Origin of the sequence: Pseudoxanthomonas sp. Soil82, from assembly GCF_040446535.1 — a bacterium.
GTDB classification, from domain to species: domain Bacteria; phylum Pseudomonadota; class Gammaproteobacteria; order Xanthomonadales; family Xanthomonadaceae; genus Pseudoxanthomonas; species Pseudoxanthomonas kaohsiungensis.
This window is the reverse complement of the sequence record NZ_JBEAAK010000001.1, coordinates 954,237-1,009,574: the sequence shown is the minus strand read 5'-3', so window position 1 is coordinate 1,009,574 and position 55,338 is coordinate 954,237. Positions and strand designations below refer to the sequence as shown.

At 71.0% G+C, this 55,338-nt stretch carries 54 protein-coding genes (2 of these 54 running past the window's edge); 26 read left to right on the top strand and 28 right to left on the bottom strand.

Annotated features, from left to right (window positions below):
• The 4 genes from dusA to ABKA19_RS04510 all read right to left on the bottom strand — a co-directional run.
• Positions 1-342: the 5' portion of a tRNA dihydrouridine(20/20a) synthase DusA gene (gene dusA / locus ABKA19_RS04525; protein WP_353687853.1), read on the bottom strand. 672 nt of this gene lie to the left of the window's left edge; only the first 342 of its 1,014 coding nucleotides appear in the window; it begins with the start codon at positions 340-342; its stop codon lies off the left edge, out of view.
• Positions 343-478: 136 nt separating this feature from the next.
• Positions 479-1,138 carry a hypothetical protein gene (locus ABKA19_RS04520; protein WP_353687852.1) on the bottom strand — a complete coding sequence of 220 codons (660 nt, stop codon included), beginning with the start codon at positions 1,136-1,138 and terminating at the stop codon, positions 479-481.
• A gap of 20 nt (positions 1,139-1,158) precedes the next feature.
• Positions 1,159-1,806, bottom strand: coding sequence for a response regulator transcription factor (locus tag ABKA19_RS04515; protein ID WP_353687851.1), 648 nt, complete (start codon positions 1,804-1,806; stop codon positions 1,159-1,161).
• A 4-nt stretch (positions 1,807-1,810) separates the two neighbouring features.
• Entirely contained in the window at positions 1,811-3,994 is a 2,184-nt protein-coding gene (locus ABKA19_RS04510) for a PAS domain-containing sensor histidine kinase (RefSeq protein WP_353687850.1), read from the bottom strand.
• 254 nt (positions 3,995-4,248) lie between these two features.
• Between ABKA19_RS04510 and ABKA19_RS04505 the strand changes: the two genes are divergently transcribed.
• The 10 genes from ABKA19_RS04505 (at position 4,249) to ABKA19_RS04460 (ending at position 17,680) form a co-directional block, all read left to right on the top strand.
• On the top strand, positions 4,249-4,677 hold the full coding sequence (locus ABKA19_RS04505; RefSeq protein WP_353687849.1) for a response regulator transcription factor: 429 nt from the start codon (positions 4,249-4,251) through the stop codon (positions 4,675-4,677).
• Positions 4,674-5,288 carry a DUF3302 domain-containing protein gene (locus ABKA19_RS04500; RefSeq protein WP_353687848.1) on the top strand — a complete coding sequence of 205 codons (615 nt, stop codon included), beginning with the start codon at positions 4,674-4,676 and terminating at the stop codon, positions 5,286-5,288. The genes ABKA19_RS04505 and ABKA19_RS04500 overlap by 4 nt, the downstream gene beginning before the upstream one ends.
• Before the next feature lie 12 nt (positions 5,289-5,300).
• On the top strand, positions 5,301-6,485 hold the full coding sequence (locus ABKA19_RS04495; RefSeq protein ID WP_353687847.1) for an HlyD family secretion protein: 1,185 nt from the start codon (positions 5,301-5,303) through the stop codon (positions 6,483-6,485).
• Positions 6,486-6,489: 4 nt separating this feature from the next.
• Positions 6,490-7,974, top strand: coding sequence for an efflux transporter outer membrane subunit (locus ABKA19_RS04490; protein WP_353687846.1), 1,485 nt, complete (start codon positions 6,490-6,492; stop codon positions 7,972-7,974).
• 13 nt (positions 7,975-7,987) lie between these two features.
• Entirely contained in the window at positions 7,988-8,812 is an 825-nt protein-coding gene (locus ABKA19_RS04485) for a hypothetical protein (RefSeq protein ID WP_353687845.1), read from the top strand.
• 309 nt (positions 8,813-9,121) lie between these two features.
• Positions 9,122-11,878 carry an aminotransferase class I/II-fold pyridoxal phosphate-dependent enzyme gene (locus ABKA19_RS04480; protein WP_353687844.1) on the top strand — a complete coding sequence of 919 codons (2,757 nt, stop codon included), beginning with the start codon at positions 9,122-9,124 and terminating at the stop codon, positions 11,876-11,878.
• A 30-nt stretch (positions 11,879-11,908) separates the two neighbouring features.
• The gene (locus ABKA19_RS04475; protein WP_353687843.1) at positions 11,909-13,609 is read left to right on the top strand and encodes an aspartate:alanine exchanger family transporter; all 1,701 of its coding nucleotides are present in this window, start codon (positions 11,909-11,911) and stop codon (positions 13,607-13,609) included.
• A gap of 24 nt (positions 13,610-13,633) precedes the next feature.
• Complete coding sequence (locus ABKA19_RS04470) at positions 13,634-15,040, top strand: OprD family outer membrane porin (RefSeq protein WP_353687842.1); 1,407 nt, start codon at positions 13,634-13,636, stop codon at positions 15,038-15,040.
• A gap of 49 nt (positions 15,041-15,089) precedes the next feature.
• Positions 15,090-16,778 (top strand): aspartate-alanine antiporter-like transporter, encoded by a 1,689-nt coding sequence (locus ABKA19_RS04465; protein ID WP_353687841.1) that lies wholly within the window; start codon positions 15,090-15,092, stop codon positions 16,776-16,778.
• A 158-nt stretch (positions 16,779-16,936) separates the two neighbouring features.
• Entirely contained in the window at positions 16,937-17,680 is a 744-nt protein-coding gene (locus ABKA19_RS04460; RefSeq protein ID WP_353687840.1) for a DUF72 domain-containing protein, read from the top strand.
• On the opposite strand, the gene ABKA19_RS04455 is transcribed toward ABKA19_RS04460, so the two are convergent.
• The 10 genes from ABKA19_RS04455 to ABKA19_RS04410 form a co-directional block, all read right to left on the bottom strand.
• Positions 17,677-18,249, bottom strand: coding sequence for a hypothetical protein (locus ABKA19_RS04455; protein ID WP_353687839.1), 573 nt, complete (start codon positions 18,247-18,249; stop codon positions 17,677-17,679). The genes ABKA19_RS04460 and ABKA19_RS04455 overlap by 4 nt on opposite strands.
• A 135-nt stretch (positions 18,250-18,384) precedes the next feature.
• A complete protein-coding gene (locus ABKA19_RS04450) occupies positions 18,385-18,840 on the bottom strand; it encodes a hypothetical protein (protein WP_353687838.1) in 456 nt (151 codons plus the stop codon).
• Positions 18,841-18,952: 112 nt separating this feature from the next.
• Complete coding sequence (locus tag ABKA19_RS04445) at positions 18,953-19,681, bottom strand: HAD family hydrolase (protein WP_353687837.1); 729 nt, start codon at positions 19,679-19,681, stop codon at positions 18,953-18,955.
• A 157-nt stretch (positions 19,682-19,838) separates the two neighbouring features.
• On the bottom strand, positions 19,839-20,210 hold the full coding sequence (locus tag ABKA19_RS04440; RefSeq protein ID WP_353687836.1) for an EF-hand domain-containing protein: 372 nt from the start codon (positions 20,208-20,210) through the stop codon (positions 19,839-19,841).
• A gap of 187 nt (positions 20,211-20,397) precedes the next feature.
• Positions 20,398-20,811: a hypothetical protein gene (locus ABKA19_RS04435; RefSeq protein WP_353687835.1), complete on the bottom strand. Its 414-nt coding sequence runs from the start codon at positions 20,809-20,811 to the stop codon at positions 20,398-20,400.
• A gap of 61 nt (positions 20,812-20,872) precedes the next feature.
• Positions 20,873-21,061, bottom strand: a complete 189-nt coding sequence (locus tag ABKA19_RS04430; RefSeq protein WP_353687834.1) for a CPXCG motif-containing cysteine-rich protein — start codon at positions 21,059-21,061, stop codon at positions 20,873-20,875.
• A complete protein-coding gene (locus ABKA19_RS04425) occupies positions 21,061-21,768 on the bottom strand; it encodes a M15 family metallopeptidase (protein ID WP_502945714.1) in 708 nt (235 codons plus the stop codon). Before ABKA19_RS04425 ends, ABKA19_RS04430 begins: the two co-directional genes overlap by 1 nt.
• 46 nt (positions 21,769-21,814) lie before the next feature.
• The gene (locus ABKA19_RS04420) at positions 21,815-23,479 is read right to left on the bottom strand and encodes a serine hydrolase domain-containing protein (RefSeq protein WP_502945702.1); all 1,665 of its coding nucleotides are present in this window, start codon (positions 23,477-23,479) and stop codon (positions 21,815-21,817) included.
• A gap of 73 nt (positions 23,480-23,552) precedes the next feature.
• Positions 23,553-26,585, bottom strand: a complete 3,033-nt coding sequence (locus ABKA19_RS04415; RefSeq protein WP_353687833.1) for a TonB-dependent receptor — start codon at positions 26,583-26,585, stop codon at positions 23,553-23,555.
• Positions 26,582-28,057, bottom strand: coding sequence for a transglutaminase-like domain-containing protein (locus tag ABKA19_RS04410; protein WP_353687832.1), 1,476 nt, complete (start codon positions 28,055-28,057; stop codon positions 26,582-26,584). Before ABKA19_RS04410 ends, ABKA19_RS04415 begins: the two co-directional genes overlap by 4 nt.
• A 236-nt stretch (positions 28,058-28,293) precedes the next feature.
• Here ABKA19_RS04410 and ABKA19_RS04405 point away from each other — a divergent pair, with 236 nt between their 5' ends.
• The 7 genes from ABKA19_RS04405 to ABKA19_RS04375 all read left to right on the top strand — a co-directional run bounded on the left by ABKA19_RS04405 (position 28,294) and on the right by ABKA19_RS04375 (position 34,973).
• Positions 28,294-29,751 carry a C40 family peptidase gene (locus tag ABKA19_RS04405; RefSeq protein WP_353687831.1) on the top strand — a complete coding sequence of 486 codons (1,458 nt, stop codon included), beginning with the start codon at positions 28,294-28,296 and terminating at the stop codon, positions 29,749-29,751.
• A complete protein-coding gene (locus tag ABKA19_RS04400; protein WP_353687830.1) occupies positions 29,748-30,845 on the top strand; it encodes a dipeptide epimerase in 1,098 nt (365 codons plus the stop codon). The genes ABKA19_RS04405 and ABKA19_RS04400 overlap by 4 nt, the downstream gene beginning before the upstream one ends.
• Before the next feature lie 43 nt (positions 30,846-30,888).
• Positions 30,889-31,737, top strand: a complete 849-nt coding sequence (locus ABKA19_RS04395) for a MurR/RpiR family transcriptional regulator (RefSeq protein WP_162378123.1) — start codon at positions 30,889-30,891, stop codon at positions 31,735-31,737.
• Between the two features lie 13 nt (positions 31,738-31,750).
• Entirely contained in the window at positions 31,751-32,587 is an 837-nt protein-coding gene (locus tag ABKA19_RS04390; protein WP_353687829.1) for a L,D-transpeptidase family protein, read from the top strand.
• Positions 32,584-33,843 (top strand): dicarboxylate/amino acid:cation symporter, encoded by a 1,260-nt coding sequence (locus tag ABKA19_RS04385; RefSeq protein WP_353687828.1) that lies wholly within the window; start codon positions 32,584-32,586, stop codon positions 33,841-33,843. The genes ABKA19_RS04390 and ABKA19_RS04385 overlap by 4 nt, the downstream gene beginning before the upstream one ends.
• A 111-nt stretch (positions 33,844-33,954) precedes the next feature.
• On the top strand, positions 33,955-34,452 hold the full coding sequence (locus tag ABKA19_RS04380; protein WP_353687827.1) for a hypothetical protein: 498 nt from the start codon (positions 33,955-33,957) through the stop codon (positions 34,450-34,452).
• Between the two features lie 209 nt (positions 34,453-34,661).
• The gene (locus tag ABKA19_RS04375) at positions 34,662-34,973 is read left to right on the top strand and encodes a hypothetical protein (RefSeq protein ID WP_353687826.1); all 312 of its coding nucleotides are present in this window, start codon (positions 34,662-34,664) and stop codon (positions 34,971-34,973) included.
• A 265-nt stretch (positions 34,974-35,238) separates the two neighbouring features.
• Here the strand turns inward: ABKA19_RS04375 and ABKA19_RS04370 are convergent, their stop codons facing one another.
• Both ABKA19_RS04370 and ABKA19_RS04365 read right to left on the bottom strand, forming a co-directional pair.
• Positions 35,239-37,431, bottom strand: a complete 2,193-nt coding sequence (locus tag ABKA19_RS04370) for a glycoside hydrolase family 3 N-terminal domain-containing protein (protein ID WP_353687825.1) — start codon at positions 37,429-37,431, stop codon at positions 35,239-35,241.
• A gap of 201 nt (positions 37,432-37,632) precedes the next feature.
• Positions 37,633-37,980, bottom strand: coding sequence for a BON domain-containing protein (locus ABKA19_RS04365; RefSeq protein WP_353687824.1), 348 nt, complete (start codon positions 37,978-37,980; stop codon positions 37,633-37,635).
• Positions 37,981-38,161: 181 nt separating this feature from the next.
• Here ABKA19_RS04365 and ABKA19_RS04360 point away from each other — a divergent pair, with 181 nt between their 5' ends.
• A complete protein-coding gene (locus ABKA19_RS04360) occupies positions 38,162-39,232 on the top strand; it encodes an oxidoreductase (RefSeq protein ID WP_353687823.1) in 1,071 nt (356 codons plus the stop codon).
• Positions 39,233-39,424: 192 nt separating this feature from the next.
• Here ABKA19_RS04360 and gnd read toward each other — a convergent pair whose 3' ends face one another.
• From gnd to ABKA19_RS04335, 5 genes are all read right to left on the bottom strand, one after another.
• Positions 39,425-40,333 carry a phosphogluconate dehydrogenase (NAD(+)-dependent, decarboxylating) gene (gnd, locus tag ABKA19_RS04355; protein ID WP_353687822.1) on the bottom strand — a complete coding sequence of 303 codons (909 nt, stop codon included), beginning with the start codon at positions 40,331-40,333 and terminating at the stop codon, positions 39,425-39,427.
• Between the two features lie 185 nt (positions 40,334-40,518).
• Positions 40,519-40,839: a DUF1330 domain-containing protein gene (locus tag ABKA19_RS04350; RefSeq protein ID WP_353687821.1), complete on the bottom strand. Its 321-nt coding sequence runs from the start codon at positions 40,837-40,839 to the stop codon at positions 40,519-40,521.
• A gap of 196 nt (positions 40,840-41,035) precedes the next feature.
• Positions 41,036-41,569, bottom strand: a complete 534-nt coding sequence (locus tag ABKA19_RS04345) for an OsmC family protein (RefSeq protein WP_353687820.1) — start codon at positions 41,567-41,569, stop codon at positions 41,036-41,038.
• 80 nt (positions 41,570-41,649) lie between these two features.
• Positions 41,650-42,162 (bottom strand): DUF1993 domain-containing protein, encoded by a 513-nt coding sequence (locus ABKA19_RS04340; RefSeq protein WP_353687819.1) that lies wholly within the window; start codon positions 42,160-42,162, stop codon positions 41,650-41,652.
• Positions 42,163-42,241: 79 nt separating this feature from the next.
• Positions 42,242-42,679, bottom strand: coding sequence for a hypothetical protein (locus tag ABKA19_RS04335; RefSeq protein ID WP_353687818.1), 438 nt, complete (start codon positions 42,677-42,679; stop codon positions 42,242-42,244).
• A gap of 220 nt (positions 42,680-42,899) precedes the next feature.
• Here ABKA19_RS04335 and ABKA19_RS04330 point away from each other — a divergent pair, with 220 nt between their 5' ends.
• A complete protein-coding gene (locus tag ABKA19_RS04330) occupies positions 42,900-44,354 on the top strand; it encodes a GGDEF domain-containing protein (RefSeq protein ID WP_353687817.1) in 1,455 nt (484 codons plus the stop codon).
• An 18-nt stretch (positions 44,355-44,372) separates the two neighbouring features.
• On the opposite strand, the gene ABKA19_RS04325 is transcribed toward ABKA19_RS04330, so the two are convergent.
• Positions 44,373-44,726 carry a cupin domain-containing protein gene (locus tag ABKA19_RS04325; RefSeq protein WP_353687816.1) on the bottom strand — a complete coding sequence of 118 codons (354 nt, stop codon included), beginning with the start codon at positions 44,724-44,726 and terminating at the stop codon, positions 44,373-44,375.
• 168 nt (positions 44,727-44,894) lie between these two features.
• Between ABKA19_RS04325 and ABKA19_RS04320 the strand changes: the two genes are divergently transcribed.
• Both ABKA19_RS04320 and ABKA19_RS04315 read left to right on the top strand, forming a co-directional pair.
• Positions 44,895-45,746, top strand: coding sequence for a transglutaminase-like domain-containing protein (locus ABKA19_RS04320; RefSeq protein WP_353687815.1), 852 nt, complete (start codon positions 44,895-44,897; stop codon positions 45,744-45,746).
• 128 nt (positions 45,747-45,874) lie between these two features.
• Positions 45,875-46,219 carry an EF-hand domain-containing protein gene (locus ABKA19_RS04315; protein ID WP_353687814.1) on the top strand — a complete coding sequence of 115 codons (345 nt, stop codon included), beginning with the start codon at positions 45,875-45,877 and terminating at the stop codon, positions 46,217-46,219.
• Between the two features lie 891 nt (positions 46,220-47,110).
• Here the strand turns inward: ABKA19_RS04315 and ABKA19_RS04310 are convergent.
• Positions 47,111-47,758, bottom strand: a complete 648-nt coding sequence (locus ABKA19_RS04310; protein ID WP_353687813.1) for a DUF4136 domain-containing protein — start codon at positions 47,756-47,758, stop codon at positions 47,111-47,113.
• A 157-nt stretch (positions 47,759-47,915) separates the two neighbouring features.
• On the opposite strand from ABKA19_RS04310, the gene ABKA19_RS04305 reads away from it, so the two are divergent.
• Both ABKA19_RS04305 and ABKA19_RS04300 read left to right on the top strand, forming a co-directional pair.
• Entirely contained in the window at positions 47,916-48,350 is a 435-nt protein-coding gene (locus tag ABKA19_RS04305) for a VOC family protein (protein WP_353687812.1), read from the top strand.
• Between the two features lie 115 nt (positions 48,351-48,465).
• On the top strand, positions 48,466-49,110 hold the full coding sequence (locus ABKA19_RS04300; RefSeq protein ID WP_353687811.1) for a phasin family protein: 645 nt from the start codon (positions 48,466-48,468) through the stop codon (positions 49,108-49,110).
• A gap of 46 nt (positions 49,111-49,156) precedes the next feature.
• On the opposite strand, the gene ABKA19_RS04295 is transcribed toward ABKA19_RS04300, so the two are convergent.
• On the bottom strand, positions 49,157-50,056 hold the full coding sequence (locus tag ABKA19_RS04295; protein WP_353687810.1) for a DUF2950 domain-containing protein: 900 nt from the start codon (positions 50,054-50,056) through the stop codon (positions 49,157-49,159).
• Between the two features lie 14 nt (positions 50,057-50,070).
• Positions 50,071-51,438 (bottom strand): DUF3300 domain-containing protein, encoded by a 1,368-nt coding sequence (locus tag ABKA19_RS04290; RefSeq protein ID WP_353687809.1) that lies wholly within the window; start codon positions 51,436-51,438, stop codon positions 50,071-50,073.
• A 257-nt stretch (positions 51,439-51,695) separates the two neighbouring features.
• Here ABKA19_RS04290 and ABKA19_RS04285 point away from each other — a divergent pair, with 257 nt between their 5' ends.
• The gene (locus ABKA19_RS04285) at positions 51,696-52,037 is read left to right on the top strand and encodes a VOC family protein (protein WP_353687808.1); all 342 of its coding nucleotides are present in this window, start codon (positions 51,696-51,698) and stop codon (positions 52,035-52,037) included.
• Between the two features lie 14 nt (positions 52,038-52,051).
• Here ABKA19_RS04285 and ABKA19_RS04280 read toward each other — a convergent pair whose 3' ends face one another.
• The gene (locus ABKA19_RS04280; protein WP_353687807.1) at positions 52,052-52,891 is read right to left on the bottom strand and encodes a polysaccharide deacetylase family protein; all 840 of its coding nucleotides are present in this window, start codon (positions 52,889-52,891) and stop codon (positions 52,052-52,054) included.
• 204 nt (positions 52,892-53,095) lie between these two features.
• Between ABKA19_RS04280 and ABKA19_RS04275 the strand changes: the two genes are divergently transcribed.
• Together ABKA19_RS04275 and chrA are read left to right on the top strand one after the other, a co-directional pair.
• A complete protein-coding gene (locus ABKA19_RS04275; protein WP_353687806.1) occupies positions 53,096-53,473 on the top strand; it encodes an SHOCT domain-containing protein in 378 nt (125 codons plus the stop codon).
• Positions 53,474-53,610: 137 nt separating this feature from the next.
• The gene (gene chrA / locus ABKA19_RS04270) at positions 53,611-54,825 is read left to right on the top strand and encodes a chromate efflux transporter (protein WP_353687805.1); all 1,215 of its coding nucleotides are present in this window, start codon (positions 53,611-53,613) and stop codon (positions 54,823-54,825) included.
• Positions 54,826-54,840: 15 nt separating this feature from the next.
• Here chrA and ABKA19_RS04265 read toward each other — a convergent pair whose 3' ends face one another.
• Complete coding sequence (locus ABKA19_RS04265; protein WP_353688046.1) at positions 54,841-55,266, bottom strand: YqaA family protein; 426 nt, start codon at positions 55,264-55,266, stop codon at positions 54,841-54,843.
• Positions 55,267-55,287: 21 nt separating this feature from the next.
• A protein-coding gene (locus ABKA19_RS04260) for an FAD-dependent oxidoreductase (protein WP_353687804.1) crosses the window boundary here: on the bottom strand, positions 55,288-55,338 show its final stretch. It continues 1,209 nt past the right edge of the window; 51 of the gene's 1,260 nt are visible here — the last part of the coding sequence; its start codon lies off the right edge, out of view — the gene reads right to left on this strand; its stop codon occupies positions 55,288-55,290.

Here is a 55,338-nt window from a genome sequence, read left to right as displayed (position 1 = left end):
CCCGGCCTGGACGCGGTCGGAGGGGCAGCCGCAGTTGAGGTTGATCTCGGCGTAGCCCCATTCGCCGCCGATCCGGGCGGCCTGGGCCAGCAGCGCGGGCTCGCTGCCGCCGAGCTGCAGCGCCACCGGCTGCTCGACCGGATCGAAGCCGAGCAGGCGCTTGCGGTCGCCCAGGACCACCGCATTGGCATGGACCATCTCGGTGTACAGGCGCGCATGCGGGGCCAGCAGCCGGTGGAAAACCCTGCAATGGCGGTCAGTCCAGTCCATCATCGGCGCAACGGACAGGCGCGCGGACGCCGCGTAGCGGGAATCCAGGGACAAGGCGTGGGTGTCGGGCATCGGCTCGGGCTTCCGGAGTCCGGGGTTCCGGGCGTTTCGGTGGGGGCAGGTGGCGAATGCTACAGGCCGCAAGCGCCCGAGGCATGCCTGGCCCGGCCCCCGTTCGGGCGCCGTTGCGATGCATCGCACGTTGTGGTCAGCCGCCCAGCGCGATGGTCAGGGCCACCAGGACAACGCCCAGCGCGGCCATCCCCAGTCCCATCCGCAGCGGCGGGCGGCCGATGCCGCGCGCATGGACCACGCCGGCCAGGAACAGCATGGCCAGCGCCATCGCATTGGACGCGCGCATCGCCGGCCCGACCTGGTCCATCAGCAGGAACGGCAGCGCCAGCGGGAAGGTGGTGGCCACCACCAGCAGGCATACGGCCAGCGCGCCGAGCCAGTCGCGGCGGGCCAGCCGGCCCTGGCCGGCGGGCTCGGGCACCGCCGCCACCCGTTCGCCGAGGCGGTCGAGCTCCTCCGGCGCCATCAGCCCGGCCACCAGCGGCGGCAGGGCGGCGGCCACCGCCTGCCGCCTCGCTTCGCCGCCACCGGCGTCGCGCACCGCGCGGAACAGCCGCAGCGCCCCGGTGCGCTCGGCGCGACAGCCCATCAGGTAGATGACGCCGTCGATCAGCCCCCACGCCAGGTTGCAGCCGAGCGCGCCCACCAGCATCACCCGCACGTCGTCGCGGCCGGCGTCGGCGATGCTCAGGGTGCCGGTGAAGGTCATGGTCATGATCACGCCGAACAGGATCTCGGCGGCACGCTCGCCCGGATCGAGGATCCGCCGCGAACCGGGCAACTCCGTGGACACAGCGGCCGCGCCCCGCCCGCTCAGGCACCCTGCGAGGCGCGCGCCGGCACCCGGGCCGGCGCATCGGCCTCGCCCAGCCGCTCCATGAAGCGGACCAGGTCGACCAGCGAGCGGATGTGCAGCTTGTGCATGATCCGCGAGCGGTGGACCTTGATGGTCTTCTCGGCGATGCCCAGGTCGCCGGCGATCTGCTTGTTGAGCCGGCCGGTCAGCAGGTGCGGGACCAGTTCGCGCTCGCGCGGCGTCAGGGTCGCGAACAGCGCCTGCGCGTCCTCGCGGTCGTGGTCGCGGTGGCGGGCATCGTCGTCCATCACCACGCCGCGCCGCACCGCCTCCAGCAGCGCGTCCACGTCCACCGGCTTGGTCAGGAAGTCGATCGCGCCGGCCTTCATCGCGCGCACGCTGCTGGCGATGTCGCCGCAGCCGGTGAGGAACACGACCGGGTGGCGGGCACCGCGCTCGGCCAGCATCGCCTGCAGCTGCAATCCGTCCATGCCGGGCATGGACAGGTCCAGCACGATGCAGCCGGTACTGGCCGGGTCGTAGCGCTGGAGGAATTCGTCGGTAGAAGCGCTCAGCGCCACCTCCATGCCCTCCCCTGCCAGCAGGCGCGCCAGGGCCTTGAGGACGTCCGGATCGTCATCGACGATATGCACGACAGCGGCCATCGGCTCACCCCTGCACGGGAAGTTCGAAGGAAACGCGCGCACCGCGGGGCTTCGCGTTCTCGGCCCAGATGCGCCCGCCATGGGCACGCACGATCGTGCGGCAGACGGCCAGCCCCATGCCCATGCCGGTGGGCTTGGTCGTCTCGAACGGCGTGAATATACGCTCAAGCATGTCCGCCGGTATCCCGCTGCCGGAATCGACCACCTCGGTGCAGATCCCGGTGTCGGTACGCTGGGTGCGGATCTTGATGATCCGCTCGGCCGGCTCGTCCGGCAGCGCGTCGCTGGCGTTGCGCATCAGGTTCATCAGCACCTGCTGCAGCTGGATCGGATCGCCCATGCAGCCGGGCAGGCCCGGCATCAGGTTCAGCCGGCACGCCACGCGGCGGTTGAGCAGGTCGTTGCGCATCAGCCGCACGCATTCCTGGACCACGTCGTTGATGTCCAGCGGCACGAATTCGCGCGCCTCGCGCCGCAGCAGGCTGCGCAGGCGGCCGATCACCTGGCCGGCGCGGCGGTCGGTGTCGACGATGTCGGCCAGGATCTCCTGCACCTGCTCCAGGTCGGACGGGTCGCGATGGAGGATGCGCTGCGCCGCCTGGGCATTGCTCAGGATCGCCGTCAGCGGCTGGTTGAGTTCGTGCGCCAGCGAACCGGACAGCTCGCCCAGCATGGTCACCCGCGCCAGGTGGGCGATGCTCTCGCGCTCCATGGCCATCTCGTATTCCAGCTTCTGGCGCGCGCTGAGGTCGGTCACCGCGGCCATGACGTGCGCCTCGCCCCCCAGCTCCAGGTGCGACAGCCGCACTTCCATCGGGAACGCCTCGCCGGTGCGGCGCTGGCCGTACATGTCGCTGGCGCCTTCGGCGCCGGACGGCCGCTCGCGGACCATGAACTCGTGCCGACGCTGGGCGTGGTCGGCGGGTACGTCCATCGACATCAGCGCATCCGCGCGCAGGCCGACCATGGCCTCGGCCTCGTGGCCGAAGACCCGCGCGGCCTCGGCGTTGGCGTAACGCACCACGCCACCCTCGTCGACCAGCAGCAGGGCGCTGGGAGCGGCCTCCAGCAGCGTGCGCAGCACCGAGGTCTCCTCGCGTCGACGGGTCACGTCAGCGGTCACGCCCTGCACCACCTTGGGATTGCCGCGTGCGTCATGTTCGACGCTGCCGCGCAGCACGATCCAGCGATGCCCGCCTTCCGGTCGCTCGAGCCGGTATTCCAGCTCGAACGCCGGCTGCCGGATCGCCTGCTCGAATTCGGCGCGCACCCGCGCAGGCGATTCGGCGTGGTCGAACAGGGTCTGCAGCGCGCAACCCCCTCCTTCGCCATGGCCGAGCAGGGCACGATTGGTCGGGTTCTCGGTGAACCCGCCGCCCACGTGCCATTGCCACAGGCCCAGACCCGCGGCCGCGGCCGCCTGCTCCAGTTCCTGCCGGCTGCGCATCTGCCGCGCCTGGCTGTCCTGGAGGGCGGCGGCCGTCCGCCGCGCACGCACGAGTTCATAGGCCTGCAGGCCGCTGAGCAGCACGATCGTGGTCACCGCGCTGAGCGAGGTGCCGGCCGGCCAGCGGCGCAGGCCGAGGATCAGTGGCAGGGTCGCGGTCACCATGGTCAGGTAGAGCAGCAGCCAGCCCAGGCAGACCAAGAAGGTCGGCGAACGCACGCCTTCGCGGCGCGCGGTGCCGTACAGCGCATGCAGCAGGAAGACCAACAGCAGGGCGTTGCTGGCCTGGGCCACGACCATGAAGGGATTGACCCGGCCCATCGGATAGGCGATTTCCGCGCCCAGCCAGACCGTCCGGCCCAGGGCGTCGACCGAGGCGAAATTGAGGTTGTCGCCGGTGGCATAGTTCAGCACCAGGGCCAGCAGGCGCAGGCCGGCCACCGCCCCGCCCAGCAGGCGGGAAGCGTTCGGCGTCATCGAGCAGACCTGGTAGACGATGGCCCAGGTCATCAGCGCGATGGGCACGTGCCACCCGCGGATGATGCCGGCCATGGCCTGCGGCGAGGCGGCGTGGAAGCTGGCCAGCTCGAACAGGGCGATGGCCCCGACCGACAGCGCGGCCACGGCGAAGGCCATCTGCCCACGCTGCCGGGGCGCATCCAGCCAGAGCAGCACGTGGATGAGCCCCAGCAGGAAGCAGGCGGCGGCCAGCATCGGCCATACCAGGTCGATCCAGTCCATGATCCAGTCCCTGACTTGCACGGTGGCGGCGCGGCGGGTCCGGGCCGGCGACCGGGATGCGGCGCAAACGATGCGTCGCGGCAAAGGCGGCCGGCCGGACGGCATCCTTGTTGCCGTCCTGTCACGGTGGGGCTCCCCCGAGGCCAGGCCACCGGAACGGCCCCATCGTCGCACATCCCGCCTCCACCGCGTACACGGGGCGTAGGGCCAACGGCCAATTGCCGCGATCCGCGGTCGCCGGCGATGGTGGACCCATGACGGGCAAGCCTCCCATCGTTGCCGTGGTGGATGACGAGGAAGACGTGCGTCATTCGCTGCAGCGGCTGCTGCGCGCGGCCGGCTTCGAAGTCCTGGCCTATGCGTCGGGCACCGAATTCCTGCGCCACGTCGCCGACAGCTTGCCCGATTGCGTGGTCCTGGACCTGCACATGCCACGCCTGACCGGGCTCGACGTGCAGGCGGCGCTGCGCGAGCGCGACCTGGTGCTGCCGGTGGTCATCCTCACCGGCAACGAGACCGCCGAGACCCGGGCGGCGGCACTGGCCGCCGGCGTGGACGGCTACCTGACCAAACCGGTGGACGACGACATCCTGATCGGCGCGATCGAGGCGGCCATGCACCAGCACGGGCGCCCGCGCGACCGCGGCCCGCCGCTTGCGAAGCATCCGCAGGAGAGCCCATGAGCGCACCCCGTCCCTTTGCCCGTCCCGTCCGCACCGCGACCGCGGCCACCACGGCCCTGGCCGCGGCCGCGCCGGGCCTGTCGCACGCCTCGCTGCTGAGCGGCGAAGCGCTGGACACCATGGCCGACGTGATCGCCTGGATCGCGCTGATCATCGTGCCGGTGGTGCTGATCAGCGTGTTCTGGATCGTGCACATCCTGCCGGAGAAGATCGCCCACCAGCGCCGCCATCCGCAGCTGGCGGCGATCAAGACCCTGTGCCTGCTGTCGCTGTTCTTCGGCGGCCTGCTGTGGCCGCTGGCCTGGTTGTGGGCCTACACCAAGCCGGTCCTGCACAAGCTCGCCTATGGCACCGACCAGGACGACCACGACGACCACGACGCGGCGGTAACCCCGTTCAAGGACGCCGCCGGCCCGGCGCAAGCGCAGGCTGCCGAGGCGCCGGCCTTGGCCGCCGCCCCCGCCGCTGCCGTGGCGCCCGCCGCGGTGGCGGCCGCGCCGCACGCGGAACTGGAGGAGCTGCGCCGCCGCCTGCGCGCCCTGGAGATGGCCGTGGCCATGACTCCGGGACCGGGCCGCGCCCCGGCCCCCCGCGACGGCGACGGCACCTGAGGCGAGGCGACCATGGAAATCATCCTGCTGCTGATCTACTCGTTCTTCGTCTGGCTGATCTTCTTCAAGTTCAAGTGGCTGCCGTGGAACTTCGTCTCGCAGATCATCGTGGTGTCGCTGCCGATCTTCGCGCTGACCGCGCTGATCCTGTTCCTCAACATCGTCGCGCCCTCCTCGGCGGACGTGCGCGTGATCAACTACGTGGTGCAGGTGGTGCCGCGGGTGGCCGGCCGGGTCATCGAGGTGCCGGTGGAGGCCAACCGCCCGGTGAAGAAGGGCGACGTCCTGTTCCGCATCGACCCGGTGCCGTTCCAGCAGGAGCTGCGCGCGCTGGAGGCCAAGCTGCCGGAGCTGGAGGCCAAGCTGGACACCGCCAACGCCTACCAGCGCGAACTTGACGAGCAGCTGCGCTCGGCGCGCGCCACGCGCACGGCGGTCGCGGCCCGGCTGGCGCTGGCCGAGCGCCGCCAGCGGCAGACCGCCGACCTGGCCCAGACCGGCGCCGGTTCGGTGTTCGACCGCGAACAGGCCGAGGCCGAGGCGGCCAGCCTGCGCGCCGAACTGGCCTCGGCCACCGCCACGGTCGCCCAGGTCGAGCAGAAGATGTCCGCGCGCACCAGCGACGACCAGCTCTCCGAAGTGGCGCAGGCCAAGGCGGCGATCGAGCAGCTGCGCGCGCAGATCGTCGAGGCCACCTGGCAGCTGGAGCAGACCACGGTCTACGCGCCGGCCGACGGCAGCGTGATCAACCTGCAGCTGCGCGTGGGCTCCTACGCGGCCAACCTGCCCATGGCACCGGTGATGAGCTTCGTCGAGAAGGAGCAGTGGGTGCTGGCGATGTACGCCCAGAACGAACTGCGCTACGTCGAACCGGGCAACGAGGCGGAGATCGCGCTGAAGGTGATGCCGAACCGGATCATCAAGTGCGAGGTCGATTCGGTAGTGTGGGCCTCCAGCACCGGGCAGCTGCCGATCGGCGGCATGCTTCCGGGGCAGAACGTCACCCAGCCGGTGCCGCCCGGGAAGATCGCGGTGCGCCTGCGGCCCGTAGGCGCGGACGAAACCACCTTCCTGGCGATGGGCGCGCAGGGACAGGGTGCGATCTATACCGAGCGCGGCGCGCTGATCCACATCATCCGCAAGGTGATCATCCGGGTCGGCACCAAGCTCGACTGGCTCGTGCTCAAGCTGCACTGACGCCATGCGACCGATCCCGCCGCCGCCATCACTTCCGCTGCCCGGCACCCTGCGCGCCGCGGCCGCCGCCTTCGTGCTGGGGGTGGCCAGCGGCTGCGCGGTGCTGCCCGAGCCCACCGCCAGCCAGGTGCAGGCGCAGGCGCTGGGCAAGGCGACGATCCCGCCGAACTGGTCGGCGCAGGCCAGCGCGGCACGGGTCGAGGACGGCTGGCTGGCCACGTTCGACGACGCCGAGCTTTCGCGGCTGGTCTACGAGGCGCTGCAGAACAACCCCGACCTGTGGATCGCCTCGGCGCGCCTGGAGCAGGCCAATGCCCAAGTCGACCTGGCCGAGGCCCAGCTCAAGCCGGCGGTGGGCATCCTCGGCCGCGCCGGTTCCAAGCCGGTGGCCGACCTGGTCGCCCTGCTCAGCGGCGTGATGCTGCGCGTGTCCTGGGAAGTGGACCTGTGGGGACGCATGCGCTATGCGCGCAATGCCGCCCGCGCCGGACGCGATGCCACCAGCGCCGATTACCGCTATGCCCAGCAGTCGCTCGCCGCGGCGGTCGCGCGCGCCTGGTTCGTCGCCAGCGAAACCCGGCTGCAACAGCAACTGGCCGTCGACATGGCCGATGCCTCGCGGCAGTTGCTCGACATGAGCCAGCAGCGCAAGCAGGTGGGCATCGGCACCGACGGCGAAGTGCTGACCGCGCGCGCCAACCTGGCCACCTACGAGGACGCCCGCCAGCAGATGGAGCTGGCGCACCGGCAGGCCCTGCGCGCGCTCGAACTGCTGCTCGGCCGCTATCCGGGCGCCACCCTGGCCGCGCGCGACGGCCTGACACCGTTCCCCGGTCCGGTCCCGGCCGGCATCCCGATGGACGTGCTCAACCGCCGCCCGGACATGGTCGCCGCCGAGCGCCGCGTCGCCGCTGCCTTCGACCGGGTCGGCGAGGCCAAGGCCTCGATGCTGCCCACGCTGTCACTGTCGGCCGGCTACGGCCGGATCAGCAACGAGGCCGTGCAGGTGCGCGACGACCTGGAGCAGACCACCGCCAGCACCGCGGCCACCGCGGTGATTCCGCTGTACACCGGCGGCGCGCTGACCGCGCAGGTCGATGTGCGCACCGCCGAGCAGAAGCAGGCGGTGGCCGACTATGCGCGCCGTGCGCTGGTGGCGCTGGGCGAGGTGGAGGACGCGCTCAACGCCGATCGCGTGCTGGCCGAGCGCGAGCGCATCCTCGCCGAGGCCGCCGACGCCAGCCGCGACGTCACTCGCCTGGAGCAGGACGCCTACCGCGTCGGCAAGTCCGACTTGCGCGCGGTGAACCAGCGCCAGCTGGCGCAATGGGCCGCCGAAGTCACGCTGCTGCACGTGCGCCGCGAGCGCCTGGCCCGGCGCGTGGACCTGCACCTGGCCCTGGGCGGCAGCTTCGGCGAGGCGCCGGCCGTGGCCGGCCCGGACCTGTCCGCCGCCTCACCCGATGACATCCCCGCTACGGACCACTGACGGAGCCGCCACCATGAACACCCGCCTCGCCCCCCTGCTCGCCTGCGCCGCGCTCGCCGCCGCGGCCCAGGACTGCCGCGCCGTCGAACCGCTGGACACCTTCAGCGCGCGCCTGGGCGGCTACGTCACCGATTTCGACACCAAGGTGCGCGCCGACGGCCAGACCGACGACGGCACCCGCATCGACCTGGAGCGCGACCTTGGCCTGGACTCGAGCAATACCATCGCCTTCGCCAGCGTGGCGTGGCGGCCGTGGGAAAGGCACGAGTTCGGCCTGGCCTACTACCGCGACAGCGCCGACGCCCGGCGCCAGATCGACCGCGATATAGAGTTCGACGGCGAGATCTACGAGACCTCCAGCACCCTGCGCGCGGAGCTGGACCTGGAGACGTACGACATCTACTACGTCTACTGGGGCCTGGACCGCGACACCTGGGTGATGGGCCCGCGCCTGGGCCTGGTCTGGTACAGCATCGGCCTGGACCTGGAACTGGAAGTGGACGCCAACGGCAACCCGGTCGGAAGCGGCAGCGTCGGCAGCAGCGTCAGCGCCGACCTGCCCGCGCCCTCGATCGGCGGCAGCTGGCGCTGGGTGCCCGGCGGCAGCGACTGGCGCCTGTCGGCGGACGTGGGCTACTTCGCCGCCGACATCGACAACATCGATGCCGACATCACCTTCGGCCGCTTCGGCGTGGAATGGTTCCCGTGGGAGAACTGGGGCGCGTCGCTGGACTACACCCTGCGCCGGATCGACGCCGACGCCGAGCGCAACAGCTTCGACGGCAATTTCCGCTTCATCGACAGCGGCCTGAGGCTGGGCGTGGTCTACCGCTTCTGACCGAGCCCCGCTGGGCGGCACGCATGGCAACCCCTGGCCGGTGACGGCCGGTGTCTTTCCGTGCGCGTGACCAGGCGCTTGCACACCACGGCGCGGCGGTCGCGGACGGCGGGCTGGCCGACGACACGAAATGCTTTCGGCGAGCCACTTCCATGCGCGTTGTGGCGCGGGCGCCGTGCGTAGTTCCAAGGGCCAATTCCACCCGACGCCCGACAGTTCTAGCGTGACCCCGCATCGTGCCGACAGCGGCCCGGTCTTCGCCTGTTCGTTCCGCCACGCGGCGCCTAGCCGCCGTCCAGAGAGCCGACCATGAGCGCCCAGAACCAGTCCCGGGATCCTTCCCTGTCCAACGTGCTGGTCGCCGCATCGCTGCGCAGCGACCAGTGGCGCCAGCTGAACGCCGCCGCCCGGGCCTGGGCCGGCGCGGGCGACGCCACGCGCGGCCGCGACCGAGAGGCCTGCGCGAACCTGTTCGACGCCGTGGTCCGGCTCGAGTACTGCTGGGCCTACCCGGGCGAGCGCCTGCTCGCGGCGCTGCGCGAGGCGCTGGAAGGCGGCGACGCGGCGCTGTTCGCGCGGCTGGTGCAGAAGGTGTCCGGCGCGCTGCTCTCCGGCGACTACCGCCGCGACGAGGCCGCCTGGAACACCGCCGACGCGGCCGATCGCGCGGTGCTCGACGCGTTGCCGCCGGACGTCACCGGCACCGCCGACAAGCCCTACTTCGAAGTGCTGGTCGTGACCCCCAGCGATCCGTCGCAGTGGGCGCGCGCGAAGGAGGAGATGCGCCGCATGCAGCGTGCGGACGATGCCTTCCAGTATTCGGCCGTGCACGTGGGCAGCCTCGAGGACGCGCTGCTGGCGGTGATGGTCAACTTCGACCTGCAGGCGGTGATCCTGGTGGACGGCTTCGGCTACGCCTCGCGCCATGACGTGCCCGACCTCAAGGCCTTCCTCGCCCGCCACTTCGAGGCCCGCCAGGACAGCCTCGACCCGGGCGTGCTGGCCACCGCGCTGGCCGGCAAGATCAAGGAGTTCCGGCCCGAACTCGACCTCTACCTGCTCTCCGACCGCGCCCCCGAGCAGCTGGCCGGCAGCGAGGACGCCGCGCCGATCCGGCGCATGTTCCACCACGTCGAAGAACCGATGGAGATCCACCTGGCGATCCTGGACGGGGTCAAGGACCGCTACGAGACGCCGTACTTCGACAACCTGAAAAAGTACGCGCTGCGCCCCATCGGCACCTTCCACGCGCTGCCGATCGCGCGCGGCAAGTCGATCTTCGGGTCCAACTGGATCCGCGACATGGGCGAGTTCTACGGCACCAACATCCTGTTCGCCGAATCCTCCGCCACCACCGGCGGCCTGGACAGCCTGCTGGAGCCCACCGGCACCATCAAGCGCGCGCAGGAGGCGATCGCGCGCGCGTTCGGCGCCAAGCGCGCCTACCTGGGCACCAACGGCACCTCGACCTCGAACAAGATCATCGTGCAGGCGGTGTGCAAGCCGGGCGACATCGTCATCGTCGACCGCAACTGCCACAAGTCGCACCACTACGGTTTCGTCCTCAGCGGCGCGCAGCCCTACTACGTCGAAGCCTTCCCGCTCACCGAGTACTCGATGTACGGCGCAGTGCCGCTGCGGACCATCAAGCAGGCGCTGCTGGACTGCGCCGCGGCCGGCACCCTGGACCGGGTCAAGGCCATCGACATGACCAACTGCACCTTCGACGGGCACATGTACAACCCGCGCAAGGTCATGGAGGAGTGCCTGGCGATCAAGCCGGACCTGGTGTTCCTGTGGGACGAGGCCTGGTTCGGCTTCGCCCGCTTCAACCCGCTGCACCGCCGGCGCACCGCGATGGGCGCCGCGGCGGCGCTGACGAAGCGCTACCGCAGCGCCGCCTACCGCGCCGAGTACGAGGCCTGGGCCAAGGACGCACCGGCGCTGGACCCGAAGGACCCGGCCGCGCTCGACGCCCGCCGCCTGCCCGATCCGGACAAGGTGCGCATCCGCGTCTACCAGACCAACTCCACCCACAAGTCGATGTCCGCGTTCCGGCAGGGCTCGATGATGCTGATCTGGGACGAGGACTTCCACAAGGTGCAGGGCACCTTCCAGGAAGCCTTCCTCGCCCACACCTCCACTTCGCCGAACCTGCAGCTGATCGCCTCGCTGGACCTGGCGCGCCGGCAGATGGAGCTGGAGGGCTACGCGCTGACCCTGAAGATGACCGACCTGGCGCTGCGCATCCGCCACGCGGTCAATACCCACCCGCTGATCTCGAAGTATTTCCGCGTGGCCACCCCGGAGGAAATGATCCCGGCCGAGTTCCGGCCGTCGGGGCTGAAGGACTACGGTCCGCCGAACGCGAGCTGGGCGCAGACCGCCGAGGCGTGGGACGAGGACGAGTTCGCGCTGGATCCGACCCGGCTGACCGTGGTCTGCGGCGCCGCCGGCTTCGACGGCACCCAGTTCAAGGGCATGCTCGCCGAGCGCTTCGACATCCAGATCAACAAGACCTCGCGCAACAGCATCCTGGTCCAGACCAACATCAACAACACCCACAGCGACGCGGCGCTGCTGATCAAGGCCCTGGCCGACCTGTCGCGCGAGATCGACGCGCGGCTGGCGCAGGCCAGCGCGGTGGACCAGCGGGTGTTCGACGAGCGGGTCGCCTCGCTGATGACCGACGTGCCGGACCTGCCCAACTTCAGCCGCTTCCACGATGCGTTCCGCGACGACCCGGCCGCGCCCAGCAACGAGGGCCACATGCGGCCGGCGTTCTTCATGGCCTACGACGAGGACAACTGCGAGTACATCAGGCTCGCCAGCCCGGACCTCGACGCGCGCCTGCGCGACGGGCCGGAGATGGTCTCGGCCAACTTCGTCATTCCCTACCCGCCCGGCTTCCCGATCATGGTGCCCGGCCAGATCATCACCGCCGACACCATCGCCTTCATGCGCAAGCTCGATGTGAAGGAGATCCATGGCTACAACGCCGCGCAGGGCATCAAGCTGATCAAGCCGTCGGTGCTCGCCGGCCGGCGCGCCCATTCCGACCGTTAACCATCCGCCGAACTCCCGGAGACCGCAGCCATGCAGGCTTTCTTCCAGTTCCTGGCCGACAACCCGTACATCCTGCTGTTCTTCACGGTGGGCATGGCGGTGGTGGTCGGCAAGTTCGCCGTCAAGGGCTACGGCCTGGGCATGGTCGCCGCGGCGATCGTGGTCGGTGCCGGGCTGGCCACCTGGGCGTCGGTGTACGGCGTCAAGATGGAACTCGACAACTTCGCCAAGTCGCTCTTCTATTACCTGTTCATGTACGGCGTCGGCCTGCGCGTGGGTCCGGCATTCTTCAACGCGCTGAAGAAGGACGGCATCACCTTCACCATCCTGGCGGTGATCTGCTCGTTCCTCGGCCTGGGCCTGGTGGTGCTGATGTCGGGCCTGCTCGACCTGCCCGCGGGCGCCGCCGGCGGCGTGCTGGCCGGTTCGCAGACCATGTCCGCGGCGATCGGCACGGCGGAGATGGCGGTCACCCAGGGCGCCTACAAGCTGCCCGAGGGCACCACCGCCGAACAGGTGTCGGGCATGATCGCGCTGGGGTACGGGGTGACCTACATCTGGGGCACGATCGGCATCATCCTCGTATGCAAGTACCTGCCGCGCTGGTGGGGCGTCGATGCGCGCAAGGCCGCGCGCGAGTACGAGCTGGCCCACGGCGTCAAGAACGTCGACGACGCGGCGCTGACCGGCTACCGCGGCGGTGGCCTGCGCGCCTACCGGCTGGAGAACCCGGCCACTGCCGGACAGACCATCGCCCAGTTCCGCAGCAAGTACCCGCAGTACCGGATCGTCAACGTGCGCCGCGGCGAGGAGTCGCTGGGTGCCGACCCGGCCCTGCTGCTGATGCAGGGCGACGTGGTCGCGCTGGGCGGCAAGCTGGGCGACCTGACCGACAACCTGGGCCTGGTCGGCGCCGAGGTCGACGATCCCAAGGCCCTGTCGGTGCCGCTGGACCAGGCCGAGATCGTGGTGACCGAGAAGGGCGTGGTCGGCCAGCCGCTGCGCGCGCTGGCCACCGAGGACTTCGCCGGCCAGCTGCAGGTCACGCGCATGGAGCGCTCCGGCGAGCCGTTCCCGGTGGGCGCGGAAACCGAGATCAAGCGCTTCGACGTGCTCTACGTCACCGGCCTCAAGGGCGCGGTGGACAAGGCCGGCGCACTGTTGGGCAAGATCGCCCGGCCGAGCACCTCCACCGACCTGCTGACCCTGTCCGGCGGCATGGTGCTGGGCCTGCTGATCGGCAAGATCAACGTGCCGGTCGGCGACTTCAGCGTGGGCCTGGGCAATGCCGGCGGCCTGCTGCTGTCGGGCATCTTCGTCTCCTCCCTGGTGTCGCGCCTGCGCTTCTTCGGCAGTACCCCGAACGCGGCGCGCAACATCCTCGAGGACCTGGGCCTGGTGACCTTCATCGCGATCGTCGGCATCAACGCCGGCGCCACCCTGCTCGAGCAGCTCACCGGCTCGATCGCGGTGAAGATCTTCCTCGCCGGTTTCGTCGCCAGCACGGTCCCGCCATTCGTCACCTGGGCCGTCGGCTATCACATCTTCAAGATCAACCCGGCGGTGCTGATGGGCGGCGTGGCGGGCTCGCGCTCGCACTCCGGCCCGGCGCGCGAGGCGGCCAAGGAGATCGACAGCAGCGTGCCGTGGGTCGGCTTCCCGGTCGGCTACGCGATTTCCGGCGTGCTGTACACCGTGTTCGGCTACTTCGCGATGGTCCTGTCGCAGTAAGCGCACGCGAACGAGGAGAACGGCATGGACACCATGCGCAACTGCGACCGTCGCCATCGCGCGACGGCGCTCCTCGCCGCCACGGCCCGCTGCCTGCTCGCGGGCAGCCTGGCCGTTCCGGGTACCGCGCTCGCCCAGGCCGCCGCGCAGGAACCCGTGCGCGAGGACCTGGAAGCGCTGGACGCGATCGACCTGGCGCCGAGCTCGCTGGAGCAGGGCCAGACCCGCCTGCAGGACAGCTTCGGTCCCTCCCGCGAGGCGTGGATCGCCGACACCCGGCGCAAGGCCTTCGAGGACACCAGGTTCGACGTGCAGGCGCGTACCTTCTTCCTGACACGCGACAAGTACGACGGCAGCGAAAGCGAGGCCTGGGCGCTGGGCGGCTCGGCCGGGCTGAAGACCGGCTACTTCCGCGAGTTCTTCGCCTTCGGCGCCACCGGCTACACCTCGCAGAAGCTGCACGGGCCGGAGGACAAGGACGGCACCCTGCTGCTGGCGCCGGGCCAGGAGGGCTACACGGTGCTGGGCGAGGTCTATGGCGAGTTCCTGCTCAACCAGGACACGCGCCTGACCCTCGGCCGGCGCGGTTTCGACACGCCCTACATCAACCGCAACGATGCACGGATGACGCCCAACACCTTCCAGGCCGCCGTGCTGCAGGGCCTGTACGGAGACAGCAAGGAGAACGGCGAATGGCGGTTCGGCGCCGGCTACTTCGACAAGATCAAGGAACGCAACTCGGAGGAGTTCGTGTCGATGGCCCGCGACGCCGGCGCCCCGGCCGGGGTCGAGCGCGGCGTGTATTCGCTGGGCGGCAACTACTCGCTGGGCGACCTGTCGGTCGGCGCGATCGGTTATTACAGCGACGACATCATCGGGATCTTCTACACCGAGGCCAAGTATGCGTTCGCCCTGTCCGGCGACTGGAAGCTGCGCACCGGATTGCAGTACAGCGACCAGTCGAGCAACGGCGACCAGCTGCTCAAGGGCACGCGCTTCGATTCCCACCAGTGGGGCGCCAAGGCCGAGCTGGTCCGGGGCGGCGCGCTGTTCACCGCCGCCTATACCGATGCCGGCGGCAACGCCAACATGCAGAACCCGTGGAGCGGCTACCCGGGCTACACCAGCGTGCAGGTGGAGGACTTCAACCGCGATGGCGAATCGGCCTGGATGCTGCGCGCCGGCTACGACTTCGCCTCGGTCAAGGGGCTGGGCGTGTACGCGCTGTACGTCGACGGCAGCGACCCCAGCGCGCCAACCGAGTTCGCGCGCCAGGAAGCCGATTTCAACGTGCAGTGGAAGGTGCCGGAGGGCATGTTCAAGGGCCTGATGGTCCGCCTGCGCTATGCGCAGGTGTCGCAGGACGACCCGGCCAGCGACGACCTCAAGGACCTGCGGATCATGGTCTTCTACGACCCTCCCTCGCTCTGATCGCGGCGCCGATGCCGCTCCGCTGGAACCGACAAGGGGAGCCGTGCCCATGGAGTGGATGACCGCGCTGCTCTCGCGCCATCCGGAGCTGGGCGTCTACCTGGCGCTGGCGATCGGCTACTGGATCGGCGCGCGCCGGGTCTTCGGCTTCACCCTCGGCGGGGTCACCGGCTCGCTGCTGGCCGGCATGGTCCTGGGCATCATGTTCGAGGTGCCGGTGTCGGCGACCGCCAAGTCGGTGGTGTTCCTGCTGTTCCTGTTCGGCATCGGCTACGAAGTGGGGCCGCGCTTCGTCTCGGCGATGAAGGGCGACGGCTGGCGCTTCGCGGTGCTCGGCGTCTTCGTGCCGCTGGTCGGCCTGCTGGCGGCCTGGATCGTCGCCCGGATGCTCGGCCTCAATCCGGGCCTGGCCGCCGGCATGCTTTCAGGGGCGCTGACCGAATCGCCGGCGATGGGCACCGCGGCCGAGGCGATCCGGGCCCTGCCGGTGGACGAGGCCACCCGGCGGATGTACGAGGCCCACATCGGCGTGGCCGATGCCTTGTGCTACGTGTCGGGCGCGCTCGGCGTGATCCTCACCTGCACCGTGATCGGCCCGGCCCTGCTGCGGGTGGACCTGGTCACGGAAGCGCTCGAGCTCGAGGCACGCTACGGGATCGTGCGCGTGCGCAGCGGCGTCGCCTCGGCCTGGCAGCCGTTCGAGACCCGCGCCTACCGGGTCGCGGCCCGCGCGCCGATCGTCGGCCGCACCCTCGCCGCCGCCGAACACCAGGCCGGGGGAATGCGGCTGTTCATCCACCGGATCCGCCGCGGCGAGGCGCTGATCGAGCCGGAACCGGAACTGCGCATCGAGGCCGGCGACCTGCTGGCGATCAGCGGCCGCCGCGAGGTGCTGGTCGCCTACGTCGGCGAGCGCGCCGACGAGGTCGACGACCGCGCCCTGCTCGACGTGCCCACCGCCGTCCACGACGTGTTCGTCAGCCGCCCGGACTGGGTCGGCCGGCCGCTGGAGGAGATCGCGGCCGACGACGAGGCGCGCGCGGTGTTCCTGCGGCGGATCTTGCGCCGCGGCCAGGACATCCCGATCGGCACCCGTACCACCCTGGAGCGCGGCGACGTGGTCCAGCTCACCGGGCCGGAAGCGGCGGTGCAGCGCGCGGCCACCCACCTGGGCGAGATCGTCCACGCCACCGACACCACCGACTTCGTCACCGTCGGCCTGGCCGTCTTCGCCGGCGCGCTGTTCGGCGTGGTCGCGGCGGTGCCGGTGGGCGACATCAAGGTAACCATCGGCACCAGCGTGGGCACGCTGCTGGCCGGGATCGTCACCGGACACCTGCGCGCCAGCCGCCCGCTGTTCGGACGCGTGCCCGACAGCGCGGTCAAGTTCATGCAGTCGTTCGGCCTGGCCGGCTTCGTGGCGATGGTCGGGCTGGGTGCGGGGCCGCACTTCATCCCAGCGGTGAAGGAGTCGGGGCTGGGCCTGCTGCTGGGCGGAATGGTGGTGACGATGGCGCCGCTGCTGGCGGGCCTTTGGTTCGGCCGCAAGGTGCTGAAGATCCATCCCATCCTGCTGCTCGGCGCGCTGTCCGGCGCGCAGACGTTCACCGCCGCGCTGGCCGCGCTGCAGGAGAAGAGCGGCAGTTCGATCGCGGTGATCGGCTACTCCGGCTCGGTGGCGATCGCGCACGTGTTCCTGACTACGTGGGGCACGGTGATCGTGCTGCTGATGGCCTAGCGCGGTCGATCCGGCCCACGGATGATTCGCGAAGCCGGTCTCGCCGCGGCGCGTTGACGCCACCCCCACGACCCGGCGTGGCAGGCTTTCCCTGCATGCCAGCCACGCGGGAAAACCCGATTGAAGATGCCGTCGCGCACAGGCGCGAAGGCGCCCGGATGCGCAAGGTCGTGGTCGGCTGTGCGGGCTGGTCGACACCGGCACGGTATCGCGAGCTGTTCGCGGACGGCGACAGCGTGCTCGCGCGGTATGCGTCGCGATTCCCGATCGTCGAAATCAACTCCTCGTTCTACCGCCCGCACCAGCACGCGACCTATGCGCGCTGGGCCGGCAGCGTGCCGCGCGGCTTCCGCTTCTCGGTGAAGGTGCCCCGGCTGATCTCGCACGAACTGGCGCTTCGCGGCTGCGGCCCGGCACTGGATGCGTTCCTCGCGCAGGCGTCGGGACTGGGTGCCCGGCTGGGCGGCTACCTGCTGCAGCTTCCCCCCAGCCACGTCCTGGACCTGCGTACCGCCTCGGGCTTCTTGCGCATGTTCCGCCATCGCACCGACGCACGGCTGGCATGCGAGCCCAGGCACGCCAGCTGGTTCTCGCCGCGGGCCAGTGCGCTGCTGGCGCGGTACGGCGTGGGCCGGGTCAACGCCGATCCGGCGGTGGGCCCGTCCAGCGACCAGGCCGACGAGGCGGGCGCCCATGTCGAGTCGATCTGGCCGTACTGGCGGCTACACGGCTCGCCGCGGATGTACTACAGCGACTACCCCGACACGCGGCTGCGGCAACTGGCCACGCGCCTCGCCGCCCTTCGCGGCGCGGGCATGCCCGCCTGGGTGGTCTTCGACAACACCGCGCATGGTTTTGCCACCGCCAACGCGGCGCGGCTGCAGGAGCTGCTGTCACGCTAGCGGCGGTCGCGGTCCGCGGCCGCGGATTCGTCCTGCGCGCGTGCGCGCAGGGCCCGCGACAGGGCGGCATCCGGTTCCAGCGGGCGCGCCCAGCGCCGGTAGCTGTCGGCCAGGGCCAGTCGCATGGCCAGCCAGGGCGGCGAGCCCGGGCGTGCGCCGAACCCGTCGGCCACCTGCTCCCAGTCCGCGTCGGCACCGGCCAGGGTGCGGGCGCGGACCACGCTGCGGCAGGTGGCCTCGGTGGCGCGGGCGAGGAAACAGGCGAACCAGGCATCGCCGCCGCCCCAGCCGGGCTGGGCGAGCAGGCCATGCACGTACGCGCGCGGTACGCCGGCATAGCGCTCCAGCTCGGCGGCGAAGGCCTCCGGATAGCGCGCGGCGTACTGGTCGATGTCGGCCAGCCGGCCGTCCAGCCAGGCATCGCCGGTGGCGCGCGCCCGCGACGTCTGTTCGGCGGGCGGCGACGCCGCACCTGCCGGCTGGCCGGATGCGGCCGGTGCGCAGGCAGCGAAGGCCGCCGCCAGGGCCAGGCCCATGACCAGTCGGGTCGGACGCGTTGCGGGTGTCATCGCCGGATGATGCCCCAGCCCCGCGCGCCTGTCAGTCCGCCCGCGCGCGCCGCGCCCGCTGCCTGCACCAATGGAAAGGCCGGCCCCGTGGCGGCAGCCGGCTTCGGATCCGTGCGACGGACGCGCTGCGGGCGGTCAGTCGTCCCAGCCACGGCCGCGGCCGCGGTGCTTGTCATGGCCACGGCCCTTCTTGCCGTGGTGGCCATGGTGGTGCCGGTCGCGGTCGTAATGGCGGCGGTCGTCATAGCTGACGCGATAGTGCGGCGGCGGCGGCGCGTAGTGGTACCGCGGCGCCGGGCGGTACACCACCACCGGCCGCGGCGGCGGTCCGTAGCGGTAGTAGACCGGGCGGTGCCAGCGGTCGTACTCGACCACCACCGGCTGGTAGTAGCCGCGATCGTAGTAGTAGGGCCGGCCGCTGCGGAAGATCAGGTCGGCGACGTCGACCAGCACGCGCACCTGCACGTCGCTGGCCTGGGCCTTGCCGGCAGGCAACAGGGTGGCGGCGCCGGCGAGCGCGGCGGCGAGCAAGGCGCCGCGCATCCAGGCGCCGCGCTGGCTGGAGCGGTGGGTGTGCGTGACGGCATTCATGGCAACGCTCCTGTCGTGGTTCGTGACCGAGACGTTGCTGCCGGCGCAGTGAACAGCGATTTAACCGGAACGGCTGTAACCGTTACCGGGCCGGCGCCGCGGCTGCATGCGTTCAGGAGCCGTTGCGAACGCGCGTCACGATTTCGCGCACCGCCCTCGGCAGCTCCGACGCGGCGGCCACCGACAGCACGCGCGGATGGGCTTCAGCCAGGCCGTGCTCGGCTTCGTGCGCCCAGGTCAGCGCGTAGGGAACGTGCACGCCCCAGCCGCCCAGCCGCACCACCGGCTCGATGTCCGAGCGCAGCGAATTGCCCACCATCACGAACTGCGTCGCGTCGATGCCGAATTCCGCCAGCACCCGCGCATAGGTCGGCGGATCCTTCTCCGACACGATCTCAATCCGCGGGAACAGGTCGGCCAGGCCGGAGGCGGCGATCTTGGATTCCTGGTGGAACAGGTCGCCCTTGGTGACCAGCACCACGGGCAGCTCGCGCGCGATCTCGGCGACCGCGTCGCGGATGCCGGCGATGAGCTCCACGGGGTGCTGCAGGGTGTCGCGACCGATCTCCACCACCTTCTGCAGGTCGCGTGCCTGGATGCGGCCATCGGTCAGTTCGATCGCCGCCTCGATCATCGACAGGGTCATGCCCTTGACCCCGTACCCGAACACCTTGAGGTTGCGCCGCTCCACCTCGAGCAGGTGGCGCAGGGTGCGGGCATCGTGCAGGTCGATGTAACGGCCGATGATCTCTTCGTACTGCTTCTCGGCGGCGCGGTAGTAATCCTCGCTGCGCCAGAGGGTATCGTCGCCATCGAAGCCGACCAGGCGGATGTCGGACATGGACGTTCGCTGCTCCAGGTGGGGTGCGCAGGATAGCAAGCACCCTGTCCGCCTCCGGCCGCCGCACGGTCAAAAGGCGCGGCGGGCCGCCAGGCGGCCCGCCGCGCGAGTGCTGCCGGGTTCGGCACGGGGTGTTACTCCACCCGTGCCACAGGCGTTATTCCTGGGCCGCTTCCGCCTGCTGCTTCTGGATGTAACCGCGGTACTCGTCCGCGCTCAGCTCGCCGTTGGCGTCGGCGTCGGCCTCGGCGAACACACTGGCCAGGCCGCCGTGGCGCCGGGCCTCGCCCAGGCTCAGGCTGCCGTTGCCGTCGGCGTCCAGGTCGGCCCAGCTCGTGCCCTGGCCGCTGGCGGACGACTGCGCCGGCTGCTGCTCGGCCGCGCCGGTCGCCGGCGGGCTGGTGGTGCCGGCCTCGGTCTTCGGCTCGCTCGGCGGCGTGGTCTGCGCGATCGCCAGCGGGGCGGCGGCGACCATGCCCAGGACCAGCAGGCCGGTGGCGAGGGACTTTGTGTGGGACTTGGTATTCATGGCGTACTCCTGCATCGGGTGGAATGTCGTGAGATGCCATCGGCAGTTCACGGCACCGACCCTGACCGCCGCGCCATGAACCGGCTTTGGGTCGCGATCGCGGCGTGCACGCCGGATTAACCACCGCCTTCGACGAAGCGGGTACCGCGCGGGTTAGCGAGTCGTCGATGCCCGGTTAGCACCAGGTTCAATCGGCCGATGTATCCGTTTTCCCGATGCGATCGCCATCGTCGCCGCGATGGTGGCCAGCCAAGCCGTGGCTGAACAGCCACCAGCCCAGCACGGTGCCGGCGAGCGCGCCGATGATCTGCAGGAGCACCCGGGTCCCCAGGAAATCCGGATCGTGGATACCCGCCAGCGCCAGCCGCGCATACAGCGGCGACTCCAGCTTGGCGATGCCCAGGTAGAACAGGTTCCAGCTGTCCAGGCCGGCGGCGACCGCCACCGCGATCGCCGCGCCCCACCCGATCGCATGGGCCACGGTCAGCCCCGCGCGGCGGCACACCCACGCCCAGATCGCGTACACCAGCACGCCGATCGCGAACGCGATCAGGCCCGCCTCAAGGGCACCGAGCAGGCCGGTGTGCAGGGTCAGGTTCATCGGGCGGGACGCATGCGGTGGAGCGGCCAGTCTAAACGCCGGCAGGCCCGGGCCGCCCTGCTCAGGCCTCGTCCTCTCGCCGCGCGCGCAGCCACGGCTCGCCTTCGTCGTCCAGTCGCACGCGCATGGCGATGGGCCGGCAGCACACCTGGCAATCCTCGACGTAGTCCTGGTCGCCCGCGCTTTCGTCGACCACCGCCTCGATCGGCTCGCCGCAATACGGGCAGTGCAGGTCGAGCCAGCGCGGCATCAGCGCACCGGGAAATCGTAGGCGGTACCCGGATCGGGTTCGGGCCTGAGGGTGAAATGCCACCACTCCATCGAGTAACCGGCCAGGCCCTGGGCGGCCATGGCGTCGCGCAGCCGGTGGCGGTTGGCTAGCTGCGCGGGCGTGGTCCCCGGCGCATCCGTGTGTGCGCTGGGGTCGAAGAAGTCGTAGGGCGTGCCCATGTCCAGCGGCTCGCAGGCGCCGCCATCGCAGCGCACCAGGGTCAGGTCGACGGTGGCGCCGCGGCTGTGCCCGGAGACCTCGCCGATGTAGCCGTCGGTCAGCCGGGCCTTGTCCACGTTGGGATACCAGCGCGCCTTCAGCGCCGGGTCGTCCGCTTCGCCGACCCAGCGCATGAAGCTGGCCACCGAATGGACGGGCCGGTAACAGTCGTAGACGCGCAGGCCCAGGCCTTCGGCGCGCAACGACGCCTGCACGCGCGCCAGTGCCCGGGCGACCGGCTCGAGCAGGTAGCAGCGGTTGGCCTCGTAGCCGGGCACTGGCGAGCCGGTGAAATTGTCCGAACCGGCGTAGCGCATTTCGACCTGGATATCCGGCGCCAGGCTGCGCACTTCGACCATGCCCGCGGCGGCGGCATCGCCCGCGGGCGAAATCCGCGGCGGCTCGGCGGCGCCGGCCACCGGGACCAGCACCGCAAGGATCGCGGCCAGCGCGACGGAAGCCGCCACCGCGGCGCGGTCGCCCAAGGGTCGCCGGATCGTCCGGCGCGAGCCCTCAGGGGCAGTCGCGCAGGCGCGTGAAAGCGAGATCGCCATAGTCGTAGCTGAAGTCCGCATCCGGGTCGACATGGGAGAGGGTCAGGGTAGCGCCGTTTCCGTCCGCGGGAGAAGGCGGGTGCAGCCAGGCTTCCGCATCGACGCTGTCCTCGTCCCAGTCCACCAGCCAGCGTTCGCCGACCCGCACCAGGCGGCCGCGCATCAGCGGCGAGCGGGCCGAGGCGAAGCCGATTCCGTCCGCGCGCGGGCACAGCGCCACCTCGCCGAACCACGGGTCGCGCCACACGCCCAGCAACGCCCCGGCTTGCGCGGCGTCGGCTGGGCGCCGCGAGGACGTGTCCGGAAGCGGCTCGTCCGCGCTGCGCTGCGCACGCTCCTGGTCGAGCAGGCCGGCGTAGTGCGCCACGTCGGCGCGGGCGTCCGGAGCAGTGTAGTGCTCGAGCAATACCTGCCCGAGCGCGGTGCGCGCCGCCTCGCCCTCGCCGTTGATCAGGATGACGATGCCGGCCTTGCGGTCCGGCAGCAGGATCACCGAGGAATACATGCCCGACAGCGTGCCGGTGTGCGCCACCTTCCACTCGCCCTGCACGTCCGACAGGCGCCAACCATAGCCGTAGGCGGAGAAGTGGCTGCTGTCCCACTGGCGCATGCGCTCGCTCACCGGCATCGGCATGTGCGCGGTCCACACCGCGCGGCGTTGCGCCGGCGACAGCCAGGGATCGGCCGGGTCGAGCCACATGTCGACCCACTTGAGCATGTCGTCGACGCCGCAGCGGATGCCACCGGCGGCCATGGAGGTGATGTCGGGCACGACGCCACCGGCATCGACGCGCTCGTCGACCGGCACGTTGCGACCGTCCACGCGGCGATGCGGGCGGGCCACGCTGCCGGCCTCGTCCAAGCGCCAGGCGCCGACCCGGCAGCCGTCCATGCCCAGCGGCCCGAACAGCTCGCGGCGCACCAGCTCGTCGAACGGCATGCCGCCGGCCGCGGCGGCGACTTCGCCGGCGACGACGTACAGCAGGTTGTCGTAGGCGTAACCGGAACGGAAGCTGGTCACCGGCCGCAGGTGCTCCAGCCCGGCGATGATGTCGGCCCGGGTGAAGGTGTTCGGCTCCGGCCACAGCATCAGGTCGCCGGCGCCCAGGCCCAGGCCGCTGTTGTGGATCAGCAGGTCGCGCACCTGCATGTTCGCGGTGACCCACGGATCGTGCATGCGGAACTGCGGCAGGTGCTTCACCACCGGGTCGTCCCAGCGCAGCTTGCCCTGGTCAACCAGCCGCGCCAGCACGCCGGCGGTCATCGCCTTGGTGTTGGAGGCGATCTTGAACAGCGTGTCCGGCGTGACCGCCTCGCCGCCGCCGGCGGCCAGCTCGCCGCGGGTCTCCACCGCAACGACGCGGCCGTCTTCGATCACGCCGACGGCGATCCCCGGCAGGCCGTAGATGTCCATGGCGGCATCGATGGCGTCGGCAATGGCCCGTTGCCCGGAAGCGCGGCCGGTCCGCGCGACCGACTCGGCGGGTCGTGGTTTCGCGGGGCCGGTGCCCTGCGTCGCTGCACCCGGGCCGACAGGTGCGCCCGTCTCAGCGCCAAGGGCGCCAGCGGGTATCGAAAGAAAAGCGGCCGCAAGAGCGGCCGCAAATGGGTGGGCAAAGCGCATCTCGGTCCTCATCCCTGCATGGGCGATGGTTCCCCGGCCGCCGCCCCTGGCAGGCGCGGCGGCCGGATGCCGGTCAGAAGTTCCAGGTCAGCACGAGTTCGCCGTAGCGCGGCGACTGCCAGCGGGTGCCCTCGGCGAAGGTGGTGCGATAAACGCCCGGCTGCTTCTCGTAGCGGCTGCGGATGTTGATGACCTCCTGGTCGTTGAGCAGGTTGTAGACCGCGAAGCGGATATTCATGTCCACATCCTCCACCGGCAGGGTCCAGGTGACGTTCGCGCTGAGGTCATAGGTCCAAGGCAGGTTGCCGAACGCGCCGCGTGGCGAGTACTCGTACACGCGCTGCGCATTGGGCGCGGTGCAGTTGGACACGCAGATCCAGCCGGTGCCGCCGCCACTGCCCTCGCTGGTGTAGCTGGCCACCGAATCCTCACCCGGCCACGAGACGCCGAAGGCGGTGATCGGACCGCCCGACAGCGCCATGACGGTGGCGCCGAAGAGCCACTGCTCGTTGAGCTTGTAGCTGCCACGCAGCTTGACCTGGTGGCGATGGTCGTTGAACAGGTAGCCCGAACGCTCGTTGTTCGCCGGATGGTCCCAGTGCTGGACCATGCCGGTGTCGCCGTAGTTGGTGTCCGAGTTCACCGGGCCTTCGTGGTTGCCCTCCAGCTTCGACCACAGGTACGAAGCGTTGAACGCCCACTTGTCATCCCAGGCGCGGTCGATCTGGAACTCCACCGCCTTGTAGGTACGCTCCGGCACCTTGTAGCCGATGATCTGGTTGCTGCCTGCGGTGATGTAGCCTTCCTTGGACGTGTCGATCGTCACCCATCCGTCCTGCGCGCAGCCCTGGGCCGTGGTGCCCCACAACGTGACCTTCTCGCCCGGGTTGGCGATCGGCCAGAGGTTGCCATGGCGCACGCCGCACAGCGCGTTGATGCGCATGTCGTCGACCGCATGGGTCATGTCACGGTAGGTGGCATTCACGCCCCACGACCAGGCCTGGTTGATCATGGTCTGGAAGCCGAGGATGAACTCGTCCTGGTACATCGCCTCGAGGTCACGGTCCACGCTCTGGCGCAGGTCGCCGACGCCGATGTTCAGGCTGTCGTCCACCGGGCCGATCTGCGCACCCAGCACCGGCTGCATGTAGGAGGTGCCGGTGACCGGATTGGTCGCCGGGGTCCAGCCGCTGAGCGCGTAGTAGGTGTACTCGTCGGTCAGGCCGCCGGCGAAGGTGTAGTTGATGATGTTGTTGACCGGCAGGTAGTAGCGGCCGGCGTTGCCGAACAGCTTGGTGCTGCCATCACCCTTCATGTCCCAGGAGAAGCCGACCCGCGGCGACACCAGCTTGTCCAGCTCGATGAAGCTGGAGCCGGTGGCGGTCTTGTAGTCCAGGTTGTCCATGCGGACGCCCAGGTTCAGCAGGAAGTACGGCGTGATGTTCCAGTTGTCCTCGATGTACCAGGCGCTGGCCTCGGTCTCGAAGACGCCGCCATCGGCGCGCTCGCGGCCCATCGCCACGGCGGTGACCCCGGCCGGCACGGTAGCGCCGTTGCCCAGGACCGCACCCGGCGCATACGAGTAGATCGTGAATCGCTGGCCGGTCGGGCCGGGGTAGAACGTGGTCCGGTCGGTGGTCATGGTCTCGGTATCGAGGCCGAAGCGGAGCTGGTGGCTGCCGAGCGTCCATTCGAAATCCAGCCGCCCCACCTCGCGTTCGTCATGGTGGTCGACCACCGAGGCGCTGGTGCTCGGGTGGCAGCTCACCGGTGGCCGGCCCATCGAGTTGTAGACGGCGTTGTAGCTGGAATTGATGATCACCTGGGCGCACTGCTGGTCGGCCGGCGAATAGACCAGGCTCTGGCTGCGGTTGGTGCCCCACATCGCCTTGGCGACGAAATTCTCGCCGAAGCGGCCGGTGTAGGTGATCGATCCGCTGTCGCCGCCACTCTCGTTGGTGCTGATGCCGCTCAGTGCGCCCCGCTCGGCCGCGTCCCAGTTGTAGGCGTAGGTCGTGGTCTCGGTGTCGCCCTCGTCGGAGAATGCGAGCAGTTCCAGCAGGTGGTCGCCGGTGATGGCCCAATCCATCTTCGCGCCCCAGAACCCGTCGTTGGACTCGGCGTCGCTCCACGTGGAGCCCGAGCTGTTGGTGAAGCTCGAATTGCTGTTGCGCTGTTCATACATCGCGAACAGGAACAGCTTGTCCTCGATCACCGGGCCGGAGGCCCAGACGTTGGTCTTGATGAGGCTGCTCTTGTCGCGGCTGGCACGGTAGTCGACCGGCACCGGATTCCCCGCGCCGTCGGTGTCGTAGTAGCGGTGGTCCTCGGCGTTGGAGCTAAGCGCTTCCGGCTGGAATGTGGCCTGGACGCCGCCTTGGAACACATTGGTGCCGCGGCGGGTCACCGTGTTGATCACGCCGCCGGTGCTGCGTCCGAACTCGACCGAGTAGCCTCCCGTCTTGATCTGGAACTGGTCGTAGAACGCGAACGGTGCGGTGGAGTAGCTCTGCCGCCGGTAGAAGTCGGTGACGTTGAGGCCGTTGATGTACACCGAGTTTTCGGCGATCGACGAGCCGCCGAAGGAGATGCCGCCCAGCGAGGAGTTGCCGCCGATCACGCCCGGCGCCAGCATCGCCACCGAACCGAGGTTCTGGGCCACCGGCAGGCGCGCGATCTCTTCGCGGTTGACATTGGTGGCCGTCTCGATCGAGAACACGTCGACACGGTTGACCACGCGCGAGCCCACCACCTGGATCGCATCCAGGTTGCTGACCGCGCCGTCGGCGCCGAGGTTCACCGCCGTGGTGCCGCCGAGCTGGACGTTGACGGACACCGCGCTCCCCACCGGCTGGCCGTCGCGCACGACCTGCAGGCTGTAGTCGCCCACCGGCAATTGGCTCAGGCGGTAGGTGCCGTCACCACTGGCCGTGACCGTGCGGGTTACGCCCGTCTGCTTGCTGGTCACCACCAGCTGGTCGCCCGCGCTGGCGCGGCCGGCGATGGCGCCGGTCGTGCTCTGCGCCATGGCCACCGGCGCCATCGCACCGATGCATGCACCCAGCGCCACGCACAGCGCCGCTTTCCTGAAGGTCCTGCTGTTCATCCCCGTGTCTCTCCCACAGTGGTGTTGAAGTTGTCCCCGCCCGCGCTGGTGGCGTCATTGCCAGTCGGCAGCATCTGCCATTCGAACCGGTAGTCCCATTGGTCGAAATAGAGGTTCCCGCCACGCCACTCCGCCTCGCCCCGTTGCGAGTCCACGGTCTCGGAGCGGAAGTGCTGCTTGGCCGGAACGAAGTCCCGCGAATAGTCGTCGTTGAAGGCGATCCGGTACGCGTCCAGGCCGCCGAGGTAGAACCAGCGCAGCGCCGGGTCGTCGCTGGCAAGCTGGCCGGTCGTCACGTCCATCGGCACCCAGCCGTAGGGCGCCAGGTACAGCCAGCCCCAGTCGTGCATGTTGTCGTAGCCGACCGCATCGTCGGAATACACCCAGCCGGACTGCCAGCGCGCCGGGATCCCGTTGAGCCGCAGCAGCGCCATCAGCAGCAGGGTCTGCTGGCCGCAGTCGGCGTGGCCGGCCTTGAGCGCGTAGTCGCTGATGTTGGAGATCGTGGAGTACTCGCGCGCGCCGGCCCAGGGAATGCGGTCCACCGCCTCGAACAGCTTGCGCGCTACCAGGTACGGGTTGGTCTCGTCGCCGACCACCTGCCGCGAGAAGGCGCGCAGTTCGGGCGTGAACACGATGTGCGGCGCCTGCTCGCGCAGGTACGGCGCCAGCGCCGCGTCGTCGGGCGTGGCGGTGACGCGCCGCGGGTCGATGGCGAAGTGGCGCCCGTACACGGTCAGTTCGTAGCTCACCGAGAACTCGGTGGGCTCGCCGGCCACGGCGGTGCGCTCCATGTAGGCGGTGCGCTGCATCGTGCTTTCCGGCGCGACCCGGCCCCCGGCCGGTACCGTACCGAGCAGGCGGATGTCCTCCTGCTGGCCGTCGATCGCCCGGGGATACGGGATCCACGCGCGGACGGTTTCGCCTGCGGGCACCGCGTCGGCATCGACCAGCAGCGACTGGGTCACCCGCAGGCGTCGCGGGGCCACGCTGGTCGCGCCGCCGGCGGCGGCCGCCAGCACCTCGGCATGGTGCGGATGCAGCCGCTCGAACGGGCCTTCGCTGAAGGGCTTGACCGGCGGCGCGCGGCGCGCGGCTGCCTCGGCGCTGAGCCGGAACAGGTTGGGGATGGCGCGCTTGAAGTAGCGCGGCTCGCCATCGATATCCATGCGTTCGATCAGGCCGGCACGGTCCCAGGCGTCGAATTCGGCCTCCTCGAGGTCGGGGATCGACTTGCGCAGCTGGGCCATGGCGGCGGCCCGGTCGAGGGTGAAGTCCAGGCGGATGCGGCGCATGCGCTCGCGCTCGAACGCCAGCGCGCGCTGCTGGTCCGCCGGCACGCCGGGCGCGGCCAGCGCGGCGTCGATCGAAGATTGCGCCTGCCGGAAGTCGCCGCGATCCACGGCGGCGACCACCTCGCCCACCGTGTCGGCCGCGCGTGCGTCCGCCTGCGCGGCCGTTGCCAGCCCCATGGCCAGCAGGCACAGCGCCGGCCACGCGACACGGCGGCCGGGACGCGCAGGACGCGGCGGCAGGCTGGAAACGGAAGGCTGGCAACTGCGGACATCCACGACGACACTTCCCGGGTGCGGTGGTGATGGCTGGTGTAACACGGGTCTGGTAGTGGGTCAATAATTTATTCTTGACGGCGCGAATATTCGGAATAACTATTCTTCCGGACACGCCCCCGGGGAGAGGACCGGCGCTCATGCATGCCGCCAATGCGTCAACCACGCCAGCCAGGCGCAATGCCCGGCTCGGCCCTGCCACTGCTGGCCTCCTGCTGGCGCCGTTGCTGCTCGCGCTTGCCGCGGCCCTGCCCGCCGCCGCGACCCAGGCCGATGCGCCGACCGCGGTCGTCGAAGTGCGCCAGGCCGACCTGGCCGCCGACCACTGGATCGCCCAGCTCGCCGAACCGGACCGGGTGATCCTGGACCGTGCCGGCATCGCCGCGCAGAACGCGCGCATGCGCGCCCAGGACCCCTCGATCCACGACATCGCCACCCTGCCCGATCCGCTGCCACGCGCGATGGTGCGCGAGCAGGTCGTGGCGCTTTCGGCGCCGCCGACCCGCGCCCTGTTCGACGTGCAGGGCAAGGCGGTGCCGAAGAAGACGCTGGATGCGCTGCAGCAGGCGATCGCGCTGGACGCCATCCCCGCCAGCCAGCCGCTGCAGTACGGCCTGGTGGTCCATCGCGCCGCGCTGCGTACCTTCCCGACCGCGCTGCGCGTGTTCAGCAGCGCCGGCGAAACCGACATCGACCGCTTCCAGGAATCGGCGCTGTTCCCCGGTGACGCGGTCGCGGTGCTGCACCGCAGCCGCGACGGCGAGTGGCTGTTCGTGGCCAGCGAGCGCTACGTGGCATGGATCGAAGCGGCGCACGTGGCCCTCGGCGACCGCGACACCGTCCTCGGCTACGCCAAGCGTACCCCCTACGTGGTCGTCACCGGCGCCACGGTACGCACCACCTACACCCCGGAAGAACCGCGCGTGTCGGCGCTGCAGCTGGACATGGGCGTGCGCCTGCCGTTGCGCGCGGACTGGCCGCCGACGCAGGCGGTCAACGGCCAGCATCCGTACGCCTCGCACGTGGTCGACCTGCCGGTGCGCAATGCCGACGGCCGCCTCGCCCTGGCACCGGCGCTTATCGCCCGTTCGGCCGACGTCTCCGACGACTACCTGCCGCTGACCCCGGCCAACCTGCTGCGCCAGTCGTTCAAGTTCCTAGGCGAGCGTTACGGTTGGGGCCACAGCTATGACGCCCGCGACTGCAGCGGCTTCGTCTCGGAGATCTACCGCAGCTTCGGCATGCTGGTCCCGCGCAACACCCGCGACCAGGCGGTCAGCCCGGCGCTGGACCGGATCGCGTTCGAACCCACCGACAGCCGCGACAAGCGCATGGCCGCGGTGCGCGCGCTGCAGGTTGGCGACCTGGTCTACATCCCCGGCCACGTGATGATGGCCATCGGCCACCAGCGCGGGCTGGCCTTCATGATCCACGACACCAACGGCGGCAGCTGGCGCGGGGCCGACGGCCAGCGCGTGCGCGCCGGCCTCAACGGCGTGTCGGTCACCCCGCTCGAGCCGATGCTGTTCGGCGACACGGAGACCTACGTGGACCGCATCACCAGCATCCAGAGGATCCGGCCGCGAGCCACCCCATGAAGATCACCGACATCGAACTGGGCATGCTGCGCGTGCCGCTGAAGACGCCGTTCAAGACCGCGCTGCGCACCGTCGACACGGTCGAGGACATCGTGGTGCTGGTGCGCACCGACACCGGCCACACCGGCTACGGCGAGGCGCCGGCCACCGCGGTGATCACCGGCGACACCCACGGTTCGATCGTCGAGGCGATCGACCGCTTCATCAAGCCGCGCCTGATCGGCCAGGAGATCGCCAACCTCAACCGCATCTGCGCCCTGGTCCAGGGCTCGATGGAGCGCAACACCAGCGCCAAGGCGGCGGTGGAGATCGCCGTCTACGACCTGTGGGGCCAGCTGTACGGCGCGCCGCTGTACAAGATGCTCGGCGGCGGCGACCCGGTCATCACCACCGACATCACCATCTCGGTGGACCACATCGACAAGATGGTGGCCGACTCGATCGCCGCGGTCGAACGCGGCTTCGACTCGCTCAAGATCAAGGTCGGCAAGGACATCGGCCTGGACATCGAGCGGGTCAAGGCGATCCACGCCGCCGTCGAGGGCCGCGCCCTGCTGCGCCTGGACGCCAACCAGGGCTGGACCCCGAAGCAGGCGGTGTTCGCGATGAGCACGCTGGAGGACGCCGGCGTGCTGCTCGAGCTGCTCGAGCAACCGGTCAAGGCCGCCGACATCGAGGGGCTCAAGTACGTCACCGAGCGCGTGCACACCCCGGTGATGGCCGACGAGAGCGTGTTCGGCCCGGCCCAGGTGTTCGACCTGATCGAGCGCCGCGCGGCGGACATCATCAACATCAAGCTGATGAAGACCGGCGGCCTGTCCAACGCGATCCGGATCGCCGACATCGCCTCCATCTACGGCGTGCAGTGCATGATCGGCTGCATGATCGAATCGGCGATCTCGGTGGCCGCCGCCGTGCACCTGGCCGTGGCCAAGTCCGACGTGATCACCAAGGTCGACCTGGACGGCCCGTCGCTTGGCCAGTTCAACCCGGTCGAGGGCGGGGTGATCTTCGACGAGTCGGAGATCACCGTCACCGACGCGCCGGGCCTGGGCATCCGCGAGATCCGCGGCCTGGAACTGCTCGCGCGCTGAGCGCGGTTGCCAGGTGCGCCCGACCCGGATGAAGATCGCACCCATGCCGCCCCTGGTGAAGATCCGCTCCGAACGCGACCACATGTCGGCGATCGAACGCCGCATCGCCGACTTCATCCTCGACAACGCCCACCTGCTGCGCGACTACTCCTCGCAGCAGCTGGCCAGCGCGCTGGGCATCAGCCAGTCCAGCGTGGTCAAGTTCAGCCAGAAGTTCGGCTTCCGCGGCTACCCGGACCTGAAGTACAGCATCGTCCAGGCGGTGGCGCGCAATGGCGCCGACGCCCCGGCGCAGGCGGCGCCCGCGGCCGACGGCGACGAGTACACGCGGCTGGAGGAGAGCCTGCGCCGCAGCAAGGCCGCCGCCGAGGAAGAGACCCGCCTGCTCAACCCGCGCGAAGGCATCGAGCGGATCGTCGGCCTGGTCGACGGCGCCGGCAAGGTGTTCGTCTGCGGGCTGGGCGACGACGGCCTGTTCGCGCGCGAGTTCGGCATGCGCCTGTCGCTGCTGGGCGTGCTGACCGTGCACCACAACGACCCGATCCTGATGATGGCCAACCTCTCGGCGGCGCGGCCCGGCGACGTGCTGCTGCTGTTCTCCGAGTACGGCCAGCTGCCGCAGCTGTCGCAGATCAGCCGCCAGTTCCAGGCCTGCGAGGGCAAGGTGGTCTCGATCACCCGGCACACCGCCAACCCGCTGCGCGCGCACGCCGACGCCTCGCTGGTGGTGTCCGCGCACGATCCCGCCCCGCACGTGGAGGCGTTGCTGTACCGTTCCTCGCTGCAGTACCTGCTCGACTTCCTGTTCGTGCTGCTGTGCCAGGCCAACCCGGACCGGCACCGCCAGCTCGGCATCAACCTCGAACGCATCCGGCACCTGCTGGATACCTGACCGACCCGACTCGATGCCCGCGAATCCCGACGCGACACCCCGTGCCTCCCGTTTCGCCTGGCCGCTGCTGGCCGCCCTCGGACTGGCGTGGGGCATCGCCGCCCTGGCCGGCGAGTCCGCCGGCAACCCCTCCGGTTCGGACGACCCGCTGCGCGGCGCGCAGCAGCTGGTGCTGGTCACCACCGATGGCTGGGACGACACCCAGGGCATGGCGCGTCGCTTCGAACGTCCCGACGACGCGGCATCGTGGACCGAGGTCGCCTCGTTCCCCGTCAGCATCGGCCGCCACGGCAGCGCCTGGGGCACCGGCCTGCATGCCGCCGCCGACGTGGACGACGGCCCGCGCAAGCGCGAGGGCGATGGGCGCAGCCCGGCCGGGGTGTTCGCGCTGGGCACCGCGTTCGGCTACGCCGGCACGGCCACCTCCGGCCTGCCCTACCAGGCGATGAGCCGCGACGACTGGTGCATGGACGTGCCCACCTCGCCCTACTACAACCGCATCGTCGATGCCCGCCAGGTCGGCGCCGACGCGGTCGCCGGCTCGAGCGAGCCGATGCGGCTGGACCTGCACCGCGACGGCAACCCCAGCTACCGCCTGGGCTTCGTGATCGAACACAACCCCGGCAACGTGCCGCAGGGCGGCAGCTGCATCTTCGCCCACCTGTGGCGCGCGCCCGGCGAGCCGACCGCCGGCTGCACCGCGATGGCCGATGCCGACATGGAAGCGATGCTGGAGTGGCTGGATGCGGACAAGGCCCCGCGCTTCGTCCTGTTGCCCCGGGCGCAATACGCGCGCCTGGCCACGCGCTGGCAGCTACCGGCGCCGGCACCGGCGGAGCCGGAACGGTGAGGTGGCCCGGCGCGACCGCGCGGGTGCTGCTGGCGCTGGCCGCCGGCGCGATCCTCGGCCTCGCACTGGCGCACTGGCAGCCCGATGCGGCGACGGCCGCGGCCGGCATCGCCCAGCCGATCGGCCGGCTCTGGCTCAGCGCGCTGCAGATGACCGTGGTGCCGCTGGTGCTGGCGCTGGTGATCCTCGGCGTGGCCACCGCTTCGGACGCCGCCGCGTCCGGGCGGGTGGCACGGCGGGCGATGGTGGTGTTCATCGCGATGCTGGCGTTCTTCGCCGGCTACGCCGCGCTGGTGGCGCCGGCGCTGCTCTCGCTGGTGCCGGCCAGCCCGGCGCTGACCGCCACCCTGCAGGCCTCCGCCACCAGCGCCGATGCCGCCGCGGCGCCGTCGCTGGCGCAGTGGATCGGCAATGTCATCCCGTCCAACGCGATCATGGCCGCCGCGCAGGGCGCGATGCTGCCGCTGGTGGTGTTCGCGCTGTTCTTCGGCTTCGCCCTCACCCGTATCGACGGCGAGCGCCGCGCGCAGGTGATCGGGCTGTGCCACGGCATCGCCGACACCATGATCGTGATCGTGCACTGGGTGCTGCTGGCCGCGCCCGTCGGCGTGTTCGCGCTGATGCTGGCGGTGTGCGCGCAGGCGGGGCTGGGCGTGGTCGGTGCGCTGGCGGGCTACATCCTGCTGCAGTGCGCGATGTACCTGGGGGCGATCGCGATCTGCTACGTGCTCATCGCCGTGTTCGCGCGGCGCTCGCCGGCCGCGTTCGCCGGCGCGATCCTGCCGGCGCAGGTGGTGGCGGCGAGCACCCAGTCCTCGCTGGCCTCGCTGCCGGCGATGCTGGAGAGCGCGCGCGAACGCCTCGGCCTGCCACGCGCCGTCGCCGCGCTGGTGCTGCCGATGGCGGTAACCCTGTTCCGCATCACCAGCCCGATCCAGTACATCGTCGCCGCCTCCTTCGTCGCCTGGGCCTACGGCATCGAGCTGACCGCGGTTCAGCTGGCCGCCGGCGCGGCGCTGGCGGTGGTGATCAGCCTGGGCTCGGTCGGCCTGCCCGGCCAGGTCAGCTTCATGGCCACGGTCATGCCGGTGACCCAGTCGATGGGCCTGCCGGTGGAACCGCTGGGCCTGCTGCTGGCGGTGGACACCATTCCCGATGTGTTCGCCACCACCGGCAATGTCACCGGCGACCTCACCGCCACGACGATCGTCGCCCGGCAGAGCCCGGACGCCTCCGACCCGCCGACTGCCGGCTGAATTCCCGCGGCGCGCGCTCACGCGCGTGTCACCGCGCGCGACCGACAGTGGCCCCCTCCGCGGCCGCTGCGCCCTGCCTGCCGGCCGCCCTCCCCCGCCGGAGCACGCCGCATGAAGACCCGCCGCATCTACGCCTCGCCCAACCTCGCCGCCGCGCAGGCCGCGCTGGCTGCCGCCCGCGATACCGGCATCGAGCGCGACGCGCTGTCGCTGATCGCCCGCTCCGACATCGAGATGGACGCGGTGCCCGACGACCTGCGCGAGGCGCATACCGACATGGTGCCCGCCGCGCTGCGCGGTGCCGCCGGCGGCGGCGCGGTCGGCCTGGTCGCCGGGCTGATCGCGGTGGCGGTGCCGCCACTGGGCATCACCCTCGCCGGCGCCGGCCTGATGGCGGCGGTCGGCGCGCTGGTGGGCTCCTGGTCCTCGGCGCTGGTCGGCGCCACCGTGCCCGACCCGGTACGGCGCCAGTTCGAGGAAGCGATCGAGGCGGGCCAGATCCTGCTGGTGGTCGACGCCGACGAGGAGGCCCTGGCGCGGGCCGAGCAGGCGGTGATCCGCGCCGGCGCGCGCCCGCTGCCGTACGAGGCCGCGACGGCCGTCAGCTGAGACCGCGATGAGCCACGCCGCACCCGCACAGCGCGCGGCGAACGGGCGCGAGGCGTCGTGCGGCGTGTGGAATCCGGCGGCGAAGTGCCGCGTGTGTGGCAGATGCCGAAGATCGCGTGGATAACTTCACGCTCACGCCGCCGGCTACAGCCATTAACTGTCCGGTCCCTATGGTGGGAAGCCCGACCCAAGCACAGGAGACCGCAGGCATGAGTTCGCACCCCGGCTACCAGGTCCCCGGCCGCGCGCCGGTCGATGCCTTCCCTGATTCCGGCTACTGGAACCAGCAGTTCCGCAGCGAGCCCTACTTCCTGGAAGGCGACAGCTACGACGATTACGAACCGGCCTACCGCCTGGGTTACCAGGCGCGGCACCAGCACCCCAGCCGCGACTTCGACAGCCTCGACGAACAGCTGCAGCGCGACTGGGCGGCCAGCAAGGGCCTGTCGCGACTGGACTGGCAGCGCGCGCGCCAGGCCGCACTGCGTGCCTGGGAACGCGGCGAGCCGCGCGGGATGTAGGCCGCCGCCCCGCAACCCGGGCGCCCGCCCTTACACAGGCGACCGCTGCACAGGTGCGTCGCAGGAACCTGGCGGGCACTCTGTCTGTGTAGGAGCCCATCCTCATGGGCGACGCGACCACCTTTGCCCGTGCTATTGCTGGTGGTTCGTGTTCACGTCGCCGGCCAACGACCGTCGGGTCGCCCATAAGGATGGGCTCCTACAAATGAACATGGGACCAAAGCCCACGCGCGGGCGACGTGGCACATACCTGGCGACGTCGCGCTCAGCGCGCCGCCAGCAGCTCGAACCGCGCCGGCTCGCCGGCCACGGACGATGGGGCGATCCAGACGTCAAACGCGCCCGGCTCGGCGGCGTAGCGGCCATCGGCCCCGGTGAAGGCCAGCTGCGCACGCGACAGCGTGAACACGACCTCGCGCGATTCGCCCGGCTGCAGCCTCAGCTTGCGGAAGCCCTTCAACTCGCGGACCGGGCGCACGCGGCTGCCGACCCGGTCGTGCACGTACAGCTGCACGACCTCTTCCGCCGCGCGCGCGCCGGTGTTGGCGACGGTCGCGCGCACCTGCAGGCTGCCGTCCCATTCCAGCGCCGGCGCATCGACCCGGGTGGCGCCGTACTCGATCCGGCCGTAACCGAGGCCGTGGCCGAACGGATACAAGGCGCTGTTGGGGTACTCGCGCCAGCGCGCCTTGAACTCGGACATCTCCGGCGTTTCCGGGCGGCCGGTGCGCGGATGGTTGTAGAAGAACGGCTGCTGCCCGGAATCGTGCGGGAAACTCACCGGCAGCCGCCCCGACGGGCTGTAGTCGCCGAACACCACGTCGGCCACCGCGTGCCCGGTCTGGCTGCCCAGGAACCAGGTCACCACGATCGCCTGCGCATCACGCACCGCGCCCTCCAGCGCCAGCGCGCGGCCGTTGCGCAGCAGCACCACCACCGGCGTGCCGGTCGCGGCGACCGCCTCGGCCAGCGCCTGCTGCGCCGCCGGCAGCACGATCCGGGTGCGCGATTGCGCCTCGCCGCTGTAACGCTGCGGCTCGCCCACCGCCAGCAGCACGACGTCGGCGCCGCGCGCGGCGGCCACCGCCGCCTCGATGCCGCCGTCCATCGGCGCTTCCAGGGCGCACCCATCGACCACGTCCAGCGCCGCGCCTTCCGGCAGCGCGGCGCGCAGGCCGGCTTCCAGGGTCACGTAGCGCGACTTGTCGCCGAACAGGGTCCAGCAGCCCTCGATGTTGTCCACGTCGCGCGCGAACGGGCCGATGAGCGCGATCCGCGCCTGCCGCGACAGCGGCAGCACGTCGCCTTCGTTCTTCAGCAGCACGATCGAGCGCCGCGCCGCGTCGCGCGCCAGCGCCTCGTGCGCGGCCCGCTGCGAGGTGTCCGCCTCGCGCGCCGGGTCCAGCGAGCGGTACGGATCGTCGAGCAGGCCGATGGCCGACTTCACCGACAGCACGCGCCGCACCGCCTCGTCGAGCAGCGCCACCGGCACCTCGCCCGACTCCACCAGCCCGGGCAGGTGGTCGGCGTAGAACCCGCTCTGCATGCTCATGTCCATGCCGGCCAGGAACGCGCGGCGGGTGGCGTCGCGCGCATCCTCCGCGTAGCCGTGCGCGACCAGCTCCATGTCGGCGGTGTAATCGGACACCACCAGGCCGGGGAACTGCCAGGCATCGCGCAGCACGCCGGTGAGCATGGCGTGGTTGGCGCTGGCCGGCACGCCGTTGATGTCGTTGAAGGCGGTCATCACCGTCAGCGCGCCGGCGTCGAAGGCCGCCTTGAACGGCGGCAGGTGCACGTCGTGCAGGGTGCCTTCGGCGATCTCGACGTAGTTGTAGTCCATGCCGCCGGCGACGGCGCCGTAGGCGACGAAATGCTTGGGCGTGGCCAGCAGCGAATCGGCCGCGCGCAGGTCCTCGCCCTGGAAGCCGCGCACGCGCGCGGCGGCGAAGGCGCAGCCGAGGAAGGTGTCCTCGCCCGCGCCCTCCGCGCCCCGGCCCCAGCGCTGGTCGCGGGCGATATCCACCGCCGGCGCGTAGGTCCAGTGCAGGCCGGCGGCGGTGGCCTCGACCGCGGTGGCGCGCGCGGTGCGTTCGGCCAGCTGCGGCTCGAAGCTGGCCGCCTCGCCCAGCGGGATCGGGAACACGGTGCGCATGCCATGGATCACGTCGGCGGCCAGCAGCACCGGGATGCCCAGCCGGCTCTCCTCCACCGCCACCCGCTGGATCTCGCGGCCCTGGTCGGCGCCGACGCCGTTAAACAGGCAGCCGACCTTGCCGGCGCGCACCTGCTCCAGCACCTGGGCGGCATTGCTGACGTTCACTTCCGGGTTCACGTCCGGCGCGAACGGGCGGACCATGTCGGCGAACACCCCGAGCTGCCCGACCTTCTCCTCGACGGTCATGCGCGCGAGCAGGGACTCGATTCTCGCGTCGGTGGCGGGGTGGGCGATCGGCATCGTGCGTCGGCGGCTGGGCGGCGGAGGGCCGATTCTAACGGAGCCCCGGCCCGCCACCAGTCGTCGGGGCCCTCTTCACGCATGTAATGGAATGTAACGCCGGTGTCCGCCGCACAAGAAAGCGGCGCGGAGCCGCGAGGCCCCGCGCCGCCGTGGCGCACCGTCGTCACCCCGGTGCGCCAGCTAAACGACCGATCCGGATCAGCCGCCGGACGGCATCACCTTCAGCTTGGACGTGTCGACCTTGGTCACGCCCTGGATGCCGGCGGCGACCTTCTTGGCCTGGTCGGCCTGGGCCTGGGTGCTGGCGGTGCCGGTCAGGTAAACCACGCCGTTGACGGTATCGACGTCGATCTTGGTGCCGGCCACGACGGTGTCGGCCAGCAGGCTGGACTTGACCTTGGTGGTGATCCAGGTGTCGTCGACCGGCTGGGCAGAAGCGGCTTCGGCGGCGGGCTTCTTCGCCGGCTTGTCGTCGTTGGCCATGGCTGCGCCGGAGAACAGTACGGCGGTCAGGGCGGCGGCGAGGATCGTGGTGCTCTTGCGCATGGGTCCCTCCTGTTACGGCACTGTGCCGTGTGGTGTGCGGCGAGTGTCGGCGGCAAGACGTGCAGCGACGGTGAATCCAGGCGTGAAGGTTGTGCAGCGTTCAGTGCGATGAGCGCACTTGCACGGGTTCGTCGATGGCGCGTGTAATGCGCCTTCCCCGCCATGCCACGCAGGTGCATCGATGGCCCGCGAACTGAACGTCGCCCTGGTCGGCTTCGGCCTGGCCGGCAGCGTCTTCCACGCCCCGCTGGTGGCATGCACGCCCGGCCTGCGCCTGCACACGGTGGTATCGCGCGATCCGGCCAAGGTCCGCGCCGCGCATCCGCGCGCCAGCGTGGTCGGCGATCCGGCGACTGCATTCGCCGATCCGGACATCGACCTCGTCGTCGTGGCCACGCCGAACGACACCCACGCGCCGCTGGCGCTGGCCGCGCTGGCGGCCGGCAAGCACGTGGTGGTGGACAAGCCGTTCGCCCTCGACGCGGCCCAGGCGCACGCCGTGATCGACGCGGCCACGGCAGCCCGCCGCGTGCTCAGCGTGTTCCACAACCGACGCTGGGATGCCGACTTCCTCGCGCTGCGCGCCCTGCTCGATGGCGGCGCGCTGGGTGAAGTCGCCGAACTGCACTCGCACTTCGACCGGTTCCGTCCGCAGGTGCCCGATCGCTGGCGTGACCGCGCCGGCGCCGGCAGCGGGCTGTGGTACGACCTGGGCCCGCACCTGGTCGACCAGGCCGTGCAGCTGTTCGGCGCGCCGCTCGCGGTGCACGCCGACCTGGCGCAGCAGCGCGACGGCGCCCAGGCCACCGACTACTTCCACGTGCAGCTGCGCTACCGGCGCCTGCGCGTGGTGCTGCACGCCGGCGCCCTGGTGCCAGCCGCCGCGCTGCCCGCTTACGGACTGCGCTTCGCGGTCCACGGCACCGGCGGCAGCTGGATCAAGCACGGGCTCGACCCGCAGGAGGACGCGCTGCGCGCGGGCATGTTGCCCGGCGGCGACGGCTGGGGCCACGATCCGTGCCCCGGCACGTGGCTGCGTGCCGGCGACGATGGCGTGCAGCAGGCGCCGTCGCCCGCGCCCGCCGGCGACTACCCCGCGTACTACACGCGCCTGCGCGACGCGATCCTCGAGGGCACCGCGCCCCCGGTGACCGGGGAAGAAGCCCTCACCGTGATGCGGGTGATCGAAGCCGGCCTGCGCAGCGACGCCGGGCGTCGCGAAGTGCCCTTCCCCGCCGATCGATTTTTGTAGGAGCCCATCTTCATGGGCGACCCGACGCCCCCAACTGTCGCTGTCGGCCGATAGGTGGCGTGTCGCCCATGAAGATGGGCTCCTACAAGGAGTACGTCGGGTCGCCCATGAGGATGGGCTCCTACAAGGAGTACGTCGGGTCGCCCATGAAGATGGGCTCCTACAGAGACGGAGCCGACGGCGCCGCAGCGCTCAGCCGCGCTTCACCCCATGCCCGCCGAAGCGGTCGCGCAGCGCGGCCAGCATCTTGTCGGCGAAGGAATCCTTGTCGCGCGAGCGCAACCGCTCCATCAGCGACAGGGTGATCACCGGCGCGGACACCTCCAGTTCGATCGCCTCGGCCACCGTCCAGCGGCCTTCGCCCGAGTCGGCCACGTAGGGCGCGATGCCCTCCAGCGCCGGGTTGTCGTTCAGCGCATCGGCCGCCAGGTCCAGCAGCCACGAGCGCACCACGCTGCCGTGGCGCCAGATCTCCGCCACCTGCGGCAGGTCAAGCGCCAGCGATTCCTTGCGCTGCATGATCGCGAAGCCCTCGGCATAGGCCTGCATCATTCCGTACTCGATGCCGTTGTGGACCATCTTGGCGAAATGGCCGGCGCCACTGGGACCCACGCGGCCCCAGCCGCGGTCGGGCGCCGGCGCCAGCGTCTGCAGCAGCGGGCGCAACCGCTCGCACGCCGATTCCTCGCCGCCGACCATCAGGCTGTAGCCCTCGGCCAGCCCCCACACGCCGCCGCTGGTACCGCAATCGAGGAAGTGAATCCCACTCCCGCGGCACTGTGCCGCCCGACGCTGGCTGTCCTTGTAGTTCGAGTTGCCGCCATCGACCACGATGTCGCCCGGCTGCAGCAGCGGGCCCAGCGCGTCCAGCGTGGCATCCACGGCCGCGCCGGCAGGCACCATCAGCCACAGCGCGCGCGGCGCCGGCAGCGCGGCCACCAGGGCGGCGAGCGAGTCGAACGTCTCCAGCCCGTGCGCCTGCTGCGCCGCCTCGCGCGCGGCCGCACCCGGATCGAAACCGGCTACGCGATGGCCGCCGCGTTTCAGCCGCGCGGCCATGTTCGCGCCCATCCGTCCCAGCCCGACCATGCCGATATCCATGCGACCTCCTCGCGTGCGAAAGGCCAAGCCTCGCACAGGGCGAAGGATCCGCACCACCCTCGGCGCTCGAACGCAGCACCGCCGTCGACGGTGAGGCAGCGAGACTCTCGGCGCCGGGCCAGCACGCCAGGCCTCCCGGAACGCACCAGGCCTCCCTGCGTAGCCGCCGGCGCGCACCGCGTCCTTCAGCCGAGCAGGTCCACACCCTTGTGGTCGTCCGCAACGCCCTGGACCAGCAACAGGTCGCCCTCGGTATGCCCGGCGCGCAAGGGCCGGATCGCCTGGTAGGCGTCGGACTCGTACCAGCCCCGCGCCTGCTCCATGCTGGGGAACTCGATGACCACCAGGTCGCCCGACCACGCACCTTCCACCGGCTCGTACGGGCCGCCATGGATACGGAACCTGCCGGAGAACGGCGCCAGCGTGCCATCGATCCTCTGCAGGTACTCCATGATCTCCGGACCGAACCGCGTCTCCCGTATCACGGCCACAGCGTAAGCGCGCATCGAGTTCTCCTGGCAGTCTTCGAATACCGGGCACTCTAACGCCTTCGCGATCGGGGGCATTCCTGTGCGGGCAGCGCCGCCGACGGTCCAGGTCGCGAAACCGCTCGAGCGGCACGCACCTGCGCGGATGAGACACCCCCATGGCTGGGCCAGGGTATCCACCGAACCGGAACGCTGCGTCGGCTTGGCCTGACCGTCAGGCCGCGGGCCCATGCCACGCGACCCGTTGCACCCTACAACCCGAGCGAAGTGTGTTGTGTATCTCCGCAAGCCGATCGGTCTCGGACAGCAGGAACTCGATTTCTTCCTCCGAAGCGGAAGAGTCCACCCTCGCCGAGTATGTGACCGACTCCGCAGGCAGGCCTACAGCTTCGAACCGCGCCGAGGCAATTACTTCACACCCGGTTATGGCGATGCCGAGGCGCTGTGCCTCGCGATACAGGTCATTGCAGTAGCAAGTGGCGAGGGCGAGCATCAGGAGCTCGCCGCCATTCACGGAACTACCGGGGCCCGATTCTTTCGAGGGAACGTCCAGCGACTTGGCAGAGCCGGCAGTGGAGACACTTACGGCGTTCTGACCCGGCTCGTTCCGGACCTGCGCGGAGATCTCCACGTGCAACCCTCCGTTCCGGCGGCCTAATGACCGAGATGAGCCGAATGGCGAAGCCAGTTCGGCTGGTTGAGTTGCGAGGCACGCCAAGCGCACCTCACTCCTGGCGAAGACTGCCATTGCAGGCAATCCTCGCACCGCAACTCCGACAAGACCGCCCGGCATCATGCAGGCCCATGCCTGCCCCCGGCGGGCGGCCGTCAGCTGCGGCCCAGGTAATCCAGCTTGCCCAGCGGCACCCCGTTGTGGCGCAGGATCGCGTAGGCGGTGGTGACGTGGAAATACAGGTTGGGCAGGGCGAAGCCGGTGAGGTAGCCCAGGCCTTCGAAGGCGTATTCGCCGCCGGGGGTCCGCAGCACCACCGGGCGGGTCTCGGCGCCGTCGATCTGCGCGGGCTCGAACGTGCCCAGGTAGGCGATGGCGCGGTCCAGCCGCGCATGGAGGCCGGCGAAATCGCTCTCGTCGTCGGCGAACACCGGTGCTTCGACCCCGGCCAGGCGCGCGGCGCCGTTCTTGGCGGTGTCGCTGGCCATCTGCACCTGGCCCAGCAGCGGGCGCATGTCCGGGGCCAGACGCGACTGCAGCAGCACGGCCGGGTCGAAGCCGCGTTCGATCGCGTGCGCCTCGCCCAGTTCGAGCACCCGGCGCAGGTTGCGCAGGGCGCGCACGAAGGCGGGGATGGAGGCGCCGTACATCGAGATCGTCGTGGTCATGCAGGAGTCCGCAAACCGGAAAGGGAAGGTGCGCCGGCCGGGCAGGCCGGCGCACCGGGTGGATCACCGCATCCAGGCATCAGCGCAACCAGCCACCCGCGCGGCAGCGCCCGGCATATACCCACAATCCCGCCGCGATGACCAGCACCAGCACCGGCATCGCCAGCCCCGCCGGACCGTAGGCCTGCCAGGCCGGGGTCAGCGCATAGGCACCGGCCATCTGCAACACCACCGCCAGCAGCGAGACCGCGAACAGCGGCACCGCCCAGCGCCGGCGCAGCAGCAGGCCCAGCGCACCGAGCACCCCGCCGATGACCCCGATCCCGAACATCGCGTTCAACCAGGCCGGCGTGGCCAGGAAGATCTGCCGGTCGACCTCCGGCAGCGTCGCCAGCCGCGCTTCGTCCATGGTCACCTGCATGACGAACATCGCCAGGCCGAGCAGGTTCCACACCAGCGCCAGTATCGCCACCCACCAGTAAGCCTTGGGCCGCACGGGCCCGGACTGCGTCTGCATGAGCTCCTCCCCTCGCGGCGCCTGTGCCGCGCCGCAGAGCGTACGCCTCCCTCCCCCGGCCGGGCAGTGCCGGGGGGGCGTCCGGGCCCACGGGCACCGATGGATCGCCGGCCGCCGCGGCCGCACCGCTAAACCCCGGCCGGCGACGGCCGCTAACCCGACGACCCCCCGTGATCCCGCCCGGCCGCCCGCATGCGAGCCGATCCACCCGGAGCCCCTGATGTCCATCGATCGCCGCTTCACCGCCTCCCTGCGTGATCCGGGGCCGGCCCTGGCCGACACCGGGCCGCTCGCGGTGCTGCCCGCCTTCGCCGACGGCATGGCCGCCCTGCCCGGGGAACTGGGCGGGCTCGGCAAGCGCCTGCAGTCGGCCGCGCGCGGCGAGGACTGGCGCAGCTACCAGCGCCTGCTGCAGCAGTTCCTGGACAAATACCTGCAGGATTTCGCCCGCAGCCTGGACAGCGGCGCGATGGCCGAGTCCGACCAGCTGCGCGAGCTGCTGCGACAGGCCGTGGGCGTAGCCCTGGCCTCGCTGCTGCAGCCGCTGCCGGCGCTGGCCGACGAATCCACCGCGCTGGGCAGCGAGCTGAAGCAGTGGCGGCCCGGCAGCGACCTGGCGCCGCTGGCGCTGCGCGTGCGCGAGCTGTGCCACCAGGTCGGCGTGCACGCCGGCGAGACCGCCGAACAGCAGGCGCTGCTGCTGGGCCTGTTCGACCTGCTGCTGGAGAACCTGTTCGAGCTGCTTGACGACGGCAGCTGGCTGCGCGGCCAGGTCGCGGTGGTGCGCGAGCTGCTGGCCGGCAATCCCGACCGCCAGACCCTGGAGGCCACCCGCCAGGGGTTGCGCGAGCTGGCCTACCAGCAGGGCCTGCTGAAGCAGGGCATCGACCAGTCCAAGGATGCGATGCGGGTGATGATGGTGTCCTTCGTCGAGCGCCTGGACGGCATGGCCGCCAGCACCGGCGAGTTCCAGTCGCGGCTGGAAGTGCACATGCAGGCGATCCGGCAGGCGCGCACCATCGCCGACCTCGGCCACGGCCTGGAGGACGTGCTTGACGACACCGCGCGTCTGCAGGCGCAGGCGTTGCAGTCGCGCGAGCAGCTACTGGCCGCGCGCGCCGAAGTCGACGCGGCCGAAAGCCGGATCCGCGAACTGGAGGCGCGCCTGCGCGACGTCGGCGACCTGCTGCGCAGCGATCCGCTCACCGGCGCGCTCAACCGGCGCGGGTTCGAGGAGGAATACGCGCGCGAGTCGGTGCGCGCCGAGCGCGAGGCGCACCCGCTGTCGCTGGCGGTGATCGACCTGGACGAGTTCAGCCGGCTCAACGCGCGCCACGGCCATGCCGGCGGCGACGTGGCGCTGCGCCACCTGGTCAGCCTGGCCCAGGCCACGCTGCGCGCTGGCGATGCGATCTGCCGCCACGGCGGCGAGGAGTTCGTACTGCTGCTGCCGGGCACGCCGCTGGCCGAGGCGCAGGCGGTGGTCCAGCGCCTGCAGAAGCGCCTGGCGGCCGAACCGGCGGTGCACGAGGGCCAGCGCATCGCGTTCGCGTTCAGCGCCGGCGTCGCCGTGCGCCAGCTCGGCGAAGACCGCGACCACCTGCTGCGACGCGCCGACCGCGCGATGTACCAGGCCAAGCGCGACGGCCGCAACCGGGTCAGCGTCGCCCACTGAGCCGGGTGGGCAGGCCGGTCAGCGACGCCGCGGCGGCCGCCCGGCCGGGCGTTCGTCGCCGTCCTGTGTGTACGCGGGCGGCGAGTAGAAGTTGACCGTCTTCAACGGCGTGCGGCCGGTGTTGCGGATCTCGTGCGCCTCGCCGCGCTCGATCAGCAGCAGGCTGCCGGCGCCCAGCGCGCGGCGCGTGCCCTCGATGATCGCCATGCCCGTTCCGGACACCACGTAGAGCCACTGCTCGGCGCCGCGATGGCGGTTGTCCGGCCCGCCTTCGCTGCCGCCCGGCGCGATCGCCATCTGCGCGGCCTGCACGCCGCGCCGGTCGAACAGCACGCGGAAGCCGCGGCCGAATCGCAAGCGTCGATGCTGCATGTTCCTGCTCCTCCGCGTGCCGGCCGTGGTCTCGACGATCGCCAGCACCGCGTGAACCGCGCGTATCCATGCAGCTGAACGCGACAGTTTCATGGCGCCGGCTTCACGGCGCCTTGCACGCGCGCGCGCCACTGTGCGCATCCCTCCCGTCACCGCAGGACACGTCCGATGCTGATCCGGCTCGGCTTCGAGATCGCCTACCGCTTCGTGCAGCCGACGCCGATGGTGGTGATGCTCGACATCCATGGCTCGCGCGCCGGCGACGTGGTCGCCTCGGTGCCGCTGCACACCGACCCGGCGGTGCCGCTGCGCCGCTACCGCGACGAGTTCGGCAACACCTGCGTGCGCCTGCACGCCCCGGCGGGGCTGCTGGTCCTGGCCACCGATGCGGTGGTGCGCGATTCCGGCCTGCCGGACCGGCAGCAGCCCGATGCGATGCAGGTTCCGGTCGAGGCGTTGCCGGAGGACACGCTGGTGTTCCTGCGCGGCAGCCGCTACTGCGAGACCGACGCGCTGATGCAGTACGCGTGGGACCACTTCGGCCATGTCCCCGCCGGCTGGGCGCGGGTGCAGTCGATCTGCGACCACGTCCACGCCGCGATCGAGTTCGGCTACCCGCATGCCGACGCCACCCGCGGCGCCGCGCGCGCGCTGGAGGAAGGCCGCGGCGTGTGCCGGGATTTCGCCCATGCCGCCATCGCCCTGTGCCGCTGCATGAACATCCCGGCGCGCTACTGCACCGGCTACCTCGGCGACATCGGCGTGCCGCCGGTGGACGCGCCGATGGACTTCTCGGCCTGGTTCGAGGTCTGGCTCGACGGCGACTGGTACACCTTCGACGCGCGTCACAACGTGCCGCGGATCGGCCGCGTGCTGGTCGCGCGCGGGCGCGACGCGGCCGACGTGGCGATCAGCAGCACGTTCGGTCCCAACACCCTGGAGCGCTTCGAGATCCACACCTGGGAAGCCGGCCCGGAGTCGCTCGACCTGGGCAACGGCCCGCTGCGCTGCGTGGCCTGAACGAACGGCCAGCGATACGCGCGCCTTCACGCCGCGCAGCCACTGCCTTCGCACTGCTGCCACGGCCTCGACTGGAAGATCGATCCACGTACGGATGGCCTGTCGCCGTCCTTCCAAGGAGACCGACGATGAAGAAGCTTCCCCTGGTCCTCGCATCCGCCGCGATCGCCTTCGCCGGCGCCGCGTTCGCCGGCGACGGCAACATGTCCAGCACCGACAAGGTCAAGAAGATGGACATGGACGGCGACGGCCGCCTGTCGCTGAGCGAGTTCACCGCCGGCGGCTACAAAACCGCCGACGACTTCGCCAAGTACGACGTCAACGGCGACGGCTACGTCACCGACGAGGAAATCGACGTCGGCAAGGAGCGTGGCATGACCCCGGGCGAGAAGAAGGACGTCCGCGCCAAGGGCCGCCCGGTGCCGACCACCAATCCGAAGTCGCCCGAGCCGGCGACCACGACCGAGCCGTAAGCCGGCTCACTGCAGGTCATCTGCATGGTCCGCCTGCTTCACGCAGGCGGACTTTTTTATGCGCCGGAAAGCTGTCTTCGCAAAGCGGCGGAGGGTGGTCGGCTTCGATGGGGGCGACCGTGTCAGATTGCGCTGGCTCCGGAAGGGGCCACCGTTCTGCCGCCATGGGGGTCGTCGCTCGCGCCGGCGTCCCTGCCTCAGCTCGCGACCGCGGCACATCCCTGTGCCGCTCGACCCCCATGGCGACAGAACGGCGTCCTCCAGCACGTTACGGTCGTGGCTTCGGTCGGCTCGTTCCACTCAGCCGCTCTTTGCTGATCGTTCAAGCGGCCTCGCCCGCGGGCGAGCCGCTCTGGGACGCGGGGGACTTGCAAGGAATCACCGCATTTCGTGGAGAAGCGACGACGCTAGCGATTTGGATTCGCGAACGACCCGTCCGCCGACATGGCAGCCCATGGTCCGTTGTCGCCTTGGAGTGCAAAGCTCGCCGCACCCGCCGCGCCCTGGTTTCCGAACGAAGCCGCGACCTCCAAGCCCACGAAGGACGCCGCACCCTGGCGGTATGGCCCAAGTGGCACATGGATGTGCCACGGCCCTTCGTAAAGACAGGATGTCGTCCCGAAGGGTGGGCCATACCGCCAGGGTGCGGCGGCCCCTTCCGGAGCCCACGCTTTCCCATCGGCTCAAAAGCCCCGTCTGAAGCTCACGCTGCCCAAGCTGCGTCGGGGGCCCGGGGAACCTCCGCTCCAGCAGATCGGCCCGGCGAACGCCTCGGCAGAAGCAGAAGAAAAACAGAACGCCGGAGGCGTGAACCTCCGGCGTTCTGCTTTTTCTCCAGAAGGGGCTGCGGCCAGCAAGTAACCGTCCGGCCGACGCCCGCAAACCTGCCTGTCAGCGACCGTACGCCGGCAGCCCCGACAGCGTCTGCGTCGCCACCGCATCGAGCCGCTCCGGCGTCCACTCGCCCGGCCGCACCGTGCCCGTGTTGAGCGCCCGCCACACCACCCGGACGCTGCGCGGCTCGATCACCTCGACCAGCAGCCCGCCCTCGGTGCGCTGGCTGCTGCGCGTGCGCTGCGCCGGCGTGCCCTCGCCGGTGACCATCAACTGCGAACAGCTGCCGCCGGAGCACTTCACGCCCGCCATCGGCGTGACCGCGCCGGCCTCGCCCGGCACCGCCAGCACCTCGTTGACGTCGCGCACCCCGACCCGGTGGGCGACCACGAACGCCGCGTCCGCGCGATCGACCAGCCGATAGCCCTTGGCCTGCAGCGCCCGGTCGAGCGAGGCCTGCAGCGCCTCGCGGAACTGCGCGTCCTGGACCCGCGCATCGCGCTCGGGCGCGGTGGGCGCGGGCATCGGCACCCAGGCATAGCCCTGCCCCGGCAGCACCGAGGCCTGCGTGGTCACCGTGACATGGCCGGCCGGCGCGGGCGCGCGCGCCGCACTGGGCGAGAAGGAACAGGCCGCGGTGGCGGCGAGCATGCAGGAAAGCAGCAGCGACGAAGCAGCGCGGACGGACACGGGACGTGGTCTCACGGAACGACTCCTTGGACTTCGCGAAGGATGCGTCCCAAGCATAGCCAATAGCCGGCCGGGCAACGCTGCCGGCGCGGGCGCCGCGCCCGGCCGCTCACGCCCGCTTACCGTGCATGCGGCAAGGTAAGCTCCCGCACCCGACACGGAATCCCCGAGCATGGAAACCCAGGAACTGCACCGCGGCCGCCTGATCGACCACCTGCAACTGGTGGTGCGCGACCTGCCCGCCAGCCAGGCCTTCTACCAGGCGGTGCTGGACGCGCTGGGCGTACCGATGGGCGGCAGCGGCGACGGCTATTTCTGGGCCGACGAGCTGTTCGTATCGACCGCCGACAGCGAGGCGGCGCTGGGCCAGCTCACCGGCCGCCACCACCTCGCCTTCCAGGCCCGCGACCGCGCCGCGGTCGACGCGTTCCACGCCGCCGCGCTCGCCCACGGCGGCCGCGACAACGGCGCGCCCGGTGAACGGCCCTACCATCCGGGCTACTACGCGGCCTTCGTGCTGGACCCGGACGGCAACAACATCGAAGCGGTGTACCACGGCCCGGCCGAGCGCAGCGCCGCATCGGTCAAGGTGACCTTCGACGGGTGAGCCATGCGTCCGGATGGACGGTCGTTGCCCGCCGTCCACCCAGCCGCTAGCGTTGCTTCCGTGGCGCGCGCCAGCGACCACCCATGCCTTCCTCCCCCCGCCCGAGGACACCCGCATGAACGACCCCACCGATCTTCCGCTCGCCCTGTACCAGGCCAATTTCGACCTGCAGGTGCGCATCGGCGAACTGCTGCAGGACAGCGGCCGGCACTGGCTCGAGTTCGGCCAGCGCCTGGTCAACGATGGCCTGGTCGAGAACGGCGCCGAGCTGCAGCAGCTGATGGCCGCCGGCGACTGGCATAAGCTGGCCTCGCTGCCGGCCGACGCGTTCTGGCGGCAGTTGCAGCAGCGCTTCGGCGACCAGCAGGCGGCGGCGCAGATCGCGGTGGCCGCCCAGTCCAGCTTCGCCCGCGACCTGCAGGAGGCGCTGGCCCGCTGGCAGCACGAAACCATCGCGGCGATGGACGAGGCCGGCTTCGGCCTGGCCGTGCCGGCGGTGGACACGCAGTGGACGGCGATCTTCGGGAAGGCCGCTGCGCCGCGCGCGCCGGTGGCGAAGAAGGCCCCGACCGCCGCGCCGGCCGCGGACAAGACTTCCCCCAGGCCGGCGGCGAGGAAGGCGACCGCGAAGAAGACCACGGCCAAGAAGGCCGCTGCGGTGAAGCCGGCGGCGAACAAGACGCGCACATCGACCGCCACGAACGCGCGGAAGGCGCCCGCGAAAGCGGCGAAGAAGGCACGCGGCGGCACCCGCCGCTGATCGCGTGCCGGTGCCGCGCCGGCGGCACCGGCGCCGGCTGCCGTGCTCAGGGCGAGGCGGCGGCCGCGGCGGTGTCGGGTACTTCCTGCCAACTGCTGTCCGGATCGAACACCGCCATGGCGGTCGCCTGCCTGGCGCTGTCCGGACCGAGGTCCTTCTCGAACACCTCGCCGTCGTGGCTGACCATGAAGGTCATCACCCCGCTGTCGCCGTAGCGCGCCGGCCAGGCGACCAGGGCGAAGCCGCGGCTCATGTTCTCGCCGAGCAGGTAGGAGTAGGCGCCGCCCGGTGCCGACGGTCCCTGGGCTTCCAGGATCCGGTAGTGGTAGCCGTGCCAGACCCCGTCGGGCGTGTCGTCGCCGAACAGCGGCCCGAGCGGGCTCTCGCCGGTGCCGTCGTCGTCCCAGAACAGGCCGTCGCGGCTGCCATCGCTGCTCACGAACCTGCGCGCGTACTCCAGCGCGCCATCGCCGTCGCGGTCCTCGCGGGCGTAATCCTCCTGCGCGTCGACGTAGGCCAGCGCGGCCTGCATCGCATCGAGTTCGTTGCGGCCGATCCGGCGCGCGCGCAGTTCCGGTTCGCCGGCCGCCAGGTCGAAGGCCCAGCCGTCGGCGCCCTTCACCAGCGGTATCGGCAGCGTCCAGCCTTCCTTGCCGACGGCGAGGACGGCCCGGCCGGGATCGGATTGCTGGATGAGGTGCTTTTCGCGATAGCGGGCGATGAACGCGTCCGTGTCGTCGCGGTCGACGTTGTCGAGCGGGATGTAGCGGCCCCAGTCGGGGCCGAGCACCGTGGCCAGCTGCGCCGGGTCGGCGCGCTCGCTGCCCAGCGCGCCGACCAGCGCCTCGGCGGCGGCCTCGGGCGTGGGATAGGCCTGCTGTGCGGACGCCGGGCAGGCCAGCAGCGACAGGCCCAGGACCGGGAGCAGAAGAAGGGAGCGGGTCATGGCAGGTCTCCTGGTCAACGGCGGCGGCCACCACCACCGCCACGCGGCGGCGACGGACGGCTCATGGGCGCTCCGCCGCTGCGGGCGCCGGCGGGCCGCTGCGACGCCGAGTAGCTGCTGTGCCCGCGGCTGGAGGCGGCGCGCGACTGGGCCGGGTTGCCGGCGCCGGAGAAGCTGTTGTTCTGCCGGCTGGCGGTGCCGGTGTTCGCGCGTTGCCGGGCATCCTGCTGCGCCCGCGTGTTGGACGCACCACCCTGGCTGCGGGCGTTGGCGGTACTCCCCTGGGTGCGGGCGCGCTGCTCCGGCCCCATGTCGCGCGAGGCCTGGCCGGCGCGCTGGCGCGCCTCCGCATTGCTGGCCGCCGGCGCCTGCAGGCCGCTGCGCTCCATCGACTGGCGGGCGCGGTCGCGGTCGGCGTCGCGCGCCTGCGTGCCGTCGCGGCCGCGATAGGCGTCGCGGTTGGCGGCGCCGCTGTTCTGCCGCGCGTATTTCTCGCGGCTGGCGTTGTCGCGGTAGGGGACGCCGTCGCGATTGGCGGCGTTGTGGTTCCACTTGTCGCTGCTGCGGTCGATCTGGCGGTTGGTGTTGATCTCGTTGTAGCGGTCGATGTCGATGTCGATGTCGCCGTGGCCCCAGTCCAGGTCGCCCCACAGCGCGCCGCCCACCGCCACGCCGATGCCGAAGCTCAGCAGCGCCCCGCCCGGGTAGTAGTACGCCGGCGGCGGGTAGTAGTACGGGGGATAGCCGGGATAGGCCCAGCTGCCGTACACCACGCTGGGGTTGTAGCTGGGCACGTAGACCACTTCCGGGTCGGCCGATTCGATGACGATGGTCTGGGTGGCCGGCTGGGTGGCGGTGGCCGCCGCCGGCTGGCTGCTGACCTTCTGCTGCTCGTTCGACTTGAGGTTGCCGGCCGCTTCGGCCTGCTTGCGCAGGCGCTGCACCGAGGCCATCACCGCATCGGGCTGGGCGAGGAAGGCATCGCCCATCTTCTGCACCCACGCCGGGTCCTGGCCGAGCACGGCCAGCAGCTGCGGGAAGGCGACCAGCGACTGCACGCTCGGGTCCCAGGGCTGGTCAGCGACCTGCTTGACCGCGTCCTCGCCCTTGGCGTCCTTGTGCGCGGCGGACCACTGCACCGCGTCGGCGACGTCGCCCGGATAGGTCGAGGCCATCAGCACCTGGGCCAGCAGCGAATCCGGATACAGCGCCACCGGCGCCATCATCTGGTCCAGCTGCTCGACGCTGAAGGTGGTCGACGACGACGCCGGTGTGGTGGCGGCGGCCGCCTGCGGAGCGGCCCAGGCCGGGGCCGTGCCTGGACCAGGGACCATCGCCAGCAGTATCGCGGCGGCGAGCATCGGGGGCGCTGGGTTGCGCATGGGATCCTCCAGTGACGCGGGGCGGATCCATGCGGATCCGCCGGTATGGCGCGGCCGACGCGAGGCACTACCTTGCCGGGAGGCGCGCCGACCGGGCAGACGCTACTCGCGCGGTCCGAAACCGCTCAATTGGCCTTTGGCCCCACGGTGGTGCAGCGGCCCACGCGCACGCCGCCGGCGCCGCCCATGCGCTGCGGTGCACAAGACGCGCGCGCCAGGCGTGGTCCAATGGCGGTCCCGCCCCCGGAGACACCGCCATGCACTGCATCGGACTGTTCGCCGTATCGCCGGTCCAGGACCTGGCCGCCGCGCTGGACTGGTACGCGCGCCTGTTCGGGCGCGCGGCCGACGACCGCCCGATTCCCGACCTGGCGCAGTGGTACCTGGATGGATTCGGCTTCCAGGTGATGCGCGTGGCCGACCGCGCCGGCGGCGGCATGGCCACGCTGGTGGTGGCCGACATCGAAGCCGAGCGCGAGCGCCTGGCCGCGGCCGGGATAACCTTCGAGCCGACCGTGCGCGGCCCGTTCGGCGCGATCGCCCGGCTCGAGGACCCGGAAGGCAACCGCATCACCCTGGCCGAGCCGCCGCGCGGCTGAATCCCGCCGCCGGGTCAGGGCGAGCGCCGCGCCTGTTGCTGCTGCGCGCGCACCCAGCGCATCTGCTCGAGGAAGGTCGCGGTCCAGTACGTGTCGCGGTTCCGGTCGAGGAAGGCGAGCAGTTCCTCGTGCGCCTCGGTCGACACGCTCAGGTGGTCGCCGCCGATGCCATGGAAGGTGAAGTTGACCATCGTGCCCTGGCGGCCGGCTTCCTCGACCAGCGCGATCAGCTCCGCGCCACTGGCGTCGACCGGCACGTGCACCGGCACGGCCTGGGTATCGAGCGCCAGCATGTCCGGCACCACCGTGCCGCCGACCAGCTTGATGCCGAGGAACTGGTCGCTGACCGCGGCGATGTAGTTGCCATCCTTCGCCTGCTGGTCGCCGCACGGGGCGGTGAAGGTGCGGCCATCGCTGCGGCCATCGATGGCCTGCAGGAAGGTGTTGGCCAGCAGCACCTGCTCGCGCACCTGGGCCACGCTCAGCGCATCCAGGTCGCGCTCCGGCTGGACCCACTCGCGGCCCGGGCCGCGCGCCGAACAGGGATGGAACAGCGAATGGTTGCCGAGCTCGTGGCCGTTGCGCGCCGCGGCGCGCCCGTCATCCAAGCGCAGCTGCACCCGCGGGTTCGCCGGTACCAGGTAGAAGCTGCCCTTGAGGCCATGGCGGTCCAGCGCGGGGATCGCGTTGTCGAGCTGCGAGTCGAGCGCATCGTCGTAGGACAGGCTGACCGCGGCCTTCCTTCCCTCGGGCCAGGAGAACTCCTGCGCCCGCACCTCAACCGCCAGGCAGCCGCCCGCCGCCAACGCCAGCAGCGCCGCGCACCGGCCACGCCATCGCCATGCATTCCCCATCGCCCACCCTCCTCCGGTCAGGCCCACAGGGTACCGCCTCCGGCGTGGCGCGACCGCGACCATCCACGTCCCGCGCCGCCCTTGCCGGGCCAATGACTTGTCATGGCCCCGGTGCTACGGTGGGCGGCGGCACACACCGTCCGGGAACAGGCGGTCGCGACCGGACACCCGTCACCTGCTGTCCACGCAAAAGGAGTGCAAGCGATGAGCAATTTCTGGGATACCGTCTGGCTGATCCTGATGACCTTCGTCCTGGTCGCCTACCTGCTCGTGCTGTTCCAGATCATCGTGGACCTGTTCCGCGACAAGAACCTGGGCGGGTTCTCCAAGGCGATCTGGTTCATCGGCCTGGTCTTCCTGCCGTTCCTGACCGCGCTGGTGTACATCATCTTCCGCGGCCGCGGCATGTCCGAGCGGCAGGTGGCGGCGGTGCGCGATGCACGCGCCGAAACCGACGCGTACATCCGCAGCGTCGCCGGCAAGTCGGCGGCCGAGCAGATCGCCGACGCGAAGGCGCTGCTGGACGCCGGCACGATCAACGCCGACGAGTTCGCACGGCTGAAGGCCAAGGCACTGGGCTGACCTCGCCCGGCGCACCGCGACGGCCCGGCGTCGCCACCACGGCGCCGGGCCGTCGCGTTTCCGGGGCAGGCCGTGCCGCCGCACGCGCACACCCGGCCCTCGTTGAATCTTCCATCCCCCCGCACGGTCCAGACACGTTGGCAGCTTCCAGCCCCTCGCCTTCGCCCCCGCCCGTCCGCGCCGGCGAGGTGTTCCGCGCCTTCCTCGCCCTCGGTTCGACCGCCTTCGGCGGGCCGATCGCGCACATCGGTTACCTGCGCCAAGCCTTCGTCCTGCGCCGGCGCTGGCTGGACGAACCGCGCTTCGCCCAGCTGCTGGCGGTGTGCCAGTTCCTGCCGGGACCGGCGAGCAGCCAGCTGGCGTTGGCGATCGGCCTGCAGCGCGATGGCGGGCGCGGCGCGCTGCAGGCGTTCGCCGGCTTCACCCTGCCCTCGGCGCTGCTGATGGGACTGCTGGCCGCGCTGTCGCCGCGGCTGGACACGCCGGCCAGCATGGCGGCCCTGCACGGCCTGGCCCTGGTGGCCGTGGCGGTGGTCGCGCATGGCGTGGTCGGCATGGCGCGCCAGCTGGCCAGCGACGTGCCCCGGGCCGCGATCGCGGTGGTCGCGGCCGCGCTGGTCCTGGCGGGCGGCACGGCCTGGATGCAGCTGGTGGCGATCGGGTTCGGCGCGCTGGCCGGCCACTGGGCCTGCCGCACCCCGCAGGCGCCGCCGGCGGCGGCCTTCGTACTGCCCTACGGCATGCGTACCGCGGCCATGTGCCTGGCGCTGTTCCTCGCGGGCCTGGTCGCCTCGTTGCTGGTGCGATCGGACGCGACACCGACGCTGGCCGGCCTGGCCGCGGCGTTCTACCGCGCCGGCGCGCTGGTCTTCGGCGGTGGCCACGTGGTGCTGCCGCTGTTGCAGCAGAGCGTGGTCGAGCCGGGCTGGATCACGCAGGACGCCTTCCTGGCCGGATACGGCGCCGCGCAGGCGATGCCCGGGCCAATGTTCAGCCTGTCCGCCTATCTGGGCGCGCTGGTGGAGCTGGACACCCCCGCCTGGATCGGCGCGACGGTCGCACTGCTCGCGGTATTCCTGCCCGGTTTCCTGCTGCTGCTGGCGGTGCTGCCGGCCTGGTCGGGGATCGCGGCCCATCCCGGCGCGCGGCGAGCGGTCGCCGGGGTCAATGCGGCAGTCGTGGGGCTGCTGGCCGCGGCGCTGTACGACCCGGTGTGGAAGCATGCGATCGACGGCCCGCTCGACATCGCCATCGCCGCGGCCACGTTCGCGCTGCTGGCGAGCGGGCGGCTGCCGGTGCTCGCGGTGGTCGCCAGCTGCGTCGGCATGGCGATGCTGGCCGGCCTCCGCTGACGCATCGCCACGCGGTCAGCCGGCGTACTGCAGCGTCGCCCAGGCCAGCACGAGGTAGCGGGCCGCCTTGGCCACCGCCACCAGCGGCAGGAACACGCGCAACGGCTCGCGCATGATCCCGGCGGCCAGGGTCAGCGGATCGCCGATGACCGGCATCCAGCTCAGCAGCAGCGACCAGCGGCCCCAGCGCCGGTAGCTGCGCTGCGCGCGCGCCAGCGCCGCGGCCGACACCGGGAACCAGCGCCGGTCCTGGAAGCGCAGCAGTCCCCGCCCCAGCCACCAGTTCACGGTCGAACCGAGGACGTTGCCGAGGCTCGCGACCAGCACCAGCAGCCACGGCGGGTAGCCGGCCAGCAGCAGCGCCACCAGCGCCGCCTCGGACTGCAGCGGCAGCAGCGTGGCGGCGAGGAAGGCGGCGAGGAACAGCCCGCCATGGATCATCGGATCGAACGACATGCGCGCTCAATCGGCCGCCGCGGCGCAGGCGGCCGGCGGCGATGATGGCGTCAGCGC

Excerpts from the sequence above, each read along its gene's own strand:
- ABKA19_RS04300 (WP_353687811.1), top strand. The coding sequence starts at position 48,466 with ATGAACGACCCCACCGATCTTCCGCTCGCCCTGTACCAGGCCAATTTC.
- ABKA19_RS04510 (WP_353687850.1), bottom strand. The coding sequence starts at position 3,994 with ATGGACTGGATCGACCTGGTATGGCCGATGCTGGCCGCCGCCTGCTTC.
- ABKA19_RS04410 (WP_353687832.1), bottom strand. The coding sequence starts at position 28,057 with ATGGGGCTGGCAACGGCCGCGCAGGCGGACGCACGCGCGGCCGACACG.
- ABKA19_RS04475 (WP_353687843.1), top strand. The coding sequence starts at position 11,909 with ATGCAGGCTTTCTTCCAGTTCCTGGCCGACAACCCGTACATCCTGCTG.
- ABKA19_RS04490 (WP_353687846.1), top strand. The coding sequence starts at position 6,490 with ATGCGACCGATCCCGCCGCCGCCATCACTTCCGCTGCCCGGCACCCTG.
- ABKA19_RS04320 (WP_353687815.1), top strand. The coding sequence starts at position 44,895 with ATGCTGATCCGGCTCGGCTTCGAGATCGCCTACCGCTTCGTGCAGCCG.
- ABKA19_RS04365 (WP_353687824.1), bottom strand. The coding sequence starts at position 37,980 with ATGCGCAAGAGCACCACGATCCTCGCCGCCGCCCTGACCGCCGTACTG.
- ABKA19_RS04495 (WP_353687847.1), top strand. The coding sequence starts at position 5,301 with ATGGAAATCATCCTGCTGCTGATCTACTCGTTCTTCGTCTGGCTGATC.
- ABKA19_RS04390 (WP_353687829.1), top strand. The coding sequence starts at position 31,751 with ATGCCCGCGAATCCCGACGCGACACCCCGTGCCTCCCGTTTCGCCTGG.
- ABKA19_RS04480 (WP_353687844.1), top strand. The coding sequence starts at position 9,122 with ATGAGCGCCCAGAACCAGTCCCGGGATCCTTCCCTGTCCAACGTGCTG.
- ABKA19_RS04500 (WP_353687848.1), top strand. The coding sequence starts at position 4,674 with ATGAGCGCACCCCGTCCCTTTGCCCGTCCCGTCCGCACCGCGACCGCG.
- ABKA19_RS04465 (WP_353687841.1), top strand. The coding sequence starts at position 15,090 with ATGGAGTGGATGACCGCGCTGCTCTCGCGCCATCCGGAGCTGGGCGTC.
- ABKA19_RS04395 (WP_162378123.1), top strand. The coding sequence starts at position 30,889 with ATGCCGCCCCTGGTGAAGATCCGCTCCGAACGCGACCACATGTCGGCG.
- ABKA19_RS04335 (WP_353687818.1), bottom strand. The coding sequence starts at position 42,679 with ATGCAGACGCAGTCCGGGCCCGTGCGGCCCAAGGCTTACTGGTGGGTG.
- ABKA19_RS04450 (WP_353687838.1), bottom strand. The coding sequence starts at position 18,840 with ATGAATGCCGTCACGCACACCCACCGCTCCAGCCAGCGCGGCGCCTGG.
- ABKA19_RS04345 (WP_353687820.1), bottom strand. The coding sequence starts at position 41,569 with ATGGCAGTCTTCGCCAGGAGTGAGGTGCGCTTGGCGTGCCTCGCAACT.
- ABKA19_RS04400 (WP_353687830.1), top strand. The coding sequence starts at position 29,748 with ATGAAGATCACCGACATCGAACTGGGCATGCTGCGCGTGCCGCTGAAG.
- ABKA19_RS04470 (WP_353687842.1), top strand. The coding sequence starts at position 13,634 with ATGGACACCATGCGCAACTGCGACCGTCGCCATCGCGCGACGGCGCTC.
- ABKA19_RS04380 (WP_353687827.1), top strand. The coding sequence starts at position 33,955 with ATGAAGACCCGCCGCATCTACGCCTCGCCCAACCTCGCCGCCGCGCAG.
- ABKA19_RS04375 (WP_353687826.1), top strand. The coding sequence starts at position 34,662 with ATGAGTTCGCACCCCGGCTACCAGGTCCCCGGCCGCGCGCCGGTCGAT.
- ABKA19_RS04340 (WP_353687819.1), bottom strand. The coding sequence starts at position 42,162 with ATGACCACGACGATCTCGATGTACGGCGCCTCCATCCCCGCCTTCGTG.
- ABKA19_RS04445 (WP_353687837.1), bottom strand. The coding sequence starts at position 19,681 with ATGTCCGACATCCGCCTGGTCGGCTTCGATGGCGACGATACCCTCTGG.
- ABKA19_RS04455 (WP_353687839.1), bottom strand. The coding sequence starts at position 18,249 with ATGACACCCGCAACGCGTCCGACCCGACTGGTCATGGGCCTGGCCCTG.
- ABKA19_RS04485 (WP_353687845.1), top strand. The coding sequence starts at position 7,988 with ATGAACACCCGCCTCGCCCCCCTGCTCGCCTGCGCCGCGCTCGCCGCC.
- ABKA19_RS04275 (WP_353687806.1), top strand. The coding sequence starts at position 53,096 with ATGAGCAATTTCTGGGATACCGTCTGGCTGATCCTGATGACCTTCGTC.
- ABKA19_RS04350 (WP_353687821.1), bottom strand. The coding sequence starts at position 40,839 with ATGCGCGCTTACGCTGTGGCCGTGATACGGGAGACGCGGTTCGGTCCG.
- ABKA19_RS04430 (WP_353687834.1), bottom strand. The coding sequence starts at position 21,061 with ATGCCGCGCTGGCTCGACCTGCACTGCCCGTATTGCGGCGAGCCGATC.
- ABKA19_RS04325 (WP_353687816.1), bottom strand. The coding sequence starts at position 44,726 with ATGCAGCATCGACGCTTGCGATTCGGCCGCGGCTTCCGCGTGCTGTTC.
- ABKA19_RS04435 (WP_353687835.1), bottom strand. The coding sequence starts at position 20,811 with ATGAACCTGACCCTGCACACCGGCCTGCTCGGTGCCCTTGAGGCGGGC.
- ABKA19_RS04295 (WP_353687810.1), bottom strand. The coding sequence starts at position 50,056 with ATGACCCGCTCCCTTCTTCTGCTCCCGGTCCTGGGCCTGTCGCTGCTG.
- ABKA19_RS04280 (WP_353687807.1), bottom strand. The coding sequence starts at position 52,891 with ATGGGGAATGCATGGCGATGGCGTGGCCGGTGCGCGGCGCTGCTGGCG.
- ABKA19_RS04290 (WP_353687809.1), bottom strand. The coding sequence starts at position 51,438 with ATGCGCAACCCAGCGCCCCCGATGCTCGCCGCCGCGATACTGCTGGCG.
- gnd (WP_353687822.1), bottom strand. The coding sequence starts at position 40,333 with ATGGATATCGGCATGGTCGGGCTGGGACGGATGGGCGCGAACATGGCC.
- ABKA19_RS04305 (WP_353687812.1), top strand. The coding sequence starts at position 47,916 with ATGGAAACCCAGGAACTGCACCGCGGCCGCCTGATCGACCACCTGCAA.
- ABKA19_RS04370 (WP_353687825.1), bottom strand. The coding sequence starts at position 37,431 with ATGCCGATCGCCCACCCCGCCACCGACGCGAGAATCGAGTCCCTGCTC.
- ABKA19_RS04265 (WP_353688046.1), bottom strand. The coding sequence starts at position 55,266 with ATGATCCATGGCGGGCTGTTCCTCGCCGCCTTCCTCGCCGCCACGCTG.
- ABKA19_RS04315 (WP_353687814.1), top strand. The coding sequence starts at position 45,875 with ATGAAGAAGCTTCCCCTGGTCCTCGCATCCGCCGCGATCGCCTTCGCC.
- ABKA19_RS04360 (WP_353687823.1), top strand. The coding sequence starts at position 38,162 with ATGGCCCGCGAACTGAACGTCGCCCTGGTCGGCTTCGGCCTGGCCGGC.
- ABKA19_RS04515 (WP_353687851.1), bottom strand. The coding sequence starts at position 1,806 with ATGGCCGCTGTCGTGCATATCGTCGATGACGATCCGGACGTCCTCAAG.
- ABKA19_RS04330 (WP_353687817.1), top strand. The coding sequence starts at position 42,900 with ATGTCCATCGATCGCCGCTTCACCGCCTCCCTGCGTGATCCGGGGCCG.
- ABKA19_RS04285 (WP_353687808.1), top strand. The coding sequence starts at position 51,696 with ATGCACTGCATCGGACTGTTCGCCGTATCGCCGGTCCAGGACCTGGCC.
- ABKA19_RS04505 (WP_353687849.1), top strand. The coding sequence starts at position 4,249 with ATGACGGGCAAGCCTCCCATCGTTGCCGTGGTGGATGACGAGGAAGAC.
- ABKA19_RS04415 (WP_353687833.1), bottom strand. The coding sequence starts at position 26,585 with ATGAACAGCAGGACCTTCAGGAAAGCGGCGCTGTGCGTGGCGCTGGGT.
- ABKA19_RS04405 (WP_353687831.1), top strand. The coding sequence starts at position 28,294 with ATGCATGCCGCCAATGCGTCAACCACGCCAGCCAGGCGCAATGCCCGG.
- ABKA19_RS04460 (WP_353687840.1), top strand. The coding sequence starts at position 16,937 with ATGCGCAAGGTCGTGGTCGGCTGTGCGGGCTGGTCGACACCGGCACGG.
- ABKA19_RS04420 (WP_502945702.1), bottom strand. The coding sequence starts at position 23,479 with ATGCGCTTTGCCCACCCATTTGCGGCCGCTCTTGCGGCCGCTTTTCTT.
- ABKA19_RS04440 (WP_353687836.1), bottom strand. The coding sequence starts at position 20,210 with ATGAATACCAAGTCCCACACAAAGTCCCTCGCCACCGGCCTGCTGGTC.